Source organism: Geomonas diazotrophica, assembly GCF_018919385.1.
GTDB classification, from domain to species: Bacteria; Desulfobacterota; Desulfuromonadia; order Geobacterales; family Geobacteraceae; genus Geomonas; species Geomonas diazotrophica.
This window is the reverse complement of record NZ_JAHLMF010000016.1, coordinates 1-57,286: the sequence shown is the minus strand read 5'-3', so window position 1 is coordinate 57,286 and position 57,286 is coordinate 1. Positions and strand designations below refer to the sequence as shown.

Here is a 57,286-nt window from a genome sequence, read left to right as displayed (position 1 = left end):
TGTTCCGCTACTGGGGCTTCCCCAAGGAGAGGCTCAAGGTCCTCAACGGCGGCAACAAGGCCTGGAAGGCGGCGGGGATGCCGCTGGTCTTCGACAAGCCGACCGTCGCCAGGTCGAGCTACGCGGTTACCCCCAACGGCGTGAACCGGGTAAGGGCGGACCTGAGGGCTTCCCTCGCCGACATGATCGCCGCGGTCAACGCGGGAACCGCAACCAACGATTTCATCGACGGCAGGAGCACCGACGTCCCGGCCGGCCCCACCTCGGACCTGATCGACACCTCGACCCCGACCAAGTACGTGGTCTTTGAAGGAGCCGTGCACGGTGGCCGCAACAAGGCGCACACCCTCCTGCACACCGCCGGCAAATTCAAGTCCGTCGCCGAGGTGCAGACGGCGCTGGCCATCCCGGCGGGACGCACCTCTATCTACACCATCTGCCGCGCCGGCAACATCGCCAGCGTCCTCTTCTTCGCCATCGACGGCTACGCCTACTACAACGAGACCACCGCCGGAGCCCTGAAGGCGGTATGGTACGACGGTTCCTGGGGACAGTGGGGGCTCATGGCCAGCTCGGACAAGGTCGGCACCACCCTGGCCAACGCAGGGGGCAAGCTCGCCGTGGGTTCCATCTGGGATACCACCGGGCTGACCGATTCGCGCACCTACAACATCGATGCGGGACGCGCCATCGTCACCTACAGCACCAGGCTGCTGAGCCCGGAGCCCACCTACGCGACCGGCAACCAGATCGAGGATACCGACGCCGCCTACCATAGCCCGGTCAGCACCAGCAGCGGCAGCGGCACCACCGGCGGCGGAGGCGGCTGCTAACGGGCGCCGGGTGCAGCTTACCGATCATCAATCGACCACATAGGGAGTAGACGACCATGATCAATATCAACAAGACCGTCTGTGCCGCCCTTCTGGGGCTGGCGCTGGCCAGCGGAACCGCATATGCAGGACCCAAGATGACCTTCGGCCCCAACGACGAGGGGGCGCTGCAGCTGGACTACAAGGGCCAGTTCCAGATGACCTTCCGCGACATCGGCTCGGGAGACAACGATGAGGACACCACGGCCAACTTCAACTTCCGCCGCAACCGCCTCGCCTTGATGGGCAAGTACGGCGACATGATGTCGCTCTACGTGCAGACCGAGTACACCGACGACCAGAACCTGACCCCACTCGACGTGGCCAGGGAGAACCAGGGCTCCAACTTCCAGCTCCTGGACGCGGTGGTGCGCTTCAAGATCGACAACGCCTTCCGCATCAACGTCGGCAAGTTCAAGTACAACCTCTCCCGCGAGAACCTGGAGGCGTGCGAGGCGCCGCTCACCCTGGACCGTTCGCTCTTCATCCGCGCGCCCTACGTGACCACCCGCGACACGGGGGTCGCCATCTGGGGGAACCTGTTCAACGACATGTTCCAGTACCGCGTGGACGCCATGGAGGGACGCAAGGCTGTCTCAGGCGAAACCGCGCCTGCCTCCAACTTCCGCTACTCGGCACGCGCCCACGTGACGCTGCTCGACCCGGAAAACGACTACGGCTACAAGGGCACCTACCTGGGCAAGAAGAAGGTTGCCACCTTCGGGGCGGCCTACCAGTTCGAGCCGGACGTCGCCTATGCCGACACCGTCGCGAGGACCGGGAAGAAGGACTACAAGGCATGGACCTTCGACGGTTTCGTTGAATACCCCGTGGAAGGGCTCGGGACATTCACCGCGTCCGGGGCCTACGAGAAGGTCGATCTGGACGACGCCTACCTGGGAGACAACCCCGACGCCAACGCGGCCGGGATCAACGGGGAGAAGAACGGCTACTACGTCAAGGCGGGCTACCTGCTCCCCAACATCCCGCTGCAGCTCTTCGTCCGGCACGAGAACTGGAAGTTCGCCAACCTCAACGGCATCTACGACCAGCGCGTTTTCTGGACCGGCGGCGGCATGAACTACTACCTGCGTGACCAGAACCTGAAGCTCACCTTCGAGGCCAACTCGACCGGTTTCCGCAACGGCAGCGGGACCCAGGCCGACAGGACCGAGGACTTCATGACCTACGTGACCCAGCTCCAGGTGATCTTCTAGCGGGCAAACAACAAAGGAGGATGAACATGTTGCGTAAAGCGATGCGAATGGCGGCCGCGGCCGTAATGACGATATCCCTTGCGACGGCGGCCTTCGCGGCAGGCCCGGCCAAGGGGAAGGTGACCAAGGTGGAAGGGGAGCAGGTAACGGTGACGCTGGAAGCCCCCGCTCCGGCCTTCGTGAAAAAGGGTGCCATGGTCAACTCTCTGGGGGGGAGCCCGAAGGTGCTCGCCGTGCAGGGGAACGAGGTGACGCTGAAGTTCGGCAAGGCCAAGGCGGAGAAGATAAAGGTCGATTCCCCGATCTCCCTCTCGGAGTGCGAGGGGGACGAACTGCAGGGCTGCTGACAGGGAGGGGCGCCCGCCACGGCGGGCGCCCCTCCTGATGTGCTAACCGGAAACGACAGAGGGAACCATGAAGAGAATGAATGTGCAGGCAAGCCTCGCGGCCGCTCTTCTTTTTGCGCTGGCGGCCCCAGCTTTTGCAGGGAAGGCCGGCATCGGCTGGCAGGAAACGATAGTGGCCAAATCGGGGAAGGCGAAGACCATCGCCGAGCTGGCCAAGATGTACGACTCGAGCTCCTGCGTGGAGTGCCACCAGGAGCAGCATGACCAGGCCCAGAAATCGATTCACTCGCGCTCCCTTTTCGGGACGGCGCGCACGGCGATGACCATCATGACCACCATCGAGAACGGCCTCATGGAGGAGCCCTATTCCGGGGTGAAGAGCCCGAAGGACGTCAAGGTCGAGCACCTCATGGGGTGCGCCAAGTGCCACCTGCCGCAACTGGCGGACGCCGAGGACTCGGTGGCCCAGGAGCTGGTGGCGACGCTGTACGGCTGGAAAGAGGCCAGGGCCAAAAAGGACAAGGAGGGGGCCAAGAAGCTGGAGGAGAAGCTGAAGAGTGTCTCCATCAACTGCCTGGTCTGCCACAACAGGAACGCCATCACGCACAAGTGGCAGGACGGCTATCCCAAGGCGGGGGTGGTGTACGGTTCCAAGGAGGGGGATCATCCCTCCGACAAGTTCCCCAAGATGGCCAAGAGCCCGATCATGGACCAGGCGATCCAGTGCGGCCAGTGCCACGGTCTGGGGCCGAACCTGGAACTGGACGAGCCGACCCAGTGCTGTACCTCCTACGGCAGCTACCTCTGGGCCTACAAGGCCGAGGTGGGGCAGGAGAACTGCCAGGAATGCCACATGAAGAACTCCAAGCTCGGCCACAACATCCAGTCCTACCGCGAGCCCGCCATGACCGACAAGGCGGTGGAGTTCAAGGCCGAGGCGTTCGGCTACCACTGGCGCGACGGAGCCCAGATCAAGCCCAAGGCGGTGGTCAAGGTCGAGATGGTGAACCGGGCGGGGCACTCCATACCGGACGGCTGACCGACCCCCAACCGACTGGTTCTGTCGGTAACAGCCAAGACCAAGGATGGCAAGGAAGTGTTCAACCAGGAGAAGATCTACATGCCGGTGCCCCAGCAGTTGGCCAGAGGGGACCGGATGGGGCGCGGCCCCTACGAGAAGAGCGGCCTGATCGAGGACACCGGGCTTCCGCCGGGCAAGCTGGTGAAGGAGCGCTTCGACATCATGTATCCCCTGGAGGAGGTCGAGGTCGACGGCAAGACGGTGAACAAGCCTGCCGTCTACGACCTGGACATCGAGGTGAAGCTCACCTATCTCCCCTTCGGCACCCCCAACAGCGATCCCTTCGTCTGGAAGGAGTTCACCAAGACGGTGAGCATCAGCAAGAGCGGGAAATAGGGGCTCAGAATCAACAGGTCCTGGTTTGCAATGTGCCGGCATCGGGAGCGATGCCGGCTTTTTTTTGTCGGACGTTCATGAAAGGTTTTGGATAACGGCTCCGATTTGACTATAATGCGCGGGACTTCAGGAGAAGAAACAGCGGGCGACATGAAATCGACTGGGAGCGCGAAAAATCGAGCGCCAAGCGCAGGGGGAAGGCGCCGCCGGAAAGCTTTGCTCCTTTCCCTGCTGCCCCTCCTCGCCTTTGCCGGCTGCGGCGGCAACTCCCCGGCCGCGTCGGGGTGCCTCTCCTGCCATGCCGGCATCGAGCACGTCTCGGCCACGCACCGCGACTGCGTTGCCTGCCACGGCGGCGACGGCAAGGCCCGGGTGAAGGAGGCGGCGCACCGCGGCATGTACGGGCGCAACAACCCGTCCGCGCCCGAACATTGGGACAAAAGCTGCGGCTCGTGCCACCTGTACCAGCTGGACCGGGTGAAATCGAACCTGATGTACACCACGACCGGGATGATCCGGAACATCCGGCTCACCTGGGAGGGGCCGGAGGAGGGGGACTACGCCAGCCGCGCCGGGGAGGCCTACGATCCGGCCGGCAGGGCGCTGCAGCTGAAGCCCGTGGCTGAACTCGACCACCTCTCCGGCGAGCTGTACCGCAAGTTCTGCTCCCAGTGCCACGTGGCCCGGGAGAGCGGGGAGGTGTACGGTGAGAGCCACGCCTCGGGGTGCGCCGCCTGCCACTTCCCCTACAACGACCGGGCCACCTACCGGGGCGACGACGCCACCGTGCGGGGGAGGCGACCTTACGCGGCGACCCACGCCATGGAGCGGCTCCCCGGCAACGAGGTCTGCTCCCGGTGCCACAACCGCAGCGGACGCATCACCTACTCCTACCAGGGGCTGAACGACGGCAACAACGGGCTGGTGCCGACCCGCTTCGGGCTGCCGGGACCGGTGCTCGCCAGCGGCAACAGGAACCTCACCCGCATCGCCCCCGACGTCCACTTCGCGGCGGGCATGGACTGCATCGACTGCCACACCTCGCGCGACCTCATGGGGGACGGCTACGCCTACCGCAACATGTACCTGCAGACCGAGATCGGCTGCGAGGACTGCCACGGAGGCGCCAGGCCGCCGCGCTACCGCGAGATCTCGGGCGAGAGCGACGAGGCGCTGCGGGAGTCCCAGGGGTACCGGATGCAGATGCGTCCCGGGATGAAGATGATCCTCACCGCCAAGGGGCGCCCCTACTCCAACGTCTTTTACCGGGACGGCGCGGTCTGGGTGCTGGGGAAACGGAGCGGGAGGCTCTTCAAAAGCCGGGTCATCACCGGGACCCCGGAGCATACCGTGGCGGGGCACGGCCGGATGGAGTGCTACTCCTGCCACAGCCGCACCGTGGTCCAGTGCTACGGCTGCCACACAAGCTACGACAAGACCCGGTCCGCCATGGACTACGTGAAGGGGGTGCCGACCCCCGGGCGCTTCAGCGAAAAGGAAGATTACCGCACCCTCTACCCTTTCCCGCTCGCCCTGAACCAGCGCGGCAGGATCTCCACGGTCACCCCTGGCTGCCAGACCTTCGTGAGCGTGGTGGAGCCGGACGGGAGCGTGTCCAAAAACGAGTACGTGGCACGCTTCAAGGGAAAGCAGCAGCTCCGCTTCGCCCCCTTCTATTCGCATAACACCGGGAAGAAGGCGATCGGCTGCGGCGAGTGCCACGGCAACCCCGCCTTCCTCGGTTTCGGGCAGCACGTGGTTTCCGGCCGGAACATCGAGGGAACCATGATCTGCGAGCAGTCGGCGGACAAGCCGCTGGACGGCTTTCTGACCCTGCAGGAGGGGAGAGTGCGGGCGTATTCGGCCATCACCCGGGAGCACTCCCGCCCGCTGAACGGAACGGAGGTGCGGCGCGCCCTGGCGGTGAACCTCTGCCTGGTCTGTCACGACAAGGCCGCCGACCCCATCTATCGAAAGGAGCTGGACCATCGTGCGCTCAATGATGCGCTGCATCGTCGCCTTATCCCTGCTCCTTAGCGCGACCGTCACTTTCGGCAAGGAGAACTGCACGGTCTGCCACAAGAAGGTGGTCAAGGGGGTGCACCGGGGCCTTCCCTGCCTCTCCTGCCACCTGGACGAGACCAGGACCCTGGCCAATCCCGCCTCCCGGGAGAGCCGGGCCGCCGGTTGCGTCGGCTGCCACAAGGGGTACGCCGCGCTCTTTGACCAGCCCATGGGGAGCCGTCGCGGCGAACTCGATTTCGTCGCGGCGAGCTACGGCCGGGTCGACCCAGGGTTCTTCGGCAAGAACTGCAGCGCCTGCCACCTCAAAGGGTGCACCGACTGCCACGCCGGAAAGGGGCACGACATCGCCAGGCCGCGCGACCGCGACTGCTTTGCCTGCCACAAGGGGTACTTCGTCGGGACCGATTACTACGGCATGGCCCCGCGCGAGGACAGCATGCGCTACCAGCGCGGCGAGGTCGCCTACGGCGAGGCCTACCTCAAGATGACCCCGGACCTCCACGCGGAGGCGGGGCTCGCCTGCGGCGACTGCCACTCCATGAAAAGCCTCGCCGCCGGTGGGAAGGCGGCCAAGGTCTGTACCGACTGTCACGAGCCGGACCGGAGGGTGCCGGAGCACCGCATAGCGGCCCACCTGGAAAAAATGGAGTGCTATGCCTGCCACTCGGCGTGGGCGGCCCAGGAGTACGGCACCTTTTTTCTGCGCTTCACCAACAGCCCTTCGCAGGAGCTCTACGCGCTGCGGCGGGACCAAGGCGCCGAGGAGTACCTGAAGAGTGCCTACCTGAGGCGGCAGGATGCCCCTCCGCTTGGGTTGAACGGGCGGGGGAGGGTGAGCCCCGTCAGACCCGAGTTCATCGCCTACTTCACCGACGTCAGGAACGACCGGGCGGTGTGGGACGAGAACCGGCTCCTGGCGGCCCGGTGGAAGGCCTTCTTCCCCCACACGGTGCGCCGGGGTACCGTGATGTGCGAGGGGTGCCACGACAACCCGCGCCGCTTCCTGCTCGAGCGCAAGGAGGACCGCATCTACCAGCTGCAGGCCGAGGGGATGACGCTTCCCTCCTTTTGGGATGCTTCGGGGCAGCAGGTGACAAACGGCGCGTTCTACCCGGCGCGGCGTTACCGGGACATGGGCGGCAGGACGGGTGATTACCGGAGGGCGTACCTGGAAAAATGGCAGAACTTGGTCAATCACGTCGAAACTTCCTCGGCACCCTGATCGCGCTGGCCGCGGGAGGATGGTTCCTCGGGAAGTTCCTGGCGCCGCAGCAAAGGCGCAAAAAGACGCTCCTCACGGTGGCGAAACGGGACCTCCCGCACGACGGGGCCCTGGTGTACCGCGAGGCGCGCATCGCGCTGCTGAACCGGGGAGGGCGGGTCTACGCCCTGAACCTGGTCTGCACCCATCTTGGCTGCACGGTCAACGTCACCCCGGCGGGGCTGGTCTGCCCCTGCCACGGATCCGAGTTCGACCGTGAGGGGAGGGTGGTGAAGGGGCCCGCCGACCGCGCCCTGGAGCGCTACCAGGTGAACGCCGTGGGGGACACCTACCAGGTTACGGCGTAATGCGCTCTCCCTCGCCTTTGACCGGAGTACGCCTCCCGGATGGGGGAGGCTTGGCGGGATCTTGACGGAGAAAACGCTGCACCGTTCCAGCTGGAGCTACACGTGATCAAGGATTTCCTGAGACATCTCTTCCCGCGCGCGGTGCTGCAAAGGGACCTGACCCTTTCCTATACCCTCTGCCTGGGGGGGCTCGCCTTCACCAGCCTGATGCTGCTGGCCGCCTCGGGGGCGTTGCTCCTTTTCCACTACCAGCCAACCCCGGCCGCCGCCTACCCCTCCATCCTCCTCTTGGAGTCGTCGGTCTGGGGAGGGCGCTACCTGAGAAGCCTGCACCGGCTCGCCAGCCACCTGTTCCTGGTGCTTATCGTGCTGCACACCCTGCGGGTGATCCTGACCGGCGCCTACCAAAAGCCCAGGCAGCTCAACTGGCTGGTCGGCTGCGCCCTCCTGCTGCTGGCGGTTTTCGAGGGGTACACCGGCTACCTCCTGCCGATGGACCAGCTCGCCCTCTGGGCCACCCAGACCGGGATGGAGCTTTTGCACATCATGCCGCTTGGTGGGGCGCTGCGCGCGGTGCTGGTGCCGGACGGGGTGGGTGAGCCGGCCTCGCTGCTCAGGTTCTACGTGCTGCACATCCTCATGGTCCCGGGAGCGCTCCTCTTTCTGAGCGGGCTTCACTTCTACCGGATCAGGAAGAACAAGGGGGTGCTCCCCTACCTATGAAAAGAGGGTACCTAAAGAGTTCGCCGCACTTCTTCCGGCTCATCAAGATCGCGCTGGCCGTCACGGTCGTGGCAGTCATGCTCCTGGCGGCGCTGGTCCCGGCCCCCCTGCAGGACCAGGCCAACCTCGCCCGGGTGCCCAACCCGGTCAAGTCCGCCTGGTTCCTCCTCTGGATCCAGGAGCTGGTCAGCTACTCGAAATACCTCATCTACCTGGTGCTGGCGCTGGCGGCCTGTTTCCTCGCTCTGCCCTGGCTCTCCAGGTCGGCGCCGCCGCAGCACGCCTGCTGGTTCCCCCGCGAGAGCCGGGGCATCACCCGCGCGGCGCTCCTCTCCTGCGTGCTCGTGCTTTCGCTGACTCTCCTGGCGATGTTCTGCAGAGGTGCCAATTGGCAGTTCGTCTCCCCCTTCTGATCCTGCTGGCCCTCCTGTCGGCACCGGTGGCTGCACGGGGGGGAATGCCCTCCTGCCTCAAGTGCCACCCCGCGCACTACCGCGCCCTGGGAAGCTGCGTGGCCTGCCACCGCGGCGACCCCCGCTCGGACCGGGTGCGCATCGCCCACCACGACCTGGTGCAGGGACGCTTCGCCTGGTTTGCCCTCCCCGGCTCGGGGCCCACGGAACGGGGGCGCAGGCTCCTGGAAGGCTTCGCCTGCCGGCGCTGCCACACCTCGGCAGGGAAGGGGAACCGTCTTGCTGCCGACCTCGACCTGCTCCCGGCTGGGACCACGGCGCAGGGTATCTTCGAGGCGATCGGAAACCCGGCGCTGTTGATGCCTCAGTTTCACTTCGACGACCGGCAGAAAACGGAGCTGGTGAATGCGGTGCTGGCGGGTGCGCGGGAAGCCGGGCGCAAGGCGGGAAAAGCGGAGGGGGAGCCGCCCCAGGTGGTGCATTTCCAGGACGGGGATGCAAGCCGGGAAAACGTCTTCGAGAAGCGCTGCGGCGCCTGCCACCGGGCGCTCACCCGCGCCCGGGGAGGAGTGGGGCGCGGCAGCATCGGCCCCAACCTCTCGGGGCTTTTGTCGGAGTTCTACCCCAAGACCGCGGCAGGCCGCACCGCCTGGAGCGCGACGGCGCTGGAAAAGTGGCTGGATAACCCGAGGAAAAGCCGGGAGCAGACCCAGATGCGGCCGGTGATCATGAAACCGGGCGAGTTTGACAGGCTGGTGCCCCTTTTGGCCGACCCCCCGGCCCCGTAAGCGGGGCCAGGTCCCCCTGTCCGCCGGGCTGCCCGAAATAAAGAAGCCCCGCCGGATACCGGGTCCGGCGGGGCTCTCCCTTCCCCCATCTCAAGGAGGTGAGAGTCGGGGGGGGGATCTTTAGCCGTGCACGATCTCCTCGAGGCTGCTGGCTATGGTGGTCGAGGTGGCGGCCTGCTCCTCGGAGGCCGTGGCGATCTGCGCGATGACGTGCTCGATCTGCTCGATGGAGTTGACGATGTTGGCGAGCGAGCTGTCGACCTGGTGAGAGAGCGCCTCGCTCACCTCGGCCTCGCTCTTGCCCCGCTCTATTGACTCCACAGCCAGGGAGGTCTCCTTCTGGATCTCCTCGACCATGAGCCGGATCTCCTTGGTGGAGGCCACGGTGCGGTCGGCGAGCCGGCGCACCTCGTCGGCCACCACGGCGAAGCCGCGCCCCTGTTCGCCCGCCCGGGCGGCCTCGATGGCCGCGTTCAGCGCCAGCAGGTTGGTCTGGTCGGCGATGTCGTTGATGACGGCGACGAACTCGCCGATCTTGGCCGACTTCTCCCCCAGTTTGCCGACGATCCCCGCCGAATCCCGCACGATGTCGGCCACCTTGCGCATCTCGCTCACGGCCTGGCTCACCACGCTCTGCCCCTCGCGGGCGTTGCCGGCCACCTCGGCGGCGGAGTCGGCCGCGTTCACCGTGTTGCGCGCCACCTCGTTCACCGTCATGCTCATCTCTTCCATGGCGGTGGCGATCTGGGTCACCCGCGTCTCCAGGTACTCCTTGCGCTCGACTGCCTCCCGCTGGTGCTGCTCCACCGCCTTCTCGGCGGTGATGTCGTTCCAGCAGGCCATGTAGCAGAGCACCTTGGAAGGGTCCCTGCTGTCCCAGATCGGATAGGTCGAGGTGCGCAGGGTCACTTCACCGATCGGGATCTCGGCGGAATGCGGCATCCTCCCCCGCGGCTCCCCGAAGATGGCGCGGATCCGCGCCGGGTCCTTGTGGAACTGATGGATGCTGTTCCCGTCGGCGTTGGCGACGTCGGCACCGCGCAGCCCGGCGTTCAACTGGCTCCGGTACTGCTGCATCAGGCTGCGGGCCTGACGGTTCATGTAGATGATCCTGTTCTCGTTGCTGGTGTCGCAGAGCATGACGATGTTGTCCACGTTGTCGAGCATCTGCGCCAGTTTGGCGATTTCCACGGCCTGCTCGTCGATCTTGCCCTGATTGGAGGCGCCGAAAAGTTTCATCACAGCTCCCTTCGCGCCTCGAAAGGCGCCGGTTCGGTGGTGCTCCCCCGGCATGGCACTGCGCGCGGAGATGCACAAGTCAGTTTTCTTCATCGGCAGGAACCGCAGCAACTTTAATGGGAAGGATTGTTGTCGAGGGAGCTAACGTGGGAGTTTTGCTCGCGGCCGCTGCGCAACCTCCCTTCCCCGCCCCCCATGCCAAACCCTATCCGTGCCTCGGCGCGGCACACACACCAGCAACCGGACCAAGGGGCAGGGCTGCCGGACGCGGCGGCCGCCGACGGGAGGCGGGGATGCACGAAGCCGGCAGGGGCCCCTTTCGAGCCGGAACTGTCATAGGGATTGTGACTTCAGTCACAGGGAGACGATAAAGCTGTCAAAAAAGGGTTATCTCTGACACAAGCAGGAACATTGCAGTGGACTAATTCCCGAAGGAGGTGTAAGTTTTATTCCTAATTGAAGCACTTCCTTCCTTTCCTCCCATATAAAGCCGTATTTACTGGATCTGCTTGTCGTTGATGTAGGGCAACTTGCTGTCTGGAGAAATACATGGTCACCTCGTGCTACTCCGGAAACGCTGCCGACGACCTCGACAGTCCCCCCGCGCTCCTGCTTGAGTCCGCCCTGATCGGCATGGACCGTCTTGCCATGCAGCAGATCTATGCCGATTCCGGCCTCTCCCCCCTCTGTTTCTGTGAACAGGTGATCGCACCGGCACTCTCCGTCATCGGCGAGAAGTGGGATCGCGGCGACCTCTCCCTCTCCCATGTCTACATGAGCGGGCGCCTCTGCGAGGAATTCATGGAGCAGGTGCTCGGGGGGCGCTCACCGTTCGCCGGGGAGCACAGGCGCGTGGCGCTGGCGGTGCTCGAGGATTACCATCTGCTGGGCAAGCGCCTGGTGGGGTTCGTGCTCAAGGGGGCGGGGATCTCCTACCTCGATTACGGCACGGTGGGCGCTCAGGAACTGGTCCGCCGCGTGCAGCGTGACGAGGTGGGGGTGCTGCTGATCTCGGCCCTGATGCTCCCGTCCGCCCTGAAGGTGCGCGAGGTGCGCGACGCCCTGGACCGGCTCGGGGTGGAGTGCCGGATCGTGGTGGGAGGCGCCCCTTTCCGCCTCGACCCCGCCCTGTATCAGGAAGTGGGTGCGGACCTTGGGTGCGACACCGCCTCGCAGGTGCTGCTCGCCCTGGCGCAGCTGCCGGAGGGTAAGTCATGACCAGCATGGAGCGGGTCCTCACCACGGCGTCGCACCGGGAACCGGACCGGGTCCCGCTTTTCTTGCTCCTTTCCCTGCACGGCGCGCGCGAGCTGGGGCTCACCATCGAGAACTACTTCTCCAGGGCGGAGCACGTGGTGCAGGGGCAGCTGCGCATGCTGGAGCGCTACGGCCACGACTGCATCTACTCCTTCTTCCACGCCTCGCTGGAGGCGGAGGCCTGGGGGGGGAGCACCATCTTCAAGGAGGACGGCCCTCCCAACGCAGGCCCCCCCCCGGTTAAGGCCGAGGCGATCGCCTCGCTCGTCCCGCCGCGGGTCGCGGAGCAGCCGGGTCTCAGGCGGGTGCTGGATGCGCAGCGTGCCCTGAGGCGGGAGGTCGGGGACTCGGTCCCCATCGTGGGGGTGGTCATGTCTCCCTTCTCGCTCCCGGTGATGCAGCTGGGCTTCGACCACTACCTCGACCTCATCTTCGATCGCCCCGACCTCATGCAAAGGCTCATGGAGCTAAACGGAGCCTTCTGCGCCGAGTGGGCCAACGCCCAGCTTGCCGCCGGGGCACACGCCATCTGCTACTTCGATCCGCTCGCCTCCCCGAAGATGATCGACCCCGTCCTCTACCGCCGTTATGGAGCACCCGCCGCGCAAAAGACGATAGCCGCGATCGCCGGGCCTACCGCCACCCACCTCGCCTCCGGTCCCTGCCTCCCGGTGGTGGACGACCTTGTCGCCACCGGCACGGCCATGGTCGGGGTGGGGGAGGAGGATCTCGTTGCGGTCAAGGAGGCCTGCCGCGGCCGGCTCACCGTCATCGGCAACCTCAACGGCATTCGGATGCGTTCCTGGGACGAGGCCGCCACCCTGGCTGCCGTCAAGGAGGCCATCGATGCGGCGGCCTCCGGCGGCGGTTTCATCCTATCAGACCAGCACGGCGAGATCCCCTGGCAGGTACCTGAAACGACCCTGGAACTGATCGGCGAGGCGGTGCGCGCATACGGCCGCTACCCGCTGACCGGCGGGAGGGGGTGATCATGGCCACCCCGCGCATCTACTGCTGCGAGGCCCTCGGGCCCGAGGTCAGGGGCGCCCTTTCCGGCGGCTCCCTGGCCGGGGCGGAGTGCACCACCTTCACCGGCTGCTGCGGCCGCCCCCCGGTTTCCTGGGACGATCTGCGCCGGCTGTGCGGCGGCTCCCCCGCCATCGTGGTCGGCGGCGAATGCCTGGGGCACCTGGGCGCCCCCCCTGACGACCTGCCCCGGACCCGTCTCGTGAAAAAACGCCACTGCGCGGCGCTTGTCTGCGGCGACTATGCCTTCGACAGGCTGACCGGCGGGGGAGGGTACCTGGTGACCCCGGGGTGGCTCGCCGGCTGGCGCTCCTTCGTGGAGGGGTGGGGGTTCGACCAGAGTACCGGAGCCGACTTCTTCGCCGAAAGCTGCGCCAGGATCACCCTGGTCGACACCGGGAGTTGCCCGGAGAGCGCGGGTTTGCTCCAGGAGTTCGGCGCTTTCGTGCAGCGGCCGGTGGAGTCCGTCCCGGTCGGTTTGGAGCTTCTGAGCCTGCAGCTGGAAAGGGCGCACGGCGAACTGGAGCGTCAGGTAGCGGCAGATGCCGCGCCTGCGCCGGCCTCCGATTACGCGCTTTTGCTCGATCTGCTCTCCCGGGTGTCCAGCTGCAGCGGCGAGCAGCGCGTGATCGAGGAACTCCTCTCCGTCTTCGGGATGCTGTTCGGGGCCAGGGAGACGGCCTTCATTCCGGGCAACGGGGGGCCGCTCTACCGCCACGGCGAGGCGGTCACGCAAGACCGGACGCTGCGCAAGCTCGCCACCGAGGTGCAGGGGAGTTTCGAGGTGGCGGCCGATGCCGCAGGCTTCCTGGTGCGCCTGAGCCACAACGGCCTGGTGGGTTGGCTCTGGAGCGGCCACTTCGCCCTGCCCCAGCACCTGCAGAGGTACCTGAACCTCGCCGCCAGCGCCGCCAACGTCTGCGCCATGGCCATCGTTTCCGCCCGCACCGTCTCACACAGCCTCAAGGAGAGCGAGGACAAGTACCGGCTGCTCTTCGAGAACATGGGCAACGGCTTCGCCCTGTTGAAGATGCTCCTGGGGCCGATGGGGACCCCGGCCGACTTCCGCTTCGTGGAGGTCAATCCCGCCTTCGAGGCCTTCACCGGCAGGAACGAGGAGGACCTGGTCGGGCGGACCATGCTTGAGCTGCTCCCGAATTTCGAATCTTCCCAGCTGGAGAGCCTGGGGCTGTTGGCCCGCGAGGGGACGCCGCTGGCCCTGGAGCGGTACTTCTTCAACGGCAAGTGCTGTCAGGTCTGGCTGTTCCGTCCCAGGCCGGGCTACTGCGGCATGATCATCAACGACATCACCAAGCAGAAGCTTTTGGAGGACAAACTCAGACAGTCGATCAAGATGGAATCGGTGGGGCGCCTGGCGGGTGGGGTGGCACACGAGTTCAACAACATGCTGTCGGTCATCATCGGCTACGCCGAGATGCTGGGGATGGAGTACCAAGGCAACAGGCGGATCGCGGACACGCTCAAGGAGATCTGCAAGGCGGCGCAGCGCTCCCGGGACCTCACCGCGCAGCTCCTCTCCTTCTCGCGGCAGCAGCTCATCTCCCCGAAAATGATCGACGTGAACCAGGCGCTGGGGGAGCTGGCGCGCAAGGTTTCGCTCCTGGCCGGGCGGGAGACGCGTGTCTCCCTGAAGCTTTGCCGCGAGCCGTGGCCGGTGAAGATAGACCCGGCCCAACTGGAAGAGATCGTCTCGAACATCGTCAGCAACGCCGGCGCCGCCATGCCCGGCGGGGGGGACCTGGTCATCGGCACGGGCAACATCACGGTCGGTGAGGAGCTCTGCAGCACCAACATCGACGCGGCACCGGGGGAGTACCTGGAGATCACCATCTCCGATTCCGGGCACGGCATGGACGGCGAGACCTGCCGGCACATCTTTGAACCTTTCTTCACGACGCGCGAGGTGGGGCAGGGGAACGGCCTGGGGCTTGCCACCGTGTACGGCATGGTGACCCAGAACGGCGGCTTTGTGACCGTGGAGAGCGAGCGCGGCGTGGGGACCACCTTCAGGGTCTGCCTTCCCCGCCATCAGTACCGGGTGCAGGAGGCGAAGCCGGTTCCCGCCGGGGGGGGGACCGGGACGGTGCTGGTGGTCGAGGACGACGAAATCGTGGGGAGGATGACCGTGAAGATGCTGGAGCACATGGGGTACCGGGTGCTGCTGGCGGGAAATGCGATGCAGGCGCTGGAGCTGTGCCGGTCGGAGCACCGGATCGACCTGGTACTCTCGGACGTGATGCTTCCGGGGGCGAGCGGCAAGGACGCCGTGGAGACCATCCTCGCCCTGCGCCCGGACCTGAAGGTCATCTACATGTCCGGCTACGCCCCGGAAACCCTGCTGGACAAGGGGGTGGACCGCAGCCGGGTCAACTTCATCCAGAAACCCTTCGACATGGCGAGCCTCGACGAAAAGATCAAGGCCGCCCTTACCGGGAGCTTCGCTACGGCGTAGTCCCCCCGTCCCCCCCGCCGTCCTGGCGGGCCCGCCGGAAGCAGAGGGCGAGCACTCCCGCCAGCGCCAGGGTTGCCGCGAGCAGCAAACCGGAGACGGCCGGGTCGCTCAGCAGGGCCGGCCTCACCAGCAGCACCCCCGCGAGCCCAAGCATCATCAGCCCCGAAACCAGCTTCAGCACCCGCCCCTGCCATTCGCTCAGCTTCCTGCCACCCAGGGTAACCGTAAAGAGCAGCACGATCGCCGCCAGCGGCACCACATATACCAGGCAGTAGAGGGCGAGGTAGGAATAATAGCCTGTTGCCGTGAGCCGGTGCAGCGTGAGCGCGCGGGTGAAGACCATGGGGAAGCCGGCGGTGCAGAGCAGCTCGTAGCTGTTGGCGGCGACGGCGAGGACGCCGGTTCCCGCCAGAAGCGACGGGAGCGACTCCACCTTCAGAAGGAGTCTCATCCGGGCGAAGAGCCTGGGCTTTTTCCCCTCCGGGATGCTGAGGGTCACCCCCTGCCGGAACAGGAAGAAGTCCTTCACGTTGATGAGGCCGATGAGGAGTGCCAGGACACCCGCGGCCGTGGTGACGGCGGGGAGCGTCCCGGCCACCAGGAACAGGTTCAGCCAGGCCGCCAGGAACAGGAAGTACAATACCCCCGAGACGAAGACGAAGACCCCTCCGATGAGGAGCATGCGGCGCCGCGATCGGGCGTGGATCAGGAGGCTCAAGAGGAAGAAGAGCACGAAGAAGGCGCACGGGTTGAAGCTGTCCAGCGCGGCGATCACGAAGGTGAAGACGGGAAGTGATTGCCGAGGGTCTAGCTCTCCCACCACCGGGACGGTGACGCGCTCGGCGACCCGGGGAGGGAGGGGAGGGCGTGACGGGTGCTGCAGCGACTCCCTGACCGCGTTTTCCAGCTGTGCCGGGGTCTGTTCGGAGAATCCGCTGAAATAGTGCGGGCCGATGATGAAGACCGGGACGCCGGTCGCCTCCCGCCCCCTCTCCTTCGCCATCCGCATGAGAAGCGGGATGTTCTCGCGGTGCTTGAGCACCTCCCGCGTTTCCACCTTGAGTTCCGGATGCTTGCGCTGCAGCTCCTGCAGGAACGGCTTCGCCTGGGCGCAATGCGGGCACCCCTCCCCCCAGAAGTAGTAGAGGGTGGCGCCGGAGGAGGCTCCGGCCGGGCGGCAATCGCAGGGGACGCAGAAGAGGACGAGGAGCAGGACGGAGCCTATGTGCCAGCTGAGGAGTGGGAAACGCCAGCTGAGGAGTGGCAAACGGTGCCAGGTCGGGGTGCTGGGGAGGGTCCGGTGCGGCGCCCCCCCGGTGCGGGAGCCGGAGCCTGGAGCGACACACCGTTTTGTCTTAACGTTCGCGGCCATGCGGGAAATGATACTACGGACGCGCCCTTTGGCCAGGAGGTGCGGCTCAGACCAGCCGGTGGGCCTTCAGTTCCTGCTTGAGCCAGGCGTAGACCACGGGGGCGGCGACGAGGCCGGCAACGCCGAAGATCGCTTCCATGACGAGCATCGCCGTGAGGAGCTCCCAGACGTTTGCCTTCACCTCGCTCCCGACGATCCTGGCGTTGGTGAAGTACTCCAGCTTGTGGATCAGCACCAGGAAGGCGAGCGAGGCGAGACCGACCATCGGGGAGACCCCGAGGCTGATCAGCACGATGGTGAAGTTGGAGATCAGGTTCCCCACCACCGGGAGGAGCCCGGCGATGAAGGTGAGCAGGATCAATAGCGTCACCATCGGGAGGTGGATCCCGCACAGGGGAAGGATCACCGCCAGGTAGAGCGCGGTCAGGGCGGTGTTCAAAAGCGATATCTTCACCTGGGCGAAGACCACCTTGTCGAAGGCGCTGGCGAGGTTCAGCAGCCGGTTGTGCAGGTGGGCGGCCAGCGGAGGGAACCCCTCCTCCTTGTTGAAGCGGTGCAGGACTGCCAGGCTCCCCACCACCATGCCCAGGACCAGGTGGGCAAAGGTCTTCACCCCGCTCATGCCGACGGACGAGATGTTCTTGCCGTGCTCGCGCAGCATGGTGACGATTTGCTCGCGCAACTCGTCCACCGTGTCCGGGAGGAGGGCGGTGAGGTCCTCGGGGAGGTTCCGCTTCAGGTTGTCCAGGGTCTCCGCGGCGGTCCCGAGGAGGTTGGACATGCCGTGATGCCCGCGCAGAAAGGACCAAAGCCCCAGGCAGATCCCGGAAACGAGCCCGATCACGAACAGGATGATCCCCGCCAACGCCAACTTCTGGGCCAGGCTCCCCCAGCGCACCGGGAGCTTCAGCGCCAGCTTCGCGGTCAGCGCGTACACCGCGAGGCCGGCGAAGACCGCCGGCAGCAGGTGGAAGTGCAGCACCGTGAAGACGGCGAGCACCGCCAGCGCGTAGCTTACCATCAGGGTAGTGGGGACCGTTCTGGTTTCCATGACCATCCTTTTACTATCAACTCATGCGTCCGTCCAGAAAAATGAATGATTACCGCCGTGGACTGAAAGGCGAGGGGGCGTAGCAGGGGCAAAAAAAGGCGCCTGCGGCTTGGCCGCGGGCGCCTTCCTTGATTGCTGCCGGTGCCGGGACTAGCCGAGTTCCTTGGCCGCCGCGAGCACCGCCGCGTAGTCCGGTTCCTGGGTCACCTCGGGGACGAACTGGATATAGCGGATCACGTTCTTCTGGTCGATCACGAAGATGGCGCGTGCCAGGAGCTTCAGTTCCTCGATCAGCACCCCGTAGGCCAGGGCGAAGGAGCGGTCGCGGTAGTCGGAGAGGGTGACCACCTTGTCGATGCCGGCGGCTCCGCACCACCTCTTCTGGGCGAAGGGGAGGTCGGCGCTGACGGTCAGGACCACCACGCTCCCCGGCAGCCCCGCCGCCTCCTGGTTGAAGCGCCTGGTCTCCGTGTCACAGACCGGCGTGTCCAGTGAAGGAACGGCGCTGACGATCTTCACCTTTCCCTCATAGTTCGCCAGGGTGACCTGGTTGAGAGAGTTGTCCACCACGGCGAAATTGGGAGCGGCATCCCCCACCTTCAGCTCCGGCCCCACCAGTGTCACCGGGTTTCCCTTGAAAGTAACTTTAGGCATAGTTCCTCCTGCACAGGTTGAATTCTCGGGAAAGGGTAAGACATTTTGCGCGGATTGCAACTGCTGAGGACGCGGGTCGCTCCCTTTGGCCGGGGAGACCGGCACGAGCCCTCCTGCGGGGACGGTCAGCCTCCCGTTCGCTCCGGCATGGGAAGCCCGTCGACCAGGAAGGGGGTCAACTCCTCCGGGGGGACCGGGCGGCAGAAGAGGTACCCCTGCATTACGGCGCAGCCGTGGTCCAAAAGGAAGGTCATCTGCTCGGCGGTCTCCACCCCCTCGGCGACGATCTCGAGCCTCATGCTGGTGGCCATGGAGATGATGGCGGTGGCGATGGCCGCGCCGTCGGCGTCCTTGGTCACGCCGGTTATGAAGGAGCGGTCGATCTTCAGCGTGTCGATGGGGAAGCGCCTTAGGTAGCTGAGCGAGGAATAGCCGGTGCCGAAGTCGTCGATGGAGACGGTGACCCCCATCCCCTTGAGCTCGGCGAGCGTGGCCGTGGCCTGCTCCACGTCGCGCATGATCACCCCTTCGGTCAGTTCCACCTCCAGGTGACGCCCCTCCAGGCCGAAGTTCTGCAGGCACTCGCCCACCATCTCCACCAGGCTTTTCTTGAGGAAATGGCATCCGGAAAGGTTCACCGCCACCCTCGGGGGGGTGATCCCCTGGGCGCTCCAGGCGGCGATCTGGCGGCAGACCGCATGCACCACCCATTCGTCGATCAGCATGATCTGCCCGCTCTCCTCGGCGAAGGGGATGAAGCTGGCGGGGGGGACGAAGCCGAGTTCCGGGCTCTGCCAGCGGATCAGCGCCTCCAGCCCCACGATCCTCCCCTTGCCGGCATCGATCTGCGGCTGGTAGTAGAGCACGAATTCCTCGTTGGCCAGGGCCTTTCTGAGCTGCCGCTCCAGGAGCAGCCGCTCGCATGCCGCGTCGTTGAGGGCCTGCATGAAGAACTGGGCATTGTTGCGCCCCTCTTTCTTGGCGTGGTACATGGCGGTGTCGGCGTTCTTCACCAGGGTCATGGCGTCCTCGCCGTCGTCCGGGTAGATGCTGATGCCGATGCTTGCCGTGACGCAGATCTCCACGTCGTCCAGGAGGAAGGGGTCCGAGAGGAGCTGCAGGATCCGCTGCGAGGCCGCGATCACCCCCTTGCTGTCCTGGATATCCTCCATGATGACCGTGAACTCGTCGCCACCCAACCGGGCCACCGGGTTGCCGTCCGCCGCCCCCCCGATCCCCTGCCAGACGGAATCATAGCCGCGGATGCAGCGCTTCAGGCGTTCGGACACTTCCCTGAGCAGGTCGTCCCCCACGGCGTGCCCCAGGGTGTCGTTGATCTCCTTGAAGCGGTCCAGGTCGAGGAAGAGTATCGCCACCTTCTTGCGGTAGCGGCGCGCGAAGGTGAGGGCGCGCTCCAGAAGCTCGCCGAAGAGGACCCGGTTGGGAAGGCCGGTGATGCTGTCGTAGTAGGCAAGGGAGCGGACCTGGTCCTCGATCCGCTTCCTCTCGGTGATGTCCTGGATGGTGCCGGAGATGCGCACCACCCGGCCGCTCTCGTCGGTGCCGACCTCCCCCTCGGTGTGGCAGTAGCGCTCGTCGCCGCGTGGGAGCAGGATCTGGTGGTCCAGGCTGATCGGCCGCTGGTAGGCGCAGGCATCCTCGAAGGCCTTGTTGAAGAGCTCCTTGTCCAGGGGGTGGATCGTGTTGAGAAAGGCAGGGTAGGAGGAGTCGAAACCGACCGGGTCGACGGTGAAGATGTTGGAGATCTCCTGGGACCAGTAGAACTTGTCGTTGAGGATATCCCATTCCCAGCTCCCCATGTGGGCGATGCGGTGGGCGTTGCTCAGGCGCGCCTCGCTCACCCTGAGGTCGCGCATGGCCTTGCTGGAGCGGAGCATGTAGCGGACCCTGTGCCGCAGGATGGCCCAGTGGATCGGCTTGGTGATGAAGTCGGTGGCCCCGGCGTGATAGGCCTGCTCGATGGCCCGAGTGTCGTCCAGGCCGGTCATCATGAGGATCGGGACGTCCCCTCCGGCGGGGAGGGCGCGCAGGGCGCGGCAGGTCGAGAAGCCGTCCATCTCCGGCATCATCACATCGAGCAAAACGATGTCGGGCTGCAACTGGCGGAACTGCTCCAGCGCCACCGCACCGTTTTCTGCCAAGGCGACGAAGAAGCCTGCCTGCTCCAGGGCCGCCACGGCCAGATCGCGCATCATCTCGTCGTCGTCGGCAACCAGCACCAGCTCGGGGCGCAGTTCGTCTTCCTCGTCGTTCAGGTAGGCTTCCATTTCCGCAGTCATCTCCTCCATGTTCGTTATCCCAGCAGCCCCTGCACGGCGGCCACCACCTTGGCGGCAGCGAAGGGTTTGTGCAGGTAGCCGCCGGCCCCGGTCCGCTCCACGAGCGCCTGCAGCTCTGCTTCGGGTTTGCCGGAGACGTAGAGGATGGGGATGTCCCGGGTCGCCTCGTTGGCCCTGTAGATCTCGGCCACCTTCTCGCCGGAGAGAAAGGGCATCATCACGTCCAGGATGATCAGGGCGGGCTGCGCCCCTTCCCAGAGATACCGGTTAGCCTCGGCGGCGTTGCAGGCCATACGGACCTCGTAGCCCGCCCACTCCAGGATCCCCTGCAACAAGGTGGTGACGGTCTCGTCATCGTCGATCACCAGGATTCTCTGCTTTCCCATGGTCAACTCCTTTACTCGGGGACCGGGGCGAGCTCCGGCAGTGCGGCCAGGTACTCCACCGCCTTCCGGTGCTGCGCCTCGATCCGCCGCACTAACGGCTCGGCCCCCTCCAGGATCCCCTCGACGGTCAGGAGCTCCAGTTGCCGGCAGGTATCGGAGAGCCCCAGGCACCCCAGCGAGGCGCTGCTCGATTTCAGCGTGTGCGCGGCCTGGCGCACCCCCTGCGGGTCCCCTCCGGCCAGCCCCTCCCGCATCGAGGCCACCAGAAGCGGGCTGGACTTCATGAAGGAGCCCACCACCTTGGCCAGCAGGTCCGGCTTGCCGGGGAGCTGCAGCGCGCGGATCTCGTCCAGTACCGCCGGGTCGATGTCGCCGCCGGCGTCAACCGCAGCCGCTGCATCGCTCGGTTCCATCGCGTCTTCGGCGGAGGGAGCCGCCGGGGGGAGCCAGCGCTGCAGCACGGCGACCAGTTGGGCCTGCGTGAAGGGCTTGGTCAGATAGTCGTCCATGCCGGCGGCGAAGCACTGCTCGCGGTCGCCGCGCATGGCGTGGGCGGTCAGGGCGATGATGGTGCGCCGCTTTTCTTGCGGCGCGCTTCTTTCCCGCTCCCGGACGGCGCGGGTGGCGGCGTAGCCGTCCATGATCGGCATCTGGCAATCCATGAAGACGAGGTCGAAGTCGCGCCGGGCCATGGAGTCCAGGGCTTCCATGCCGTTGTTGGCGACGCTGACCCGGCAGCCGGACGCCTCCAGCATGGCGGTTGCCACGTCCTGGTTCACCGGGTTGTCCTCCACCAGGAGCACCTCCGCAGAGAGCGCCGGCGCGGGCCCCTGTTCCGCGTCGGCTTGCGGCTGCACCGCACGGCTCATCCCCACCCCCAGAAGGTCCACGATCGCGTTGTAGAGTCGGGACTGGCGCACCGGCTTGCTGATGTAGCACCCGATGCCGGCCTTGATCGCCTCGTCCTGATCGCCGAACTGTCCCACGGAGGTCACCATGAGGAGCCGGGTCGGGGCCAGCGCAGGGTCCGCCTTGATGGCGCGGGCGAGGTCGATGCCGTTCATCTCCGGCATCTGCATGTCCAGTAAGGCCAGGTCGTACGGCGCCCCGTCCCGGGCCGCCTGCCGCATCAGGTCAAGAGCAGTCCCCCCGTTGTCCGCCATGTCGGCGCTGATGCCCCAGGCGTGCAGCTCGTGGTGCATGATGCTCAGGTTGGTCGAGTTGTCGTCCACGATGATCGCACGGTAGCCTGCGAGGGCGACCCGGTCGGTGGCGGGGCCGCGCCGCGGCCCTTCCCGGCGCAGCCTGAGGGTGAACCGGAAGGTGGAGCCCACGCCGACCTCGCTCTCCAGGCCGATCTCCCCCCCCATGAGTTCCACCAGTTGACGGGCGATGGTGAGTCCCAGGCCGGTGCCGCCGTACTTGCGGGTGGTCGAGTTGTCCGCCTGCGAGAACCCCTCGAAGATCCGCTCCTTCACCTCGGAAGAGATGCCGATGCCGGTGTCCGCGACCTCGAGCTGCACCACGACCTCCTTGCCGCGCTCCTCCTTGAGCGTACCCCGGATCACCACCTCGCCCCGGTCGGTGAACTTCACCGCGTTACCCACCAGGTTCATCAGGATCTGGTGCACCCGCACCTGGTCCCCCACCAGCACCGGCGGGACGTCGTTTTCCACCAGCGCGATGATCTCGAGCCCCTTGCGGTGCGCCGTCTCGGCGAGGAGCTCGACCACGTCGGCTACCGTGTCCTGCAGGTTGAAGGCGCTCTCTTCCAGCTCCAGTTTGCCGGCTTCGATCTTGGAGAAGTCCAGGATGTCGTTGATGATGCTGAGGAGCGCCTCGCCGGAGCGGCGCACCGATGAGACGAAACGATTTTGCTGCTCGTCCAGCCTGGTGGCCATCAGGAGTTCGGTCATCCCCAGCATGCCGTTCATGGGCGTGCGGATTTCGTGGCTCATGTTGGCCAGGAACTGGCTCTTGGCGCGGCTCGCCGTCTGTGCCGCCTCCATGGCCCGCTGCAGTTCGGCCACGGTCAACTCCAGTTCCTGGGTGCGCTGCGCCACCTTCTGCTCGAGCTGGTCGCGGTAGCTGGCGAGTTCGCGGTCCCGGGCCTGGATCTGTCCCAGCATCTCGTTGAACCCATCCATGAGTGCGCCCAATTCGTCGTCACCGCTCTTCTCTACCCGGACCGCATAATCCTGATCCCGGGATACCCCTTCCATGGTGCGGGCAAGCAGCACGATGGGCGCCGAGACCACCCCCTGCAACCGTAGGGAAACGAAATAGGAACAGAAAAGGCTCCCCAGCATCACCAGGAAGGCCCCACCCAGCACCCCGAAGAGCTGGGAGTTGAGTTGACGGTAATCGGCACGGATCACCACGGTCCCCAGCTGCTGCCCCTCGATGGTGATCTTCGAGCTCACCACCATGTCGCCGTCGAGGTCCCAGAGGTCCCCCCGTGCCGCTTCCAGGGCCAGGGCTTTGCCGGACTTGGCCTGTGGTGCGACCCCCGCCGCCTGATAGGAGGCGAAAGGCTGCCAGTCCTCCGCAAGGATGTACGCCTCCAGGATGTACTTCTTGTTTTCGAGAAACTGCAGCGTGCGCTGGGCGTCCTTCTTGTCCCCGAAAGCGACAGCCGCTGAGCTGTTGTGTCCGACGATGGAGGCGAGGGTGGAGAGTTCCTGGTGCATCCCGATGCGGGACCAGACGAAGGTCCCGACCACGAAGGTGAGCGAGGCGAGGGCCAGCGTGAACCCGCTGGCGATCAGCAGGATCAACATCAGTTTTTTGCGAATCGGCAGTCGACCGATCAATTTCCGCATGGTTTCTACCCACCACAAGACGACCGTTCTGGTCACCTTCGCTGCAACAAACGCGTCTGCCTGTTCAGGCTCATGCTGCTTGTGCAACTGTATCGGAAAAGAACCTGAGAACTTGAACCATTTCCCGCAAGTCCTGGTACCGGAGGGGCTTCTTGTGGAGGCAGAGGGAGTGCAGAGCCCCGGAGGGGAGTGGGAACCGCGGGGGAAGGCGGGCCGAAGCAGAAGCGGGGTCGGGATGCGGACCGTGGTCCCTTCCCCGCCTCAGGGGGGCTCAGTGCAGCCGCGCTTTCGGCTTCAGCCGAGGTCGATGACAACCGGCTTACCCTCGTGAGCCGAGGCGTAGGCACCCAGCTCGTAGTCCTTCTGAGAGATGTGCCTGACCAGCCAGTCTTTAAGGAAGGTGATGATTTCCAGGGAGATGGCGCTGGTGCCTGCCAGGAAATCCTTCTGGATCTCGCCGATTCTTCTGATGAAGAAGGCGTGTTCCGTCAGGTGTTCTTCGCTTGCGGGAAAGGCTACTTTATTCATCAGCAACTCTTCTTGGGCGAAGTGGTAGGTCGCGTAATCGACAAGCTCATCCAGCACGGTTTCGAGGCCCTGTTTGGATTTCCCGTCACAGAACTCGTCGTAAGTCTTGTTGAGCAGTTCCACCAGGTGTTCATGATGTTGGTCGATCATCTCGTGTCCGACCGCCAGACTTCCATTCCAAGTAACGATAGGCATGTTGACCCTCCCTGTTTCAAGCCGCATACGGTTCCTATCGGGAGGTGCGAATCGAAACTTGAAGAAGTGCGACCTGCTAAAAGTCCCATTACGGTTCGCAGTACTAAAAAGGCACCTGCAGCGTAACTGCAGGTGCCTCTTGCTCTCGTTGTGAATGCCGATGCCTTAGGAAACCGGCTGGTCGATCAGCCGCCGGCCCAGCTCGAAGGCCTTCCGGCAGTTTTCCGGGAAGAGGACGCTGTGCCTTTGCCGCCGCTGCTCCGGGTCGAAATAGTCGAAGACGTATTTGCCGTAGTCGTCGAACTGGAGCGTCTCGTTACAGCAGAGCGTTTCACACGCGCCGAAGATCCTCCCCAGGTAGTTCTCGTTCCCGCCCATGTGCACCGCGTAGTTGATCTCCTTCATGAGATCTGCCTGGATGTTCATGGTGTAGATGAACGCGGTTCGGATCTTTCTCTCGAACAGCGATGCCGGCGGCTGTGCATAGACGAAGTACTGGAACAGGAGTCTTTCCAGGAAAGAGCACATTTCCCCCGTCGCCCGGCCGAAGTAGACCGGGGAGCCGAGCACCAGCCCATCGGCCTGGGCAATCTTCTCGAGGATGGGCGTGAGGCCGTCCTTCATGGCGCACTTCCCGTAGCTCTTACCCCCCTTGAGCTTGCAGGCGAAGCAGCTCGTGCATCCTTTGAAGTCGACATCGTAGAGATGGATCAGTTCCGTGTCCGCCCCTGCGGACGCCGCGCCGTCCAGCGCCTTTTGCAGCACCTGGGCGGTATTCCATTTTTTCCTGGGACTGCCATTGATTCCGATAACCTTCATGGGGATCCTCCTGGTATTGATCTGCCGTGCAACCGTCGCGGCAGCGAGATTTTCGGCAGCATAGACCAACGGGGCCGCGGTGGATAGTACGAACCTTTTAGTGCCATAGTACCCGCGCAGAAACCGTGAAGCCTCGGCTCCAGGCCTGCAATCTCACCCGCCTTCGTCACTGCCGGGGAGGTCACTCCTGAAGGAAGTCGACCGGTGCGGACGGAAAAGGGGTCGCACAGTAACCTGTAAGCCGGACTCTTTTGGTGGAGATGGTCGGGATGGGGAGGGATCCGACGCGCTACCAGTGCTTGGGCAGGACGATGCGGAACTCGGCGCCGAGGCCGGGGTGGTTGGTCACCTGGATCTTGCCGCCGTGGTTGGTGATGATCCGGTTGGCGATGGGAAGCCCCAAGCCGGTGCCGCTCTCCTTGGTGGTGAAAAAGGGCGTGAAGATGTTGTTCAACTGCTCGAGGGGGATCCCGCCGCCGGTATCGACGATCTTGACCGAGATGGCATCCTTGCCATCGAGCTCGCTTGGGTGCACCTGGATCGAGAGCTGCCCGCCGGGGGGCATGGCCTCGAGTGAATTCTGGATGATGTTGATGAACACCTGCTTCAACTGCTGGCAGTCCCCCAGCAGGACCTGGCGCTGACGCGGGAACTTGGTATTGATGCCGATCTGCTTCTCCTCGATGGTCGACGCGGCCATGACGAGGGTTTCCTTGACGATGTCCACGACGTTGCAGCGGGTGTAGCAGATGGTGGTCTTCTTCGAGAAGAGCAGGATCTCGGAGAGGATCCCTTCCAGGCGTATGACTTCGCGCACGATCAGGTCGGCGCTGGCCCACTCGCTGCTCTCGGGGGGGAGCTTGCGCGCCAGACGTCCGGCGAAACCGCCGATCGACACCAACGGCCCCTTCAGTTCGTGCGCGATGCCCGCGGCCATCTCGCCGATGGTGGCCAACCGCTCCTTCTGGAGCAGGCTCTCCTGGGCCTCGCTCAGCTGGCGGTGTGCATCCTCGACCTTGTTGTAGAGCATCGAGTTCTCGATCGCCATGCCGGCCTGGTTGGTGAAAAGCTGCAAAAAGCGCAGGTGCTCCTGGGTGATCGGGGAGAGTGTGAGCGCGTTGTCGACCAGCACCACCCCGACCGTCTGGCCGTGGGCGATCAGGGGGGACGCGGCGAGCGCGGTGCGCGATACCGCGGACGCGTCGGAGCCGATCCCGGTCTCCTCGGGGATGTAGATCAGCCGCCTTTCGAGGACGGCCTGCGACGCGATGTTCAGGGTCGGGTCCAGTTCGAGCCTCTTTCCCTGCACCTGCCGCGAGAACTCGGACTCCCGTTGGGCCGCCATCTCGTCCTCCGTGATGTCCCAGCGGCTGGAGAGGAGGTCGTCGCCTCCCCCCTGCGGCATGGAAAGGGGAGGGGCGTTCTCCGAGGTGACCCCCAGCATCCCGACCAGGGAGCCTGATCGCTCGTTGGCCAGAAACAGCATGGCGCGGTCGAAGAAGGGGGTCGGGCCGGAGGTGAGGGCGGTGAGCGTCAGGTGGATCAGCTTGTTCAGCTTGATGGTGGAGAGCATGGTGTTGCTCAGCCGGTACAGGAGGGAGAGTTCCTTCAGCTTTTTCTCGTTCTCGGTGTCAAAGCTCGCCACCCGCTCTTCGCAGATCGCCTCGGTGAGCGCACCGGCGACCAGGCGCGCCACGGTCTCGGCCAGTTCCGCCTGTTCCGGCGCCAACAGTTCGCCGCCGCCGAACAGGGAGAGCGCGCCGAGATGCTGCCCGTTGCAGCTAAGCGGAGCGCAGAGGGCATAACGGCACGCCCCGGGTAGGGGGAGCTTGTCGGTGCGAGTGGCGCCGGCGGCAAGGGCGCGCGCGGAGAACCTCTGTTCGAACTCGAGCAACGCCGTCAGCTCCCTCCTGGCGCTGCTGTGGCACCCTTTGTACACCCTGTTCCGGTTGCGCCCTTTGGGGCTGAGGCGGATCACGGCGCAACCCGCGAGCCCCGAGGCGGTGCAGAGCTTGACGACCTGCGGCAGCAGGATGGCTGCCGGGGTGGGTGCCGAAAGCAACTGGCCGAGCGAGGAGAGCAGCGACAGGTTGCGACGGGCCTTGTGGGCCTCCTGCTCCACGGCGAGGCCGGACAGGGTGAGTGAGAAGATGGGGACCAACTGCCGGCAAAGCGCCAGGCTCTCCGCGGGAAGCTCGGGATCGGGACAGGCGAGGGCAAGGATGGCGGCCAGCCCGGTGCCGTCCAGGATCGGGATGGCTGCGAACTGGCCCGCCTCGCCGCTGCCGCGCTCTTCCGGGTGCAGGTCGACGGAGGTGCCGTAAACGTCGCGCAGTTCGGCGGCGGCACGGCCGGCGCAACCCTGCCCGTAGGGGATCAGGCAGCTGCGGCTGGCCCCGGAGAGCAGCGAGCTGAAACATACGGTGAGAGCGGGCTCTGTAGAATCGGGGAGAAACAGGGCGGCGGAGGCAATGCCGGGGGTGCGGGCGGCCAGGCGAAGCAGCCCGCGGAGCCGGCCCTGGTGCGAGCGGCCGGAAGACTGGGCAACGCGTAACGCTTGCTCCAGGAGGTTATTTCCCTTCCGGGCAGCCATGCGCACTCCGAAGGACGAAAACTCGTGGGATGGGAGATCTAGCGGAACCTTTCTTTCTTTTCCTGCTCCATCTTGCAGTCGATGCAGAGGGTGGTCACCGGGCGGGCCTTCAGGCGCGCTTCACTGATGTCCTCTTCGCACACCTCGCAGATGCCGAAGGTGCCCTGATCGATGCGGTTCAGCGCTTCCTGTATCTTGTTGATCAGTTTGCGCTCGCGGTCCCGGATGCGCAGTTCGAAGGTGCGGTCCGATTCCTGTGTGGCACGGTCGGTCGGGTCCGGGAAGTTGGTCGTGTCGGAGTTCATCTCCATGACGGTTCGGCCAGCTTCTTCCAGGAGCGATCGTTTCTCTTCCTGCAGGATACCTCTGAAGTACTCGAGCTTTTCCGGATTCATGACACACCTACCCTTTCTAATCAATACGACATTAAAGAGGATTTTTGTAAATTAGTAAAGTGAAATTTTCCTCTTAACGAAAAGATGCCGAAAACGCAGAGCCAGTTGCTCAGGCACCCAAAACGGCGCTATATGGCGTCGAGGGCTTCGGCCAGGGAATTGACCCCGACGACCTTCATCCCCGCGATCTCCTTCTTGGGTGCGTTCCCCTTGGGGACGATGGCGCGGGTAAAGCCATGTTTCACCCCTTCCTTGAGTCTCGATTCTCCGTTGGAGACCGGCCGGATCTCCCCGGAGAGCCCCACCTCCCCGAAAACCAGCAGGTCCTGGGGGAGCACCGAGTTCCTGAAGCTGGAGACGATGGCCAGGGCCACGGCGAGGTCCGCGCTGGTCTCCAGCACCCGGATCCCTCCCACCACGTTGACGAAGACGTCCTGGTCGGAGAGGACCAGACCGCCGTGCTTGGTGATCACGGCGAGGATCATGGCGATGCGGTTCTGGTCCAGGCCGATGCCGAGCCGGCGCGGCGAGCCGTACTGGGCCGAAACTACCAGCGACTGTATCTCGACCAGGAGCGGCCGGGTCCCTTCCCAGAGCACGCTGATCAGGCTCCCCGGCGCCGCGTTCTCGGTGCGGGAGAGGAAGATGGCGGAGGGGTTCTTCACCTCGCGCAGGCCACGCTCGGTCATGGCGAACACCCCCAGCTCGTTCACCGGCCCGAACCGGTTCTTGGTGGTCCGCATGAGCCGGTAGCGGGCATCCTCGGTGGAGGAAAGCATCACCTGGGTGTCGACCATGTGGGACAGGGTCATGGGGCCCGCAAGCGACTGGTCCTTGGTGACGTGCCCGACCATGATGAGGACCACGCCGGAGGTCTTCGCGTAGCAGGTGAAGGCGGCGGCGGACTCGCGGACCTGGGATACCCCCCCCGGCGCCGCATCGATCCCGGCGGACTGCATCACCTGGATCGAGTCGATCACCACCACCTCGGGTCGCTCGCTCTCGGCCGCCTCAAGGACCCGCTCAACCGAGCTCTCGGCCAGCATCTTGACCCGGTCCAGCGGCAACTGCAGCCTGCGGGCCCGCCCGGCGATCTGCTGCAGGGACTCCTCGCCGGAGACGTAGAGCACCTCCTTGCTGGACGCCGCGTGGCACATGGTCTGCAGCAATATCGTGCTCTTTCCGGCGCCGGGGTCGCCACCGATCAGGATCACCGAACCGGGGACGAAGCCCCCTCCAAGCACCCGGTCGAACTCCTCGCTGCCGCTGGAAAAGCGGGCCTCCTCGGTACAGCTGACCTCGCCGAGCAGCGTGACCGCCGAGGTGGCCCCGGCGAAACCGTCGCGCCGGCCGGCACGGGGCTCGGCACCCAGGCGCACCTCCTTGATGGTGCTCCAGGCGTCGCATGCGCTGCAGTGCCCCTGCCATTTGGGATAGGTCGCGCCGCAGTCGGAGCAGACGTACCCGGTCTTCACCTTTACCTTTGCCATACCCCCCCAACCCCGCCGATGGCGGGTGAAAAACTACGTAATCCTAAGCTTTTTGACAAACAGTGTCAACTCCGGCGCGCATGTGGGCTCCGACCTCCATTCAGTTTGACAAGGTTTCCCCGGCTAAGATAAAATCACTGCTTCCCTTTAACGGTTTGCCCGATCCAGGAGGCCCGGTGGCGTCTGCCGACAATAAAAGAGAAAAGTCACTCTCACCCGCTGAGATGGACCGGTTGTCCGCGCTCTGTCTCGAAACCGTCGGTGCGCTGAGGGAGGTCTTCGAGGAGATCGGCAAGGGGATGATCCCGGCTGCCGAGCCTCTCATGGACCGGGTGCGCGCCCTGGCGCGAGCCGCCCTGACGGATCCGGCGTCCCTGCTGCAGCTGACCCCGACCCGTGAAGATGACGACTACACCTTCCAGCACAGCGTGAGCGTGGGCGTACTGGCCCTGGCGCTGGCGGCGTCCTTGGGGCATGACGGGGAACAGGTGGCCGAGTGCGGGGTGGCCGGGTTTCTCCACGACATCGGCAAGACCAGGGTCGACCTCTGCATCCTGGACAAGCCGGGCAAACTTTCCGGTGACGAGGTCCTGGAGATGCAGAAGCACCCCGAGTACGGCGCGGAGATCGTGCGCGGGATGACGGGTGTGCCGCCGAGCGTGATCGAGGCGGTGCTCGGGCACCACGTGCGCTTCGACAGGACCGGCTATCCGGAGTCGGCGCGCACCCTCTGCCTCGGGATACCGTGCGCCATCGTCGCGGTGGCGGACTTCTACGACGCGACCACGACGACGAGGGCCTACCAGCGGCCGATGTTACGGCACGAGGCGGTCGAGGCGCTCAGGAGGGCGCGCGGCACGGTGTTGGACGGCAGCATCGTGGAAGGGTTCCTGGAACTGACGGACGGGGGGGATTGAACTGGATCAGGGGAGCTGCGCCAGGGCCGTAGCGGCGGCGGCGCGGGTCTTGTCGAAGGGTGAGGAGAGGAGCTTGATCATGGCGTCTGAGAGCGAGGCCGCCCCCATCCGCCCCAGGGCGAGTGCCGCCTCGGCATCGAGGATGCCGTCGTTGGCCTCCAAAAACGGGGTGAGCTTGGCTGCCACGGAGGGGTTGCGGTAGCGCGACAGCGCCTCTATGGCAAGGGCGCGCACGGTCACGGCGGGATCCTGCAGTTTCTCTAGCAGCGTGGGGAGCGCATCGGGACGGGCCAGCTCTCCCAGGACCTTGACCGCCGCGCAACGGATGTCCTCTTCCGGCCTCCCCGCGCAGTAGTAGAGGATCGGCAGCACCTTGTCGTCGCCGATCCGCCCGAGGGCGTAGATGGCGGCCACCTTGGTGGCGCGGTCTCCGCGCTTCAGGCGGTCGAAGACCTCCTCCAGGCTCTCAGCCGCCTCCAGCGCCTCCAGCGCGATCGAGGCCGCCAGACGCACCTCAGGCTCCGGGTCCTTTAAAAGCGGGATGATGGCGTCGCGCCTTTTGATGCGTTCGGCATGGTCCATAGCGATGATAACTAACAAAATTCGGCCCGCTGCACAACACAATTCAATCAATCCCCACCTAGCGGCGGGCGTATAAGGAGACATGGATGGCAAACAGGATCAAATGCATCGCACTTTCCGCTCTGGTGCTCCCCGGGCTTGGGCAGCTGTACCGGGGGAGCCGGGTCAAGGGAGGGGTGATGCTCCTGCTCGATAACATCTTTCTGCTCGGGGGGCTGTTCGTCGGGCTGCGAAGCGCAGGGAAGCTGATCGCGGCCGGGCAGCAGGGACTCACCCCCGAACAGGTGCTGGCGGCGATCCAGGTGGATGCCCCTTACGTAAAATGGCTTTTGGGCGGATTTATGATCGTCTGGGCCTACGGGGTGGTCGATGCCGTATTTTATAAAGGAGATAATTGACAAACACTATTTTATTGTGAGATAAGGGTAGCGTTTCCCGGCGGTCCAAGCGGGAAGCAAGGGAGGCGCTCTCTACATGATACGTGCGGAAATTCTGGGGACCGGCGGCTACGTTCCGGCGCGGGTCGTCCCCAACGCTCACTTCGACTACCTGGTGGATGACGCGGACCAGTGGATCCACTCCCGGACCGGCATCCGTGAAAGACGCTTCGCTGCGGCGGAGGAGGCGACCTCAGATCTCGCCACCAACGCCGCCCTCCTCGCCCTCGAAAACGGCGATGTCGACCCCCTCGAACTCGACTGCATCATCGTCGCCACCTCCACCCCCGACATGATCCTTCCCGCCACCGCCTGCATGGTGCAGAAGAACATCGGTGCCGCCAAGGCCTTCGCCTTCGACATGAACGCGGTCTGCAGCAGTTTCATCTACGGCGTCGAGGTGGCGGACAACCTGATCCGTTCCGGGAAGTACCGCAAGGTGCTCCTGATTGGGGCGGACACCTATTCGAAGATCCTCGATTACGACGACAAGGGGACGGCGCCCCTTTTCGGCGACGGCGCCGGTGCGCTGATCCTCGGGGCGGGGCTCTCGGGGAAAGGGATCCAGCATACCGTGATGCAGAGTGACGGCAACGGCTGGGAACTGATCCAGGTCCCCTCCTCGGGGTCGAGGAAGCCGATCAGCGCCGAGAGCATCGCGGCCAAGGAAAACACCTTCAAGATGGCAGGCAAAAGCGTGTTCAGCTTTGCCACCGACGTCATCCCCCGCATCATCTCGGACCTGGCCGAGCGCGGCGGCGTGAAGCCCGAGGAGATCGACCATATCATCCCGCACCAGGCCAACGTGCGCATCATCGACTTCATCTCCAAGAAGACCGGGATACCCAAGGAGAAGTTCCTGCTGAACCTGGACCGTTACGGCAACACGGCGGCGGGCTCGGTGGGGCTTGCCCTGGACGAGAACCGGAGAAACGGCGTGATCAAGTCGGGGGACCTGGTGCTGATGATGGGCTTTGGCGGCGGACTTTCCTGGGGAGGGGTGCTGCTGAGGGCCTGAGGCAGTTTGAGGTTGAGGTTGAGGTTGAGCAGAACCAATGATGCGAAGGGGACGGGCCGTTTGGTGCCGTCCCCTTCTTTTTTGCTCAAGCGGCGCACACCTCCCTCTCCATCGGGGAGAGGGGCGGGGTGAGGGCGCAGAAAACGGCGGTCCTTGACTACAGAAGCCCCGGTGCGGGGACGGCTAGGACGCCTTGATCCCTGCTATTCCCTCGGGAATTTCGAGCGGCGTGAGCCGGCAGGCCCGCATCCGGTCGACCAGCTCCTCGTTGGGGACCCGCTGACGCCAACCGGCGTGGAAGCGGTCAGCGGCGACCAGAAGCCCGCCCGGGGCGAGACGGGCGGCGAGCCCCGCGAAGGCGGCCGCAAGCTCTACGGGGTCGTGCAGGAGAGGACCCCCCAGAAGGCCGTTGCACAGGACCAGGTCGTAGGGGGCGCGCTGCAAAGGGGCGTCGACGCGGTCCAGGTAGAATTCCAAGGCCGGTGCAGCCGGATGGCAGAGAAGAGAGCCGACCCGGCCGCGGTACTCGCGCTCCCGCTCGGCGGCGTGCGGGAAATACATGTGCGCCGCGGCGAAGAGTTCGATCGGCTCCAGCGTCGAGCCGTGCACCGAACTCCCGGCGCCGAAACCGGCATCCGCGAGCACTTGCGCCGCCTGGTAGGTCCCTTCGCCGCTGCCGCAGGCGGCATCGAGCACCCTGATGCCGTGGGGGAAGCGCCCCGCGTTGGCGCGAAGCCACAGCGAAAGCCACCGGGTCTGGACCGGATAGCGGTCGAAGCCGCCGCCAAAATGCTGGGGGAGCATGAGGGCGAAGAGAAAGGTGGTCCGCTCGGCCTCGTCCTCGGCCAGTCGGCGCAACACCGGTGCAGGATCGGCGCAGGGGAGGAGCGGCCAGAGCTTTTGCAGCAGGTCGATCCAGCTCGCGGAGCCGTGCAGGTAGCTTGCGGAAAGGAGAGGGGAGAAGCGGCAGCCGCGGCGCAGAACCATCTCGAACACCGCGCGGGGCTGTTCCAGGGGGAACAGGGCCTCGGTAAGCCCGCGCATCTCGTTGCTGACGGCGAGGCCAGGCGCCCAAAGAGGGAGAGGATAGCCGGCGGCGTAGCTCTCAAAGGCGCCTCCCAGCCGCGCGATGCGCCGTTCGAGCGCCGGGTCGAGCAGGGAGCCGGGGACCAGGAGCCGCTCCAGCCGCAGCCGGGTCTCGGCGCCGTCGATGGTGGGGACGAAGGAAAGCTGCATCGGCTAGATAATGACCTGGTGCAGGTCGCGGCGCTGATAGCGCCACCAGAAGGCGCCGGCGCGGACGAACCAGTCGATCAGAAACACGCTCCAGACGGCGTAAAGCGACAGCTTGAGCGGCACTGCGGCCAAGTAGGAGAGGAGCACCCGGATGCCCCACATCGAGGCCAGGGTGACCAGGAAGACGTAATGGGTGTCGCCGGTGCCGCGCAGGCTCCCGGCATAGACGAAGGAGATGGCGAGCGGCACCTGGGCGAAGGCGACCAGCCGCAGGAAGACGCTCCCTTTCTCGATGACGTCCGGGTCGTGGGTGAAGAGCGCGATCAGCTGGTGCGGCAGGAAGAAAAAGAGGAGAGCCATGCAGGCCATTACCAGGACGGCGAGTCGCAGCGCCTCGGTGTGGCTCATGTGGGCCCGCTTGAGCTTGCGGGCACCGATGGATTGCCCCATCAAGGTGGCTGCCGCTATCCCCATGCCGGCGCCGGGCATGAAGGACAGGGACTCTATGGAGAGGCCGATCTGGTGCGCCGCATAGGCGGCGGTGCCGAAGCCTATGATGAACTTGGAATAGAAGAGCTGTCCCGACTGCTGGGCAATCCGCTCCAGCGCAACCGGGTAGCCGATTGCCAGGACTTTCTTGAGAAGCACGAGGTCCGGGCGCCCGATCTTCAGGTACCCCTTCCGGAAGGCCTGAACCAAGAGGTAGCAAAAGCCGGCGGCCTCAGATAGGTTGATGGCGTAAGCGGCCCCAAGCACGCCGTAGCGCGGGAACCCCAGGTGTCCGTAGATCAGGGGGTAGGCTATGGCGACGTGCAGGACGTTCACCAAGAGGATCCCCTCCATCGGCGTGCGCGTGTTGCCGGTCCCCTGCATGATGGCGGACAGGATGTTCAGACCGGCGGTGAAGCCGAAATAGAGGAAGACCAGGCGGATGTAGTCCGAGGCGTAGGCGAGCACGTCGGGGCTCGCACCCAGAAAGACCGCGATATCCCGCCCGAAGCCGATGCCGAGCAGGGTGGCGGCGACGGCGAGGAGCGCGCAGAAGAGGAGCGAGGCGAAGGCGGTCCTGCGGGCTTCAGGACGCCGGCCTGCGCCCCAGAGATGGGCGATGACCACGTTGGCGCCGGTGGAGAAGCCCCAGAAAACCGTCATGGTGACGAAGATGAGGAGTTGGCCGAGGCCGGTGGCGGCGATGGCCGCGGCCCCGAGACCGCCCACCATGAAGATGTCCACGATGGAGACCAGGCGCTGGAACAGCGAGGAAAGGAGCACCGGCATCGACAGCGCCGCAACATTGCGACGGATCGAGACCCGCTTGGTGGTTTTGTTGGGGGAGAGACGTTTCAAGATGTCGAAAACCTTAAAATAAACAGGGATGTAGGGGGCAGGGGGATGCTACACCCCGCCTTATCCCCTGCATCCCCTTTATCCCTGTTAGTCCTACAGATCCTTTAAAATCTCTTCCTGGCTGCGCACGAAATTCTTGGCCCGTCCCGACGGCGCGATGATGCCGTAGGCCAGGGCCTCGTTCAGTTCCGCTTCGGTGGCGCCTGCCTCCTTCGCGACCGCGAAGTGCTTCTTGAGTCAGTCCGGGCAGCCAACCGCCACGGCGCAGGCGACGCGGATCAGTTCCCGGTACTTGACCTCGAGAACTTCCTCATACTCGAAATCCAGGATCTTCTTGCGGATCTTCATGGTGCACCTCCATGCGGGGGGGGTATTGACGGACCCGTACATAACTAGCACAAACGCGGGCCTCTGAAAACCTTATCCTGCGGCGGGAGGTTGGGAGGGACGCCCGGCCGGGCGCCGCGCCTAATCGGCGGGGTGGGGAGAGCCGGTCAGCTTCCGGACCATGATGGTCATGCCGCGTACCTTTGACTCGAATTCCCCGTAGGCGCGCGCGATCTCGCCTTCGGCGCTCGCCACCAGGGCGTTCAGCTTTCTCTCGGCCGCCTCGAGTTCCCTGCGGTACTGGTCGAGCTGTTCGTCGACGTCCATCAGCATGTTTTCCAGCTTCCAGCGCCGGTTGGCCGGTGTCAGGGAGTAATCGTTGAGGATAACGGTGATGTCATCCTCGGTGCTGCGCAAAAGCGCCTCTGCTTCCCTTCTTTTCTTGATCGCCTGCCGCGTCTGCTCCAACGATATGATCTTGCCCATGCCGGTTCCTACTCCAAATGTTACGGTTCCTCTACCAAACCCTCCACATCATATTTGATTTGCTGCAATCGTGTAAATACCCAACATCGAGAGGAAAATCTCATCATGCCCGATCTCTGCCGGCAGGGGCGACAGGAAAGCCGCGCCGATTCCGCCGTGCGACGCAGCGGTGTTGCTTGAAAGTGAATAAAATCCTGATACTTTTCCACCTGTGCTGTTGGCCGTTAGTGCGGGAAAGTAAATGAAAAACTGAGATTTGAACCAGGCCCAGGCAAACTGGGAAGCTGCTGCAGTAAAGATCGTGTACGGGGGAAGGGGCGGAGGCCGTCAGGCATCCGCCCTTTGTTTTGTCGCAAAGCGACAGAGGGACAACGGTTATCACCACTCAGACAAGGTGCGTGAATTGAATACCGAAAGGAGCAACCTGTGCTTTAAACACACGTTATGGGGTACCTTATCCGCTGTCTCTGAAGAAATTTCTTTGGCAGCAGCTTGATCCTTCCGATAGATATTTGGTACCTTCCGTTCACACTGCTACCTGCCGGCACAAAATGGGAACTGCAAAATCTCCCATAAAAGGAGCGGCGGTACGGGCTGGACTGAGGAGGGGTTAATAACTCTTTTCTTGCGGAACGATGTAGGTTATATTCCATTATTCGATAATCTAGATGTTTGTGACACTGTTGCCTTTTGTTCTGGTGGACTTCAGGCTGGGAATGAGCAATCAAATCAGGAGTGACAGAGAGTCGGGCATGGCATCCTCACCGCTGCTGGTCAAATTGATCCGCGATCTCAACGTTTCGCTGCGCAGCATGGGCGCTTACCCGCGGGGACACCAGGTAATAGACACGTCTCTTGCCAGGGCCCTGGACAGCTACGCCGCCTTCCTTGACGAGCGGGACGAGGTGGCCTTGGGGGTGGCCGGTTCGGCCCTCGTGCTGGGGGACAAACCGGTTGACAAGTCCAACCCGGTCATGCGGGATTTCGCACGCGTGCTGCACGAGCGGGGCATCGGGACGCTGGTTCTCAACCGAGGGCTCACCAAAGAGGAACTGAGCCGTTTCATCGTCATCCTGGGCAGCAAGCGCGAGAAGATCTACGGTGCCGGAGGGATTCGGGCCGTCTGGGAAAAGTCTGGCATCATGTCCGTTGGCATCAGGGAGATACGCTACGATCTCATCAGCGCGACCGAAGGGCCGCTGCTCCAGCCAAGGGGGGCGGATGGCGGTTCCGGCGACCTCTGGGAGCGCTTCGCCCTGGCGCTTAAGAGCGGGTTCATGGTCGTACCCGACGGGGGGGTGCTTGATCCTGAACTCGTGGCCGAGGCTCTCAACCAGCAGCTCAAACAGGACGGCGTTTCTGCGCTGGGGGATTTCGTACCCATTTTGCTGGAGGCGTTCGCCCGGGGGGGGGCGGCCCCGCCCCAGGTCAGGGAACTGACCACCCGCAGGTTCGCCGGCTTCGTCAGCAAGTTGAACCCCGCCATGCGGCGGCAGTTCCTGGAGGCGGCCTGGGCGTCCCAGGCGATTGCCACAGCCGATCTGGAGTCGATTGTCCGGCAATTGCCCGCCGAGGCTGTGCTCGAGACGCTGCAGGAAATCGGTGCACAGCAGGAGAGCATCCCCGCATTCATCCTGCAACTGCTGCGGCAGTTCAGCTGCGTCCCACCGAACTCCGAAGCCCCCCAGCAGGATTCTCCGGTGGAGATGGATATGCCGGCAAGGATTCGGAGCATCCTCAAGGAGCACTCAAGCGAAGAGTACATTCCCGCGAGTTACCAGCAAAAGCTGCACATGATGATGGAGCCGGACCGGGTTCCCCTCATAGGGAGCGAAGTGGTGCAGGACCTGCTGGAAACCATCGACCAGGCCTGCATGGAGAAAAGGACCGGCGATATCCTGCTGCGCTTTTTGAAATCAGGAGAGGGTGAGGGGGAGGAGCTCGCCGGCTACGCGCGCAACCTCTACGATATCGGGATCTATTTCCTGCGTACCGGGGATTACCGGGAGTTCCTCAAGATTCTGCGCGAGGTGGTCGGGGGAGGGGTGTCCCCGCAGGTGCGCGATGAGGTCATGGCGCTTTTTGCCAGCGAGGAATTCATCGGCGAAGTGCTGGACGGTCTGGATACCTGGGGCAAGCCGAGATTCGACGAGATCGCCGAGGTGATCGCAACGGTCGGCGTACCTTTCACCGAAGAACTGTTGGAGCGGCTGGCCCAAAGCGAGAGCATGTCACTGCGACGCTTCATGATGGACCGGTTGGTCGACATCGGTTCCCCGGCCGCTCCGGCCATCATCAAACGGCTTTCAGACCCTCGCTGGTACCTCCTGCGCAACCTGGTCCAGCTGATCCGGCGCCTCGGCCTGTCCGAAACCATGGACTGGCTGCGCGTCCTGGCCCGCCATCGTGACCGGCGGGTCTCGCAGGAGGCCTTCAGGGCGTTGCTGGAATTCGGGGATGCCGGGGCGGAATTGAAGCTGGTGCAGGACCTGGAGAGCAATAACCGGCAGACGCAACTCGCCGCTCTCGAGGTTGCCGGGATGGCGGGATCCGCCAGGGTGCTTGCGACGCTGCACGCAATGCTGACCAAGGTAGGGCTCTCCGCTAAGGAGTTGCAGGTGAAGAGCCTGGTCGTGCAGGCGCTGGGGGAGATCGGAAATCCCGCCTCGCTCCCCTTGCTGGAAAAGCTGCTCGCCTCCGTGAGCCTGCTGCACCCGACCCAGATGGCCAAGCTGAAACTCGATGCGGTGACAACGCTGCGGCGCTATCCTGCGGAAGCGTCCCTTCCGCTTCTGAAAAAACTGGCCTCGAAGAAGGGGGCGGTTGGGGGGCAGGCTGCGTTGATGCTGCGCGGCAGCCAGGGTGGCACACCATGAACGACGCGAACCTGGCCGCCAGGAACATCATTCGGCTCCTTCAATCGGCAAGCGCCAACGCGGCGCTTTACGAAAGCGGGCACCTGCAGGTCGTCAGACTGGGCAACCAGTTGTTCGAGGAGCTCAGCGCCGCGCTCGAAGCTTGCGGGGAACTCTCCGTCATCGTGGTTGAAAACGAGCTCATCGTAAACGGCAGGCCGCAGGAGCACAGCCTGTTCTTTAACCGCTTCGCCACCATGCTCAAGGCACGCGGGATCGAGCACCTGAAGTTTCTGCGGGGAATCACCCGCGAGGAGGTGAAAAGCCTGGTTTACCTGCTGAGCGCCGCCGTGGGGCAGGGCGAAGAGATCGCGTCGAGCGATCATCTGCGCTTTGGCTGCCTCAAGCTCCCCATGGGGGGGGACCCCTCCGGAAGCGAAAGGGGAGATCAGGCTGCCGCGGAAGTGCTCAAGGAACTCAGTCAGCAGGAACTGGACCGGTTCACCGAGATGTACCGGACGGTCCAGCGCCGTCAGCAGCTCAAGATCTCAGGGATCGCGGAGGTGGTCACCGGGTTCGTCGAGCTGTTCCGCCAGGAAGGCATGCCCTTGCTCGTCCTTGCGGCCCTGAGGGATAGCGACGAGTACACCTTCACCCATTCCGCCAACGTGTGCATCCTGAACCTCGCACAGGCGATGGCGCTCGGCATCGAGGGGCCGCAACTGAGGGATATCGGGGTGGCCGCCATGCTGCACGATATCGGCAAGCTGTTTGTCCCTGAGGAGGTCCTCAACAAGAAGGGGAAGCTGACCAACGAGGAGTTCGAGCTGATCAAGCAGCACCCCGTGCGGGGGGCGCGCTACCTGATGGATGTCCCCGGGGTGCCGCGCATGGCCGCCATTGCTGCCTACGAGCACCACGCGAAGTTCAACCTCAGCGGCTACCCGGAGTTCTCCGCATCCTGGCGGCTCAACCTCTGCAGCCACCTGACGATGGTCTCCGACTTTTTCGATGCGACCCGGACCCGCAGGTCATACCGCGAACCGCTCGAGCTCGATCAGATCACGACCATGATGCTCGACATGTCGGGAACCGAACTGCACCCGGCACTGACGCGGAATTTCTTCCAGATAATTGCGGACCTCAAAAGCCCGGTTGGGGGTAGGCTGAGCTCGTAACATATCTCTTGAAGAACGAAAAAAGCCCTGCATTGCAGGGCTTTTTGGCACTTCTCGTTACGGGGAACAGGGGTCAGCTAGAACGGGATCTCGTCGTCCGGGTTGAAGACCGGCTCTTCGTAACCGCCCCCCTGGTTGTAGTCCTGCTGGGGCCTGCCGCCACCCTGGCGCTGGCCGCCGCCTTCCCCCTTGGCGGAGAGCATCTGCATCTTCTCACCTACGATCTCGGTGGTGTAGCGGTCCTTGCCGTCCTTGTCGGTCCACTTGCGGGTCTGCAGACGTCCCTCGATATATACGGTCTTCCCCTTGGAGAGGTACTCGCCGGCGATCTCGGCAAGACGCGCCCAGAGGGTGATGTTGTGCCATTCGGTCTTGTCTTCCCAGTTGCCGTCCTTGCCCTTGATCCGGTCGGTGGTGGCCAGGGAGAAGGAAGCTACGGCGGTACCGCCGGCGGTGTAGCGCACCTCGGGGTCTTTGCCCAGGTTGCCTATGAGCATCACCTTGTTGAGACTTGCCATGGGGGTTCTCCTTTTCGTTCGCGTCGCGTTTTGAATTGGGGAAGTGTATAGAAATCGCGGCTTCATGGCAAGCGATATTGTTTGACTCTCATCGTAAAAAAAAGTAACGTAACCGGTCATGCTGAGAGCTCGTATCTACCTTCTTTTCTTCGTTCCGTACACCTTGTTGTGCAGCCTCTCCGCCGTGATCGGCGGTGTTTTCGACTCTTCCGGGCGGGTGGGACACGCCTGCGCCAGGGCCTGGAGCCTTGGTTCCCTCTGGGCCGCCGGGATCAAGCTGGAGGTGGAGGGACTGGAGATGGTCCCGACCGAGGGGCCGGTCATCTACATGGGTAACCACCAGGGGAATTTCGACATCCTCGCACTGACCCGCGCCATCCCGCGCCTGTTCTCCTGGGTCGCCAAGGAAGAGCTTTTCAGGGTGCCGGTGTTCGGCGCCGCGATGCGCAGGGCGGGCTACATCCCGCTGGACCGCAGCGACGGCAGGAAGGCGCTGAAGAGCATGAACCAGGCGGCGCAGCGCATCGCCGCGGGGGCGAGCGTGGTCATCTTCCCCGAGGGGACCCGCACCAAGGACGGCAACCTGCTCCCCTTCAAGCGCGGCGCCTTCATGCTGGCTGCCCGGGCCGGCGTCCCCATCGTCCCCTTCACCATCAACGGCAGCCGGGCGATAAACCCGCGCAACCGTCTCGAATTGAGACCTGGAACCATCAGGATCAGCTTCGCAGCCCCCATCGAGGTCGCGGGGGTCCCGGAGGCGGAACTGCTGGAGCGGGTGCGCTCGGCTATCGCAGCAAACCTGGAGGTTACATAAAGATGGCCATGGTTTCCCTGGCGCTGGCCCTGTTCGGGGTCGCCCTGATCGGCTGGGGCCTTCCCTCGGCGCACCGGCTGCGCTCACCGCTGAACATCGTCGCGGCCGCTGCTGTCCTTGCGGGCGTGCTGCTCGCCCTGCTCGGGACGCTGCTCGTCGTCGCTCCGCACTTCTTCCAGGGGTAACCCTGACGCTACAGGAAACAGAAAAAGACATGGAAAAGGTTAAAACCATAGCGGTAAATGTCGCGGCGATCGCGGTGATTTCCGTGGCCCTGTTCTGGGGCAACGCGTTGTACCGGCAGTACGCGCAGTTCGAAAAAGGTGAGAAGGGGACCGCGTCGGGAGACTTCCCCGCAGCGGTGGCCGGCTACGAGGCCGCCATTCACATGTACACCCCCGGCAGTTCCATCGTCCCCCGCAGCGCACAGAAGCTGTGGGACCTCGGGCAGATGGCGGAGGCGAACCACGACACGGCGCGCGCGCTGGTCGCCTATCGCGCCCTGAGGAGCTCATTCTACGCCGTTGCCAGCATCTACTCCCCCGGACAGGAGTGGATCCAGCGCTGCGACGCCCGCATCGCCGCACTCGTGGCCCAGCAGGGTCGCTAGGGGCAGGGGCCGAGAGGGGCGGGCCGGCTGGCGACGCACCACGGCCCGGCACCTCCGCGCCATGCACACAAAGGATCATTTTTGGAAGAAAGCAGCATTGAAAATACCGGGCTGAAGTTCGTGGCCCTCGGAGGGCTCGGCGAGATCGGCCTGAACATGGCGGCCTTCGAGTACGGCGACGACATCGTCATCGTCGACTGCGGGCTCATGTTCCCGGAGCCGTACATGCTGGGCATCGACGTGGTCATCCCGGACATCGGCTACCTCGTGGAGCGGGCGGACCGGATCCGCGCCATACTGCTCACCCACGGCCACGAGGACCACATCGGTGCGCTCCCCTACGTGCTGCGCGACCTCAATCCCCCCATCTACGGCACCGCCCTCACCCTGGGCTTCGTCAAAGAAAAGCTGAAGGAGTTCGAGCTCGACCAGAAGGTAGACCTGCGGGTGGTGAAGCCCAGGGACGTGATCGAGCTGGGCAACTTCATCGTGGAATTCATCCGCGTGGCCCACTCCACCGTGGACGGCTGCGCCCTGGCCATCACCTCTCCCGAGGGGGTGGTGATCCACACCGGCGACTTCAAGCTGGACCAGACCCCGGTCGACGGCGAGCTCACCGACCTCCCCACCTTCGCCCGCTACGGCCAGGCGGGGGTTCTGGCGCTTTTCGCCGACTCCACCAACATCGAGCGCGAGGGGTACACCCTTTCGGAGCGGGTGGTGGGGGAGGCCTTCGAGGAGATCTTCCCGAACTGCGCCGGGAGGGTGATCGTCGCCGCCTTCTCCAGCAACATCCATAGGGTGCAGCAGGTGGTGCATGCGGCGCAGAAAAGCGGCAGGAAGGTGCTCTTGAACGGCCGCTCCATGATCGCGAACGTGCAGATCGCCCGGGAGCTCGGCTACCTCAGCATCCCCGACGACCTCATGATGGACCTGAAGGAACTCCCCAAGCTCCCCAAGGAGCAGGTCTGCATGATCACCACCGGGAGCCAGGGTGAACCGAGGAGCTCGCTGATCCGGATCGCCATGGACGACCACAAGCAGATCAAGCTGGAGCGGGGCGACACCGTCATCCTCTCCTCCCGCTTCATCCCGGGCAACGAAAAGACCATCTCCGACCTGATGAACCACCTGTACCGGCGCGGCGCCGAGGTGATCCACGAGAAGGTTTCCGAGGTGCACGTCTCCGGTCACGCCAGCCAGGAGGAGCTGAAACTCCTGCACAACCTGGTGAAGCCCCGCTTCTTCGTCCCGGTGCACGGCGAGTACCGGCACCTGGTGAAGCATGCGCAACTGGCCCAGAAGGTCGGCACCCCGGAAGAGCGCTGCATCCTGGCCGTGAACGGCGACGTCGTGCTCTTCTCCGGCGACGAGGCGGTCATCGTGGACCATGTGAACACGGGGCGGGTTTTCGTCGACGGCAAGGGGGTCGGCGACGTCGGCAACGTGGTCTTGAAGGACCGGAAGCACCTCTCCGAGGACGGCATGGTGGTGGTCATCGTCGGCATCAACCAGGTGAGCGGCGAGATCATCTACGGCCCCGACATCGTGTCGCGCGGCTTCATCTTCGAGGATGAGAGCCAGCAGTACCTGGACGAGGCGAAGAAGGTGGTGCTGGACACGCTGGCCCTGGTGAGCACCGAGGCGATGACCGACTGGAACGAGGTGAAGCTGGAGGTGCGCCGCGTGCTGCGCCGCTTCTTCAACAAGACCATCGAGCGGCGGCCGGTGATACTGCCGCTGGTGCTGGAGATGTAAGGTGCTTTCTCCCCTCGCCCCCTGGGAGAGGGGCAGGGGTGAGGGCGTCGGGATGGGCAACGTGCTCCCCTCGCGGCAACGCCCTCATCCGCCCTTCGGGCACCTTCTCCCGGAGGGAGAAGGGCGACCAACGCTTCGTGTTTTTCTCAGATTTTCTCCGTGCCTTCGTGGCAAACAGGTTTTGAACTATGACGACTGATGAGAAGATCGAAAAAAAGGAAAAGGTGGCCAAGGAAGTGAAGGGGATGGCCTTCGGCGTCGCCGGCATCTTCCTGTTCATCGCGCTCGCCTCCTTTCACGGCGAGGACCTTTCCTTCAACAGTGTCTCCACCTTCACCCAGACGAAGAACCTGGGAGGACGCTTCGGAGCGGAGCTGGCCGATTTTTTCCTGCAGCTCTTCGGCATGGCATCCTACATATTCCCCTGTACCCTCATCTACTTAGCTTACCGATCCTTCACGTCGGACCCCATTAGATGGCGCCGCTACAAGCTGGTGGGGTTCATACTGCTGCTGCTGTCGCTCTCAGGGCTTTTCGCCTTTTTCCATGAAATGACGGAGTTCCTGGGACAGCGGGTTCAGACCGGCGGGTTTATAGGTTTCCAGGGAGCCTCCCTGCTGAAACGCACCTTCGGCCAAATCGGGGCGATGCTCATCCTCCTCCCGATGCTGGCCGCGAGCGCCATGCTCCTGTCCCGCTTCTCCTTCGTCCTGTTCGCCAACTGGTGGCTCACCGCGCTCAAGGAGAGCTGGGAGAAGAACAAGCAGCGCCGGGCGCTGCAGCGCGAGCTCGCCTCCGAGAAGGGGGAGAAAGACGAGAAGCCGAGGCAGCACGCCGCCCCGGTGATCAAGCCCGCCGTGGTCCCCGCTCCGGTGCCGGAGCCGGTCGCCAAGAAGGAGAAGAAAAAGGACGACAAGAAGACCGCTCCGGTGCAGGAGGCCTTCGACTTCATCAAGGCCGAGGGTGATTTCAAGACCCCGCCGCTCTCCCTGCTCGATCCCCCTCCCGAGGGGGCCAAGCGCCAGGACAAAGAGACCCTCACCATGAACGCGCGGCTCATGGAGAAGAAGCTCAAGGACTTCGGTGTGGAAGGGGAGGTGGTGGAGATCTGCCCCGGCCCGGTCATCACCATGTACGAGTTCTCTCCCGGCCCCGGCATCAAGGTAAGCCGCATCGCCGGCCTGCAGGACGACCTCACCATGGCGCTGCAGGCCCACTCGATCCGCATCGTGGCGCCGATCCCGGGCAAGGGTGTGGTGGGCATCGAGCTTCCCAACCGCGAACGCGAGATGGTGTCGCTTCGGGAGATCTTCGGCACCGAGCAGTTCCACAGAGGGAAGATGAAGCTCCCGATGGCGCTCGGCAAGGACATAGCCGGCAACCCGCTGGTCACCGACCTGGCCAGGATGCCGCACCTCCTGGTCGCCGGCGCCACCGGTTCGGGCAAGTCGGTCGCCATCAACACCATGATCCTGTCGCTGCTCTACACCTCGACCCCCAGCGACGTCAGGATCATCATGGTCGACCCGAAGATGCTGGAACTCTCGGTGTACGAGGGGATCCCGCACCTGCTGCTTCCCGTGGTGACCAACCCCAAGAAGGCTGCGCTCGCGCTCAAGTGGGCGGTGGAGGAGATGGGGCGGCGCTACCGGCTCATGTCGGACAAGGGGGTCAGGAACATCGACTCCTACAACCGCGAGCTGGAGCGGCAGGAGAAGGAGGACGCCGAGAACCGGGCCCGCGAGACCGTTGTGGTCGAGGAGATCGACGAGGCCGAGCACCTCGAGGACCCCGAGGATATGGAGGCGCGCGAGGCGGCCATCCAGGCCTTTTTGGCCAAGGAGGAGCAGCTGGAGCACGGCCATCTCCCCTACATCGTGGTTATCGTGGACGAGCTCGCCGACCTCATGATGGTGGCCGGGCGCGAGATCGAGGAGTCCATCGCCCGCCTGGCCCAGATGGCGCGTGCCGCGGGTATCCACCTGATCCTCGCCACCCAGCGCCCGTCCGTCGACGTCATCACCGGCCTAATCAAGGCGAACTTCCCGGCCAGGATCTCCTTCCAGGTTTCCTCGAAGATCGACTCCCGCACCATCCTGGACGGCAACGGCGCCGAATCGCTTCTGGGCGCGGGCGACATGCTCTTCCTGCCGCCGGGGACCTCGAAGATGCAGCGTTCCCACGGCGCCTTCGTCTCCGACGCCGAGGTGCAGCGCGTGGTTGAGTTCCTGAAGAAGCAGGGCAAGCCGGTCTACGAGAAGTCCATCCTGGAGATGAAGGCCTCCGACGAGAAGGGAGGGGGCGATGACGAGGAGGAGGTCGACGAGCGCTACGACGACGCCCTGGCCCTGGTGGCCGACGCGAAGATGGCCTCGATCTCCATGATTCAGCGCCGCCTGCGGATCGGCTACAACCGCGCCGCCCGCATCATCGAGAAGATGGAGCAGGAAGGGGTCATCGGACCCTCCGACGGCACCAGCAAACCGAGAGAAGTTTTTATCAACAAGATTTAGTCCCTTAAGGGGACCGGCTCCGCAGGTGCCTGTCCCCGTTACCAAAGGAGGCCCAATGAACCTTTGCCGCAAGCCAAACCTGGCTCATTTCGCCGTCACCATCATCGGCAAGGACCGCACCGGCATCGTTGCGGACACCTCGGAGGTGCTCTACAAGCTCGGCTGCAACGTCGAGGACTCCAGCTGCACGATGCTCGGGGGCGAGTTCGCCATGATCCTGATCGTCTCCCACGAGAAGCCCTTCTCCAAGAAGAAGCTGGAAGAGGAGTTCGCGGCCAAGACAGTCGGCACCGGACTTTCCGCCTTCGTCAGGACCTTGAAGGATGACGAGGTCTGCTACCAGGGGCCGGAGGGTGAACTCTGCCTGATCTCGGTGTACGGTTCGGACAAGCCGGGCATCGTCTACCGCATCACCCGCGAGCTCGCCGACCGCGGCGTCAGCATCACCGACCTCAACACCAAGCTGATCGGCAAGCCGACCGAGCCCGTGTACGTGCTGGTGCTCGAGGCGGCGCTCCCCCAGGGGCTCTCGGTGGAAGACGCTTCCGCCTTGCTGGAAAAACTGAAAAAGGAGCTGAGTGTGGAGATTTCGGTGCGGCTCATTACGCCCGTCTCCCTCTGATTCTATATGGCAGTCAAACCGATAGTCGTCTATCCCGACCCGATTTTGAAGCAGGCCTGCGCCCCGGTGCAGGCCATCGACGATGAGATAAAGCAGCTGATCGAAGACCTGGTGGACACCATGCACGCCGGGCCCGGTTCCGTCGGCGTCGCCGCACCCCAGATCGGCGTCTCCCTGCGCGTCTGCGTCATCGACGTGTCCAAGAACCGCCATGGCAAGGACAACAACCACGGCCTTTTGCTGATGATCAACCCGGAGATCCTGGCCAAAAGCGGGGGCGCCGTGATGCGGGAAGGGTGCATGAGCGTGCCGGACTACACCGGTGACGTCGAGCGAGCCACCGAGCTCACCCTGCGCTTCACCGAGCCCGACGGCAGCGTGCGCGAATTCGAGGCCTCCGGTTTCGAGGCGGTGGCGATCCAGCACGAGATGGATCACCTGGACGGTTTCCTGTTCCTGGACCGCATCGCCTCGCTGAAGACCGGCCTGTTCCGCAGGAAAAGCTACAAGTAAGTCATGCACCCCCCTCCTGCTGGGAGAGGGTGCCCGAAGGGCGGGTGAGGGCGCTGCCGTCTGCTCACCTGTTGCCCTTGGCAACGCCCTCACCCCGGTCCTTTTCCGGAGGGAGAGGGAGTTTGCTCAAGCAACCTCTGATTGTCCACCTAGGCACATCGTGCCAAGGCGGGTTCGGGTTTTCTATGAAATGGCTTCTCATCACCTCTGCGATTCTCTTCGTCGCCTCGATCCGTCGGCCGATCTTCGTGGTTGCGCTCGGCTGCAGCCTGGCCTACCTCGCTTCGCGCGGGTTGGCGCTGGGACGGCTTCCCCTGATCGGACCCCAGGACACCCTGGCCTTTTTTTCCGGATCGCTGGGGCTCATGGCGCTCCCCTTCATCTATAGCCGCCAGACCGCGGGCGTGCGCTGGTTTTGCTGGGGATGCGGGGCGCTGGCCGGCCTTTTCGCCGCCCTGGCGCTCCCCTTTCCGACCATCAACATGCCGCTGCCGCCCATCCTCGACACCTACTGGTTCGAGCTGCACGTGGCGCTTGCCTTCTTCGCCTACGGTCTCTTCGGCATCGCGGCACTCCTGGGGGTCGCGTTCCTGCAGGGTGGGGGGAAGCAGGCGCTCGACCTGCAGTATCGGGCCGCGCTGGTGGGCTACAGCTTCTTCTCGCTCTCCATGGTCTCCGGCGGCATCTGGGGGTATTACGCCTGGGGCACCTACTGGCTTTGGACCGCCAAGGAGCTCTGGACCTCCATCCTTTGGATCTTCTATTCGCTCTACCTGCACCTGCGCCTGAAGGGGCAGACCTGGGAGCGCGGCTTCGCCTGGCTGGGGATCGTCGGCTTCCTGGTGACCCTCTTCACCTACCTCGGCGTCAGCATGCTGATGCGAAGCTCGCACAGTTTCTAAATGTCCGACCGACCGGCCCGCCCGCCCCGACCAGTCAGGCTGGCCGGACAAAAGAGGAAAAGACCTTGCTGAAAAAGCTCTACACCACCTTCTGCTCCTTGAACCTCGGCCTGTGGCTCATGACCGGGGTGATGGTCACCCTGGCCCTGGGCTCCTTCTCCAGCGCCAGCTCGGAGCAGGGCGGCCTCAACGACATGCCGCTCCTCTTCTGGCTGCAGCGCGCCCCGCTCGGCTACTCCTGGTGGCTCTGGCTCTGCGTCGCCTGCATCGCGGTCCTCTTCGTCAACGCGCTCGTCTGCTCCATCGACGCCCTGCGCCGTAAAGGTCGCAGCGTGGCGCCGCACCTGATGCACGCAGGCTTTCTGCTCATCGTCCTGGCGCATCTCCTCTCCGCCTACGGCGGATTCAAACAGCAGATGCAGCTGCCGCAGGGGGATTCCTTCGGCTTTCCCGACGGGGAGCGGGTCGTGGTGGAGCGGATCACGGGACAGGTGGGGGCGATGGGGATGATGAGCGGCTACCGCGCCGATCTGAGGCTCTCGGACGGTCTGCACACCGTACAGCCCAACCAGCCGCTCTTCCACAAGGGGTACGGCATCTACGTGAAGGACGTGGCGCTCAGCCCGGTGCCGGTGGCGCTCTTCGAGGTGCATAAGGAGCCGGGCGCGTTGACCGCGTTCATCGGCGCCTTGATCTTTACGGTGGGAAACCTGATGCTGCTGGCGCAGCGCAAGGGAAGATAAAAAGAAAGGGGCGCCTGGCGGCGCCCCTTTCTGATTACTTGATTTCTTTGACGCTCTTGATCACCATCGGCGTCTGCGGGACGTCCGGCATGCCGTTGGCCCCCTTGCCGGTCCTGGTGGCCGCGATCTTGTCGACCACGTCCATCCCCTCGATGACCTTGCCGAAGACGGCGTAGCCGTACCCCATCTGGCCGCCGGCCGGGTTGTGGTTCAGGAAGTTGTTGTTCACCACGTTGATGAAAAACTGCGCGGTGGCGGAGTCGACCACCATGGTGCGGGCCATGGCGATGGTGCCGCGGTCGTTTTTAAGCCCGTTGGCCGCCTCGTTCTTGATCGGGGCCTTGGTCTGCTTCGGCATCAGGTCCTGGCTGAAGCCGCCCCCCTGGATCATGAAGTTCGGAATGACGCGGTGGAATATGGTCCCGTTGTAGAAGCCGCCTTTTGCGTAGTCGAGGAAGTTCTTGACCGAAATGGGCGCCTCTTTCTGGAACAACTCGACCTTCACGTTGCCCTGGTTGGTCTCGATCAGCACCACCGGGTTCTTCGCCTCGGCAGCGACGGCGCCGCTTGCAAGGAAGAGCCCCAGGATCAGAGCGTAGATGAATCTCTTCAGCATGTTTTCGTACCTCCTCTGGGATTGGTAATCGTTGCATCCTTATAAGCCAATCCCCGGCTGTGGTCAACCAATTCGCTTGGTTCCGGGCAGTAAGGGGTTGACAGATCAGGCCCCGCCGTGGAAAATGCCCAATCATTAACGTTCATGGAGGATTCGTCTTGCAGATACAGTTCGGTACCGATGGATGGCGCGGCGTCATCGCCGACACCTTCACCTTTGAAAACCTGTCGCTGGTGGCGCAGGCTACCATGGATTATCTGCATAAACAGGGGCTTGCGGACAAAGGCCTGGTGATCGGCTACGACCGCCGCTTCCTCTCCAGGGAATTCGCCGAGCGCGCCGCCGAGATTGCGGCCGGCAACGGCATCAAGACCTGGCTCTCCGACGGCTACGCACCCACCCCCGCCGTCTCCTGGGCGGTTCACGAGAAGAAGGCCGGGGCCGGGGTCATGATCACCGCAAGCCACAACCCGCCACGCTACAACGGATTCAAGGTGAAGGAGTCCTTCGGCGGTTCCGCGCGTCCCTCGACCACCAAGGAGCTGGAGCAGATTGTGGCCGAAAACCAGGCGACGTCGCGTCCGGTGCAGGCGCTGGCGCTGGCCGAGGCGCAGGCGGCGGGGGCGGTCGAGCTCTTCGATGCCACGGCCCCCTACCTGGACCAGTTGAGGCGCTACGTCGACCTGGAGCTGATCCGTTCCGCCGGCATCAAGGCCGTCGTCGACCCGATGTTCGGTGCCGGTTCGGGCCTTTTGCCGCTGCTGGTCCCGGGGATCGAGGAGATCCACGGTGCGGAGAATCCCTCCTTCGGCGGCCACCCGCCCGAGCCGATCGCCGAGCACCTGGGTGAGCTGACGGCGCTGGTCGAGGCCGGGAAGTTCCAGGTCGGACTGGCACTCGACGGCGACGCCGACCGGATCGGCGCCATCGACGAGACCGGAGAATTCTTCTCCTCGCACCGGATCTTCACCGTGCTGCTGCGCCACCTCTACGAGAGAAAAGGGGTGCGCGGCGCGGTGGTGAAGACCGTATCCACCACCCAGATGATCGACCTCCTGGCGGAAAAGTACGGCCTGGTGCTCTTCGAGACCCAGATCGGTTTCAAGCACATCTGCGAGATGATGCTCGAGAACGACATCCTTATGGGGGGGGAGGAGTCCGGCGGCCTCGGCGTGAAGGGGCACATCCCGGAGCGCGACGGGATCCTGATGGCGCTCCTGCTCCTGGAAGCGATGGCCATGAGCGGCAAGGGACTGCGGGCTCTCCTCGAGGAGACCATGGACGAGATCGGGCATTTCCACTACTCGCGCATCGACCTTCCCATCGAAGCGCAGGCGAAGCGGCAACTACTGGAGCGGATGCAGGCGGGGGGCATCACCAGCATCGCCGGTTTCGCAGTGGCGCGCCACAATTTCAGCGACGGCTTCAAGTTCATCTTCGAGGACGGCTCCTGGCTGTTGATCCGCCCCTCGGGGACCGAGCCGGTGCTCAGGCTGTACAGCGAGGCGGGGGATCCGGCGAAGGTGGCGCTCCTCCTGGAGGCCGCGCGGGGTATAGCGAGCGTGTAAGGAGCGGTTATCGCTCAGGCAATTACCTTGAAATGGCGTAACGCTTCTGTTATAGAATAAGCTTCGCTGCAAAAGTACCCCACCAAGGAGACATTTCATGTCGAATCCTCAGTTGATTATGTACGATGAGGAATTCAAACAGATAAACGTAGTGCTCGAGAAGCTGCTGCGCGAGGCGAACGCCAAGGTGATCTTCCTGGTGGACAAGAACGGCCAGTTGATCACGGGTTGCGGCGAGACCGAGCGCTTCGACACCACGTCTCTCGCCTCGCTCACCGCCGGCAACATCGCCGCCACGGGCGGCCTCGCCAAGCTGATCGGTGAAAAGGAGTTCTCCATCCTCTTTCACGAAGGGGAGAAGGACAACCTCCACATCTCCATCGTTGCCGGCCGCGTGATCCTCGTGGTGCTCTTCGATACCCGCTCTTCGCTGGGGCTGGTTCGTCTGCGCGTGAAGAAGGCCTCCGAGGAGCTCACCGCCATCTTCAACCGCCTGCTGCAGAAGAACGAGGAGAAGGAGAAGAGCGGCGACAGCGAGTTCCCCTTTGCCGAGATCACCGACGACGATATCGACAACCTGTTCAGCTAACCGGCATGCTTCGGTAGGATGGGGTGGCAGTGCGCCCCGGAAAACCCTGTGGTGCAGTAATTCATAAGAGGTAATGTAGGATGTCCTTCATCAACTACGCTTCCCGCGAAATAAACTGCAAGATCGTCTACTACGGCCCGGGTCTCTGCGGCAAGACCACCAATCTGCAGTACGTCTACCAGAAGACCGCTGCCGATGCGAAAGGGAAGATGATCAGCCTCGCGACCGAGACCGAGCGCACCCTCTTCTTCGACTTCCTCCCCCTGGCTCTGGGCGAGATCCGCGGCTTCAAAACGCGCTTCCACCTGTACACCGTCCCCGGCCAGGTCTTCTATGACGCTTCCAGGAAGCTGATCCTCAAGGGCGTGGACGGCGTGGTGTTCGTGGCCGACTCCCAGGAAGAGCGCATGGACGCCAACATCGAGAGCGTCGAGAACCTGCGCATCAACCTGATCGAGCAGGGGTACGACCTGGACAAGATCCCCTACGTGGTCCAGTACAACAAGCGCGACCTCCCCAACGTGGTAAGCGTCGAGGAGCTGCGCCGCGAGCTGAACCCGACCAACGTCCCCGATTTCGAAGCCTGCGCCACCACCGGCGAAGGTGTCTTCGAAACCCTGAAGGCGATCGCGAAGCTGATCCTATTTGATTTGAAAAAGGGGAAGTAGGCAGAAGCTGCCAGTACGGCGGTTGACGAGATACAGAGAAGGGGGCGCCGGATAAACCGGCGCCCCCTTTTTTATCGATCTCGGCAAAAAAATCAATGTAGGGGCGAATAATCATTCGCCCCAGTTGGCACCTCAGCCCATCTCGCCACTGAAGGTGGTTGGGCGCCGGTGGCTGGGCGAATGTTTATTCGCCCCTACAGGTCTTGGCCGTGGAGGTGTTCCCAGAGCGCCCTCGCCGCGGCCTCGGTCATCCCCGGCGCCGCGATCAGTTCCTCAAGCGTCGCCCCCTGCACCCCTTTCAGACTCCCGAACTGCTTCAAGAGCGCCTTCTTCCTCTTCTCCCCGATTCCCGCCACGCCGTCCAGACGCGAGCCGGTCAGGGTCTTGCTGCGCACGGTCTTGTGGTAGGTCACCGCGAAACGGTGCGCCTCGTCCCTGATACGCACCAAAAGCAACAGCGGCGCGGAACTTTGCCGAAGCGTGATCGGGTTCTTGCGCCCCGGGCGGAACACCCGCTCGTCACTCTTCGAGATCTCCTCGCTTTCCATGTCCCTGAAGGTGCGGCTCTTGGCCAGCCCCGCCGCCTCCACCCCGGCCACACCCAGCTCTTCCAGCACCGCGTTCAACACGCCCAACTGCCCGAGCCCGCCGTCAACCACGATCAGGTCGGGCTGCTCTTCGGTGGTTTCCGCCTTGAAACGGCGCGACAGCACCTCGCGCATCATGGCGAAGTCGTCGGACTGCAGCACCCCCTTGATCCGGTAGCGCCGGTACAGGTTCTTGTCGGCCTTGCCGTCGATGAAGACGACCCGGCTCCCGACCGCCATCTCCCCCTGAATGTTGGAGATGTCGTAGCACTCGATCCTTCTGGGCGTGCGGGCGAGGTGCAGCTTCTCGGCAAGCTCGGTCAGCAACGTTGCGGACGAGCTTGCCTTGGCCAGCCGCTCCTGTGACGCGGTCTCCGCGTTCTTCTGGGCCAGCTTCACCATCTCCAGCTTGGGACCGCGCTGCGGGGCCGCGATGGTCACCTTCTTCCCCGCCTTTTCGGAGAGGAGCTCCTCGAGCGGGCCCGGCTCCGGGATGGGGATCGGGATCAGCACCTGGGGGGGGAGCGGGGCGTCCAGGTCGTAGTATTCGTTCAGGAAGGAGGCGAGTCCCTCCTCGGTCTCCAGTTCCCAGTCGAAGAGGAAGGTCCGGCCGCCGGTTACGGTGCCGCCGCGGATGTGCAGGAGGGCGATCTGCATCTGGTCACCCTCGCGATGCAGGCCGAAGACGTCGCTGTCCCCCCCCTGCGCCACCATCTTCTGCCGTTCCACGGTCACCTCGATGGCGCGCACCAGGTCGCGGTAGCGCGCTGCGTCCTCGTAGCGCATCTCTTGGCTGGCCTTGTTCATCTTGGCGCGGTACAGGCGGGCGATCTCCGTGTTCTTCCCTTCCAGGAACAGGGCGGCCCCCTCGGCGAGCGCCGCGTACTCCTCACTCGTGATCAGGCCGCAGCAGGGGGCGGAGCACTGCTTGATCTGGTAGTAAAGGCAGGGGCGCTTGCGCGCCATGCAGGTCGCCAGCGGGTAGTGGCGCAGCGGGAACATCTTGTAGAGCTGCTTCAGCACCTCCTTGGCGGCGGTGGCAGAGGAATAGGGGCCGAAGTAGCGCGCGCCGTCCGAGGGGATTTTGCGCACCAGAGAGAGGCGGGGGAACTCTTCCTTCATGTCCATGCGCAGCGAGAAGTAAGTCTTGTCGTCGCGCAGGTTGATGTTGTACTTAGGGCGGTGCTGCTTGATCAGGGTGTTTTCCAGGATCAGCGCTTCCTTCTCCGTGTCGGTGACCAGGTAGTCGACCGACTCGACCAGTTGCACCATGAAACGGATGTGGACGCGTGAATCGCGGGTGTCGCCGACGTAAGCGCGTACGCGGTTCCTCAGGTTGCGCGCCTTGCCGACGTAGATGACGCTGCCGTCCGATGTCTTCATGAGGTAGACGCCGGGGGAGGTGGGGAAGTTCTTGATCATCTCCTGGGTAATCATGAGGCGTAGTATAGACGGTTGCTGGTTAGAAGGGAAGGCGGGACGTGCTAAGGGAGGGGCGTTCCGTAGGGGCGAATAAACATTCGCCCCGCAATGGTGATGATACCGACGTGGATGGTGTTGAAGGGGGGGGAAGAAAGGGCGAATAATTATTCGCCCCTACAGGATTTGGGAACTGGAGGTTAACGTTTTCCGGTTCTGCTGCCGGGCTTCGCGGTGCTGCCGGGACGGGAGGCTGGTTTGCTCCCTGCAGGTTTCGCGGCACCTGCCGGTCTGGCAGTTCTCGCTTTGTCTGCGGCCGGTCTCGTGCCGGCCGGCTTCGCGGTGGGACTCGCCGCCGGTTTGGTCGCCGGTCTGGCCGCCGGTTTAGCCGCCGGTTTAGCTGCAGGTTTAGCTGCAGGTTTAGCTGCAGGCTTAGCTGCAGGCTTAGCTGCAGGCTTAGCTGCAGGCTTAGCTGCAGGCTTAGCGGCAGGCTTAGCGGCAGGCTTAGCGGCAGGCTTAGCGGCAGGCTTGGCGGCAGGCTTGGCGGCAGGCTTGGCGGCAGGTGCCGCGGCAGGTGCCGCGGCACCTGCCTTCTTCTCAGCGGCTTTCTTCTCGGCCGCCTCGATGCGCCACCTGGGAAGGGTCTTGGCGCCGCCACCACTCGCCTTCATCTTCTGCGGGTTGGCATAGGAGACAGTGATTTTCTTGTCGAGGAGCCAGGCGCCATCCAGCGAATCAATGGCGTCCCTCGCCTCGGCTTCTGTGGACATCCTGACGTAGCCGCAACCTTTGAACTGACCGGTGTCGGGGTCCCTGATCAGGTGCATCGAGGTGACCGTGCCGGAAACGGCGAACAGCTTCTGCAGCTCATATTCAGTGACATCGTAGGACAGGCTCCCTACGTAAAGTTCTTTACCTGCTTTTGCCATGGAATCTAACTCTCCTTGATTTTGTCGGCACACTCTAGCACAACACGCGACGGCACGGCAAAACTTTCTCTCGGTCCCATGCCTTAGCCGCCATTACGCTCCCGCAGGATCGCCGTGTAGAGCGGCTCCCGGTCCGCCCTGGAAGCGGAAACGACCATTTCGACCGTGACCGGTTTGCCGGCGGCACTGATTACGCGCTGCCGCGTGGTCTCCTCCATGAACTCACCGGGCTGTTCGATCCGTTGCCGCAGTTCCTCCCCGCTTTCCAGAAAATCGAAGATGGACTCACCGAGCAGCATCTGCCGGTTCCGGCCGAAGAGGCCTTCAGCTTTTTCGTTGACGATCACCATTTTTCCGTCCTTCAGGAAGGTCACGACCGCCGAGGCGGCCACCTCGATGAAGCGGCGGTAGCGTTCGTCGGCCTCGCGCGACTGGACGGTGCGGTGGGAGAGTTCCTCCATCATGTCGTTGAAGGCGCCGATCAGCATGCCGATCTCGTCGCGGCTTCTCTGTGGCAGTTTTTCCTGGAAGTTGCCGGTCCTGGTGACCTCGATGATCCGGTCCGAGAGGAGCTGTACCGGCTCGATGATCTGCCGGCTCATGATGATACCCATCACCACGATGACGATGAGGAACACCAGGGTGCGGGCCAGCAGGTCGAGTTTGAAGTTGGTTCCCAACTGGGCGTAGAGGTCCTTGACCGGGATGCTCACCGACACCGCGCCGATTACCTCACCCACCTGGTAGTTGTAGGAGTAGTGACCCGGCGGGAAGCGCTTCTTGACGAAGTCGGGAGCGCTTTGGTAGCTGCCGTGGCATCCCAGGCAGGAGGGGGTGGCGCGCATCGGTTGCAGGTAGCGGAAAAACCTGGTTTCGCCGCTTTTCACGATGTCGTAGCTTTCACCGACCGGATTCTTGATGAACCTCTGCAGCTGCGCGGTCTCGTAGGGGTCGGGACGGTTTTCCGGGTTGCGGTAGCGCAGCGACACCTGGCGGACGTAGAACTTGCTGTTCTGGGTCACCCTTTTGGCCACCTGGGTGGCCACCACTTGCGGCACCAGGTTGTAGTTCGACTCCGGCTCGTTCTTGACCACCGAGGACATGTACTCGCGGGTCTCGATCAGCTGCGTCGCCAAGCTGCGGGCGTTGTCTACCGCGAAGCGGAGTACGAAGTCTTTCTGGCGCTGGTACAGGAACATGCCGGATGCGAGCAGGAGGGCGATCAGGAGCAGCGACATCAGGCCGAAGAACTTGGTGCGGATGGAGAGATCTGCCGGGCGGGTCATGCATCCTCCTGGAATTCATAGCACTGAAGCCAAAAGTATAGCGGAGGAGTCAGAAGGTGCAAGGTAATCGGAGACTTAGAAAAAGCCCTCACCCCGGCCCTCTCCCGGTATATACACCCGGAGGGCGAGGGGGGGGCTGCAAAAGCCGGTAAGTGAGCTATCTTCACTTTTGAGGACACACCATATATCCTAACGAGCCAGGAGGGTGTGTCATGAGATCGAATCGAAAGTACGATTCAGAGTTTAAACAAGAAGCAATCAAGTTAGTCGTTGATGA

General features: G+C 64.0%; 52 protein-coding genes and 1 pseudogene (1 of these 53 cut by a window edge). 30 read left to right on the top strand and 23 right to left on the bottom strand.

Annotation, left to right across the window (positions count from 1 at the left end; translation table 11 throughout):
* The 10 genes from extH to extS form a co-directional block, all read left to right on the top strand.
* Positions 1-833: the 3' portion of a selenite/tellurite reduction operon rhodanese-like protein ExtH gene (gene extH, locus KOM00_RS17025; RefSeq protein ID WP_216500114.1), read on the top strand. Its footprint begins 481 nt before the window's first position; 833 of the gene's 1,314 nt are visible here — the last part of the coding sequence; the start codon falls outside the window, past its left edge; its stop codon occupies positions 831-833.
* Positions 834-889: 56 nt separating this feature from the next.
* The gene (gene extI / locus KOM00_RS17020; RefSeq protein ID WP_216500113.1) at positions 890-2,089 is read left to right on the top strand and encodes a selenite/tellurite reduction operon porin ExtI; all 1,200 of its coding nucleotides are present in this window, start codon (positions 890-892) and stop codon (positions 2,087-2,089) included.
* Between the two features lie 26 nt (positions 2,090-2,115).
* The gene (extJ, locus tag KOM00_RS17015) at positions 2,116-2,436 is read left to right on the top strand and encodes a selenite/tellurite reduction operon protein ExtJ (RefSeq protein ID WP_216500112.1); all 321 of its coding nucleotides are present in this window, start codon (positions 2,116-2,118) and stop codon (positions 2,434-2,436) included.
* 67 nt (positions 2,437-2,503) lie between these two features.
* Positions 2,504-3,853: a multiheme c-type cytochrome (seleno)protein ExtKL gene (extKL, locus tag KOM00_RS17010; RefSeq protein ID WP_350297506.1), complete on the top strand. Its 1,350-nt coding sequence runs from the start codon at positions 2,504-2,506 to the stop codon at positions 3,851-3,853.
* Positions 3,854-4,003: 150 nt separating this feature from the next.
* Positions 4,004-5,890, top strand: coding sequence for a selenite/tellurite reduction operon c-type cytochrome ExtM (gene extM, locus KOM00_RS17000; protein ID WP_216500110.1), 1,887 nt, complete (start codon positions 4,004-4,006; stop codon positions 5,888-5,890).
* Positions 5,844-7,100: a selenite/tellurite reduction operon b-type cytochrome iron-sulfur cluster-binding subunit ExtO gene (gene extO / locus KOM00_RS16995; RefSeq protein WP_216500109.1), complete on the top strand. Its 1,257-nt coding sequence runs from the start codon at positions 5,844-5,846 to the stop codon at positions 7,098-7,100. The genes extM and extO overlap by 47 nt, the downstream gene beginning before the upstream one ends.
* Positions 7,055-7,447, top strand: a complete 393-nt coding sequence (locus KOM00_RS16990) for a QcrA and Rieske domain-containing protein (RefSeq protein ID WP_216500108.1) — start codon at positions 7,055-7,057, stop codon at positions 7,445-7,447. Before extO ends, KOM00_RS16990 begins: the two co-directional genes overlap by 46 nt.
* A gap of 102 nt (positions 7,448-7,549) precedes the next feature.
* On the top strand, positions 7,550-8,170 hold the full coding sequence (locus KOM00_RS16985; RefSeq protein WP_216500107.1) for a cytochrome b N-terminal domain-containing protein: 621 nt from the start codon (positions 7,550-7,552) through the stop codon (positions 8,168-8,170).
* Positions 8,167-8,583: a selenite/tellurite reduction operon b-type cytochrome membrane protein ExtQ gene (gene extQ, locus KOM00_RS16980; protein ID WP_216500106.1), complete on the top strand. Its 417-nt coding sequence runs from the start codon at positions 8,167-8,169 to the stop codon at positions 8,581-8,583. Before KOM00_RS16985 ends, extQ begins: the two co-directional genes overlap by 4 nt.
* Positions 8,559-9,371 (top strand): selenite/tellurite reduction operon c-type cytochrome lipoprotein ExtS, encoded by an 813-nt coding sequence (extS, locus tag KOM00_RS16975; RefSeq protein ID WP_216500105.1) that lies wholly within the window; start codon positions 8,559-8,561, stop codon positions 9,369-9,371. The genes extQ and extS overlap by 25 nt, the downstream gene beginning before the upstream one ends.
* A gap of 120 nt (positions 9,372-9,491) precedes the next feature.
* Here extS and KOM00_RS21070 read toward each other — a convergent pair whose 3' ends face one another.
* Positions 9,492-10,214 (bottom strand): methyl-accepting chemotaxis protein, encoded by a 723-nt coding sequence (locus tag KOM00_RS21070; protein WP_407931694.1) that lies wholly within the window; start codon positions 10,212-10,214, stop codon positions 9,492-9,494.
* Between the two features lie 222 nt (positions 10,215-10,436).
* Positions 10,437-10,538: pseudogene (locus KOM00_RS21065) on the bottom strand (PAS domain-containing protein); the annotation flags it as partial.
* Positions 10,539-11,159: 621 nt separating this feature from the next.
* Here KOM00_RS21065 and KOM00_RS16965 point away from each other — a divergent pair.
* The 3 genes from KOM00_RS16965 to KOM00_RS16955 are packed head-to-tail and all read left to right on the top strand — an operon-like array spanning position 11,160 to position 15,366.
* On the top strand, positions 11,160-11,828 hold the full coding sequence (locus tag KOM00_RS16965) for a cobalamin B12-binding domain-containing protein (protein WP_216500103.1): 669 nt from the start codon (positions 11,160-11,162) through the stop codon (positions 11,826-11,828).
* Positions 11,825-12,856, top strand: coding sequence for a uroporphyrinogen decarboxylase family protein (locus KOM00_RS16960; protein WP_216500102.1), 1,032 nt, complete (start codon positions 11,825-11,827; stop codon positions 12,854-12,856). Before KOM00_RS16965 ends, KOM00_RS16960 begins: the two co-directional genes overlap by 4 nt.
* A gap of 2 nt (positions 12,857-12,858) precedes the next feature.
* On the top strand, positions 12,859-15,366 hold the full coding sequence (locus tag KOM00_RS16955) for an ATP-binding protein (protein ID WP_216500101.1): 2,508 nt from the start codon (positions 12,859-12,861) through the stop codon (positions 15,364-15,366).
* Here the strand turns inward: KOM00_RS16955 and KOM00_RS16950 are convergent.
* The 11 genes from KOM00_RS16950 to radA all read right to left on the bottom strand — a co-directional run bounded on the left by KOM00_RS16950 (position 15,356) and on the right by radA (position 29,971).
* On the bottom strand, positions 15,356-16,738 hold the full coding sequence (locus tag KOM00_RS16950) for a glutaredoxin family protein (RefSeq protein WP_216500100.1): 1,383 nt from the start codon (positions 16,736-16,738) through the stop codon (positions 15,356-15,358). The genes KOM00_RS16955 and KOM00_RS16950 overlap by 11 nt on opposite strands.
* A gap of 46 nt (positions 16,739-16,784) precedes the next feature.
* Positions 16,785-17,789, bottom strand: a complete 1,005-nt coding sequence (locus KOM00_RS16945; protein WP_216500099.1) for an AI-2E family transporter — start codon at positions 17,787-17,789, stop codon at positions 16,785-16,787.
* Between the two features lie 150 nt (positions 17,790-17,939).
* Positions 17,940-18,443 carry a thiol peroxidase gene (gene tpx, locus KOM00_RS16940; protein WP_216500098.1) on the bottom strand — a complete coding sequence of 168 codons (504 nt, stop codon included), beginning with the start codon at positions 18,441-18,443 and terminating at the stop codon, positions 17,940-17,942.
* A gap of 125 nt (positions 18,444-18,568) precedes the next feature.
* Positions 18,569-20,752, bottom strand: a complete 2,184-nt coding sequence (locus KOM00_RS16935; RefSeq protein WP_236027043.1) for a putative bifunctional diguanylate cyclase/phosphodiesterase — start codon at positions 20,750-20,752, stop codon at positions 18,569-18,571.
* A gap of 5 nt (positions 20,753-20,757) precedes the next feature.
* A complete protein-coding gene (locus KOM00_RS16930; RefSeq protein ID WP_216500097.1) occupies positions 20,758-21,129 on the bottom strand; it encodes a response regulator in 372 nt (123 codons plus the stop codon).
* A gap of 11 nt (positions 21,130-21,140) precedes the next feature.
* Positions 21,141-23,909 (bottom strand): response regulator, encoded by a 2,769-nt coding sequence (locus KOM00_RS16925; RefSeq protein WP_216500096.1) that lies wholly within the window; start codon positions 23,907-23,909, stop codon positions 21,141-21,143.
* Between the two features lie 336 nt (positions 23,910-24,245).
* Entirely contained in the window at positions 24,246-24,674 is a 429-nt protein-coding gene (locus tag KOM00_RS16920; protein WP_216500095.1) for a bacteriohemerythrin, read from the bottom strand.
* 165 nt (positions 24,675-24,839) lie between these two features.
* Complete coding sequence (locus KOM00_RS16915; protein WP_216500094.1) at positions 24,840-25,493, bottom strand: flavodoxin family protein; 654 nt, start codon at positions 25,491-25,493, stop codon at positions 24,840-24,842.
* Between the two features lie 289 nt (positions 25,494-25,782).
* Positions 25,783-28,086, bottom strand: a complete 2,304-nt coding sequence (locus tag KOM00_RS16910; protein ID WP_216500093.1) for a GAF domain-containing sensor histidine kinase — start codon at positions 28,084-28,086, stop codon at positions 25,783-25,785.
* 38 nt (positions 28,087-28,124) lie between these two features.
* Entirely contained in the window at positions 28,125-28,481 is a 357-nt protein-coding gene (gene dksA / locus KOM00_RS16905; RefSeq protein WP_216500092.1) for an RNA polymerase-binding protein DksA, read from the bottom strand.
* A 128-nt stretch (positions 28,482-28,609) separates the two neighbouring features.
* On the bottom strand, positions 28,610-29,971 hold the full coding sequence (gene radA, locus KOM00_RS16900) for a DNA repair protein RadA (RefSeq protein WP_216500091.1): 1,362 nt from the start codon (positions 29,969-29,971) through the stop codon (positions 28,610-28,612).
* A 176-nt stretch (positions 29,972-30,147) separates the two neighbouring features.
* Here radA and KOM00_RS16895 point away from each other — a divergent pair, with 176 nt between their 5' ends.
* The gene (locus KOM00_RS16895) at positions 30,148-30,888 is read left to right on the top strand and encodes an HD-GYP domain-containing protein (RefSeq protein ID WP_328758702.1); all 741 of its coding nucleotides are present in this window, start codon (positions 30,148-30,150) and stop codon (positions 30,886-30,888) included.
* A gap of 6 nt (positions 30,889-30,894) precedes the next feature.
* Here the strand turns inward: KOM00_RS16895 and KOM00_RS16890 are convergent, their stop codons facing one another.
* Positions 30,895-31,488 carry a HEAT repeat domain-containing protein gene (locus KOM00_RS16890; protein WP_236027042.1) on the bottom strand — a complete coding sequence of 198 codons (594 nt, stop codon included), beginning with the start codon at positions 31,486-31,488 and terminating at the stop codon, positions 30,895-30,897.
* Positions 31,489-31,556: 68 nt separating this feature from the next.
* Between KOM00_RS16890 and KOM00_RS16885 the strand changes: the two genes are divergently transcribed.
* Together KOM00_RS16885 and KOM00_RS16880 are read left to right on the top strand one after the other, a co-directional pair.
* Complete coding sequence (locus tag KOM00_RS16885) at positions 31,557-31,868, top strand: hypothetical protein (protein ID WP_216500090.1); 312 nt, start codon at positions 31,557-31,559, stop codon at positions 31,866-31,868.
* A 76-nt stretch (positions 31,869-31,944) separates the two neighbouring features.
* Positions 31,945-32,925: a beta-ketoacyl-ACP synthase III gene (locus KOM00_RS16880; protein WP_216500089.1), complete on the top strand. Its 981-nt coding sequence runs from the start codon at positions 31,945-31,947 to the stop codon at positions 32,923-32,925.
* Positions 32,926-33,108: 183 nt separating this feature from the next.
* Here KOM00_RS16880 and KOM00_RS16875 read toward each other — a convergent pair whose 3' ends face one another.
* The 4 genes from KOM00_RS16875 to KOM00_RS16865 all read right to left on the bottom strand — a co-directional run bounded on the left by KOM00_RS16875 (position 33,109) and on the right by KOM00_RS16865 (position 36,321).
* A complete protein-coding gene (locus KOM00_RS16875; RefSeq protein WP_216500088.1) occupies positions 33,109-34,161 on the bottom strand; it encodes a methyltransferase domain-containing protein in 1,053 nt (350 codons plus the stop codon).
* Between the two features lie 3 nt (positions 34,162-34,164).
* Positions 34,165-35,508, bottom strand: coding sequence for an MATE family efflux transporter (locus KOM00_RS16870; protein WP_216500087.1), 1,344 nt, complete (start codon positions 35,506-35,508; stop codon positions 34,165-34,167).
* A gap of 93 nt (positions 35,509-35,601) precedes the next feature.
* Positions 35,602-35,856, bottom strand: coding sequence for a GSU3128 family (seleno)protein (locus KOM00_RS20840; RefSeq protein WP_268898899.1), 255 nt, complete (start codon positions 35,854-35,856; stop codon positions 35,602-35,604).
* Positions 35,857-35,976: 120 nt separating this feature from the next.
* A complete protein-coding gene (locus tag KOM00_RS16865) occupies positions 35,977-36,321 on the bottom strand; it encodes a hypothetical protein (protein ID WP_216500086.1) in 345 nt (114 codons plus the stop codon).
* A gap of 752 nt (positions 36,322-37,073) precedes the next feature.
* Here KOM00_RS16865 and KOM00_RS16860 point away from each other — a divergent pair.
* The gene (locus tag KOM00_RS16860; RefSeq protein ID WP_216500085.1) at positions 37,074-39,197 is read left to right on the top strand and encodes a HEAT repeat domain-containing protein; all 2,124 of its coding nucleotides are present in this window, start codon (positions 37,074-37,076) and stop codon (positions 39,195-39,197) included.
* Positions 39,194-40,354, top strand: a complete 1,161-nt coding sequence (locus KOM00_RS16855; RefSeq protein WP_216500084.1) for an HD-GYP domain-containing protein — start codon at positions 39,194-39,196, stop codon at positions 40,352-40,354. Before KOM00_RS16860 ends, KOM00_RS16855 begins: the two co-directional genes overlap by 4 nt.
* A 77-nt stretch (positions 40,355-40,431) precedes the next feature.
* Here KOM00_RS16855 and KOM00_RS16850 read toward each other — a convergent pair whose 3' ends face one another.
* Positions 40,432-40,872: a single-stranded DNA-binding protein gene (locus KOM00_RS16850; RefSeq protein WP_216500083.1), complete on the bottom strand. Its 441-nt coding sequence runs from the start codon at positions 40,870-40,872 to the stop codon at positions 40,432-40,434.
* Positions 40,873-40,990: 118 nt separating this feature from the next.
* On the opposite strand from KOM00_RS16850, the gene KOM00_RS16845 reads away from it, so the two are divergent.
* From KOM00_RS16845 to KOM00_RS16805, 9 genes are all read left to right on the top strand, one after another.
* Positions 40,991-41,686 (top strand): lysophospholipid acyltransferase family protein, encoded by a 696-nt coding sequence (locus KOM00_RS16845; RefSeq protein WP_216500082.1) that lies wholly within the window; start codon positions 40,991-40,993, stop codon positions 41,684-41,686.
* Between the two features lie 2 nt (positions 41,687-41,688).
* A complete protein-coding gene (locus KOM00_RS16840; protein WP_216500081.1) occupies positions 41,689-41,871 on the top strand; it encodes a hypothetical protein in 183 nt (60 codons plus the stop codon).
* A 29-nt stretch (positions 41,872-41,900) separates the two neighbouring features.
* Positions 41,901-42,296, top strand: a complete 396-nt coding sequence (locus KOM00_RS16835; protein ID WP_216500080.1) for a hypothetical protein — start codon at positions 41,901-41,903, stop codon at positions 42,294-42,296.
* An 81-nt stretch (positions 42,297-42,377) separates the two neighbouring features.
* A complete protein-coding gene (locus tag KOM00_RS16830) occupies positions 42,378-44,054 on the top strand; it encodes a ribonuclease J (RefSeq protein ID WP_216500079.1) in 1,677 nt (558 codons plus the stop codon).
* 188 nt (positions 44,055-44,242) lie between these two features.
* On the top strand, positions 44,243-46,567 hold the full coding sequence (locus KOM00_RS16825; protein ID WP_216500078.1) for a DNA translocase FtsK: 2,325 nt from the start codon (positions 44,243-44,245) through the stop codon (positions 46,565-46,567).
* Between the two features lie 55 nt (positions 46,568-46,622).
* Positions 46,623-47,189, top strand: coding sequence for a glycine cleavage system protein R (locus KOM00_RS16820; protein ID WP_216500077.1), 567 nt, complete (start codon positions 46,623-46,625; stop codon positions 47,187-47,189).
* A gap of 6 nt (positions 47,190-47,195) precedes the next feature.
* Positions 47,196-47,702 carry a peptide deformylase gene (gene def / locus KOM00_RS16815; RefSeq protein WP_216500076.1) on the top strand — a complete coding sequence of 169 codons (507 nt, stop codon included), beginning with the start codon at positions 47,196-47,198 and terminating at the stop codon, positions 47,700-47,702.
* A 185-nt stretch (positions 47,703-47,887) separates the two neighbouring features.
* Positions 47,888-48,604 carry a cytochrome c biogenesis protein gene (locus tag KOM00_RS16810; RefSeq protein WP_216500075.1) on the top strand — a complete coding sequence of 239 codons (717 nt, stop codon included), beginning with the start codon at positions 47,888-47,890 and terminating at the stop codon, positions 48,602-48,604.
* Positions 48,605-48,669: 65 nt separating this feature from the next.
* Complete coding sequence (locus KOM00_RS16805) at positions 48,670-49,347, top strand: cytochrome c biogenesis protein ResB (RefSeq protein WP_216500074.1); 678 nt, start codon at positions 48,670-48,672, stop codon at positions 49,345-49,347.
* 34 nt (positions 49,348-49,381) lie between these two features.
* Here KOM00_RS16805 and KOM00_RS16800 read toward each other — a convergent pair whose 3' ends face one another.
* Positions 49,382-49,963 carry a peptidylprolyl isomerase gene (locus KOM00_RS16800; protein ID WP_216500073.1) on the bottom strand — a complete coding sequence of 194 codons (582 nt, stop codon included), beginning with the start codon at positions 49,961-49,963 and terminating at the stop codon, positions 49,382-49,384.
* A 158-nt stretch (positions 49,964-50,121) separates the two neighbouring features.
* Here KOM00_RS16800 and KOM00_RS16795 point away from each other — a divergent pair, with 158 nt between their 5' ends.
* From KOM00_RS16795 to KOM00_RS16785, 3 genes are all read left to right on the top strand, one after another.
* Positions 50,122-51,531, top strand: a complete 1,410-nt coding sequence (locus KOM00_RS16795) for a phosphoglucomutase/phosphomannomutase family protein (protein WP_216500072.1) — start codon at positions 50,122-50,124, stop codon at positions 51,529-51,531.
* Between the two features lie 97 nt (positions 51,532-51,628).
* On the top strand, positions 51,629-52,120 hold the full coding sequence (locus KOM00_RS16790) for a roadblock/LC7 domain-containing protein (RefSeq protein WP_216500071.1): 492 nt from the start codon (positions 51,629-51,631) through the stop codon (positions 52,118-52,120).
* 80 nt (positions 52,121-52,200) lie between these two features.
* On the top strand, positions 52,201-52,788 hold the full coding sequence (locus tag KOM00_RS16785) for a GTP-binding protein (RefSeq protein WP_199390678.1): 588 nt from the start codon (positions 52,201-52,203) through the stop codon (positions 52,786-52,788).
* 194 nt (positions 52,789-52,982) lie between these two features.
* Here the strand turns inward: KOM00_RS16785 and uvrC are convergent, their stop codons facing one another.
* The 3 genes from uvrC to KOM00_RS16770 all read right to left on the bottom strand — a co-directional run bounded on the left by uvrC (position 52,983) and on the right by KOM00_RS16770 (position 57,009).
* Positions 52,983-54,812, bottom strand: a complete 1,830-nt coding sequence (gene uvrC, locus KOM00_RS16780; protein WP_216500070.1) for an excinuclease ABC subunit UvrC — start codon at positions 54,810-54,812, stop codon at positions 52,983-52,985.
* A 182-nt stretch (positions 54,813-54,994) separates the two neighbouring features.
* Positions 54,995-55,723, bottom strand: coding sequence for an RNA recognition motif domain-containing protein (locus KOM00_RS21145; protein WP_216500069.1), 729 nt, complete (start codon positions 55,721-55,723; stop codon positions 54,995-54,997).
* Positions 55,724-55,806: 83 nt separating this feature from the next.
* Positions 55,807-57,009, bottom strand: coding sequence for a Tll0287-like domain-containing protein (locus tag KOM00_RS16770; RefSeq protein ID WP_216500068.1), 1,203 nt, complete (start codon positions 57,007-57,009; stop codon positions 55,807-55,809).
* Positions 57,010-57,286: the final 277 nt, after the last annotated feature.

Coding starts and splice junctions, on each gene's coding strand:
- extI (WP_216500113.1), top strand. CDS start 890: ATGATCAATATCAACAAGACCGTCTGTGCCGCCCTTCTGGGGCTGGCG.
- extJ (WP_216500112.1), top strand. CDS start 2,116: ATGTTGCGTAAAGCGATGCGAATGGCGGCCGCGGCCGTAATGACGATA.
- extM (WP_216500110.1), top strand. CDS start 4,004: ATGAAATCGACTGGGAGCGCGAAAAATCGAGCGCCAAGCGCAGGGGGA.
- KOM00_RS16990 (WP_216500108.1), top strand. CDS start 7,055: ATGGCAGAACTTGGTCAATCACGTCGAAACTTCCTCGGCACCCTGATC.
- extQ (WP_216500106.1), top strand. CDS start 8,167: ATGAAAAGAGGGTACCTAAAGAGTTCGCCGCACTTCTTCCGGCTCATC.
- KOM00_RS21070 (WP_407931694.1), bottom strand. CDS start 10,214: ATGGCCTGCTGGAACGACATCACCGCCGAGAAGGCGGTGGAGCAGCAC.
- KOM00_RS16965 (WP_216500103.1), top strand. CDS start 11,160: ATGGTCACCTCGTGCTACTCCGGAAACGCTGCCGACGACCTCGACAGT.
- KOM00_RS16960 (WP_216500102.1), top strand. CDS start 11,825: ATGACCAGCATGGAGCGGGTCCTCACCACGGCGTCGCACCGGGAACCG.
- KOM00_RS16955 (WP_216500101.1), top strand. CDS start 12,859: ATGGCCACCCCGCGCATCTACTGCTGCGAGGCCCTCGGGCCCGAGGTC.
- KOM00_RS16950 (WP_216500100.1), bottom strand. CDS start 16,738: ATGGCCGCGAACGTTAAGACAAAACGGTGTGTCGCTCCAGGCTCCGGC.
- KOM00_RS16945 (WP_216500099.1), bottom strand. CDS start 17,789: ATGGAAACCAGAACGGTCCCCACTACCCTGATGGTAAGCTACGCGCTG.
- tpx (WP_216500098.1), bottom strand. CDS start 18,443: ATGCCTAAAGTTACTTTCAAGGGAAACCCGGTGACACTGGTGGGGCCG.
- KOM00_RS16935 (WP_236027043.1), bottom strand. CDS start 20,752: ATGGAGGAGATGACTGCGGAAATGGAAGCCTACCTGAACGACGAGGAA.
- KOM00_RS16930 (WP_216500097.1), bottom strand. CDS start 21,129: ATGGGAAAGCAGAGAATCCTGGTGATCGACGATGACGAGACCGTCACC.
- KOM00_RS16925 (WP_216500096.1), bottom strand. CDS start 23,909: ATGTTGATCCTGCTGATCGCCAGCGGGTTCACGCTGGCCCTCGCCTCG.
- KOM00_RS16920 (WP_216500095.1), bottom strand. CDS start 24,674: ATGCCTATCGTTACTTGGAATGGAAGTCTGGCGGTCGGACACGAGATG.
- KOM00_RS16915 (WP_216500094.1), bottom strand. CDS start 25,493: ATGAAGGTTATCGGAATCAATGGCAGTCCCAGGAAAAAATGGAATACC.
- KOM00_RS16910 (WP_216500093.1), bottom strand. CDS start 28,086: ATGGCTGCCCGGAAGGGAAATAACCTCCTGGAGCAAGCGTTACGCGTT.
- dksA (WP_216500092.1), bottom strand. CDS start 28,481: ATGAATCCGGAAAAGCTCGAGTACTTCAGAGGTATCCTGCAGGAAGAG.
- radA (WP_216500091.1), bottom strand. CDS start 29,971: ATGGCAAAGGTAAAGGTGAAGACCGGGTACGTCTGCTCCGACTGCGGC.
- KOM00_RS16885 (WP_216500090.1), top strand. CDS start 31,557: ATGGCAAACAGGATCAAATGCATCGCACTTTCCGCTCTGGTGCTCCCC.
- KOM00_RS16880 (WP_216500089.1), top strand. CDS start 31,945: ATGATACGTGCGGAAATTCTGGGGACCGGCGGCTACGTTCCGGCGCGG.
- KOM00_RS16875 (WP_216500088.1), bottom strand. CDS start 34,161: ATGCAGCTTTCCTTCGTCCCCACCATCGACGGCGCCGAGACCCGGCTG.
- KOM00_RS16865 (WP_216500086.1), bottom strand. CDS start 36,321: ATGGGCAAGATCATATCGTTGGAGCAGACGCGGCAGGCGATCAAGAAA.
- KOM00_RS16860 (WP_216500085.1), top strand. CDS start 37,074: ATGGCATCCTCACCGCTGCTGGTCAAATTGATCCGCGATCTCAACGTT.
- KOM00_RS16855 (WP_216500084.1), top strand. CDS start 39,194: ATGAACGACGCGAACCTGGCCGCCAGGAACATCATTCGGCTCCTTCAA.
- KOM00_RS16850 (WP_216500083.1), bottom strand. CDS start 40,872: ATGGCAAGTCTCAACAAGGTGATGCTCATAGGCAACCTGGGCAAAGAC.
- KOM00_RS16845 (WP_216500082.1), top strand. CDS start 40,991: ATGCTGAGAGCTCGTATCTACCTTCTTTTCTTCGTTCCGTACACCTTG.
- KOM00_RS16840 (WP_216500081.1), top strand. CDS start 41,689: ATGGCCATGGTTTCCCTGGCGCTGGCCCTGTTCGGGGTCGCCCTGATC.
- KOM00_RS16835 (WP_216500080.1), top strand. CDS start 41,901: ATGGAAAAGGTTAAAACCATAGCGGTAAATGTCGCGGCGATCGCGGTG.
- KOM00_RS16825 (WP_216500078.1), top strand. CDS start 44,243: ATGACGACTGATGAGAAGATCGAAAAAAAGGAAAAGGTGGCCAAGGAA.
- KOM00_RS16820 (WP_216500077.1), top strand. CDS start 46,623: ATGAACCTTTGCCGCAAGCCAAACCTGGCTCATTTCGCCGTCACCATC.
- def (WP_216500076.1), top strand. CDS start 47,196: ATGGCAGTCAAACCGATAGTCGTCTATCCCGACCCGATTTTGAAGCAG.
- KOM00_RS16810 (WP_216500075.1), top strand. CDS start 47,888: ATGAAATGGCTTCTCATCACCTCTGCGATTCTCTTCGTCGCCTCGATC.
- KOM00_RS16800 (WP_216500073.1), bottom strand. CDS start 49,963: ATGCTGAAGAGATTCATCTACGCTCTGATCCTGGGGCTCTTCCTTGCA.
- KOM00_RS16790 (WP_216500071.1), top strand. CDS start 51,629: ATGTCGAATCCTCAGTTGATTATGTACGATGAGGAATTCAAACAGATA.
- KOM00_RS16785 (WP_199390678.1), top strand. CDS start 52,201: ATGTCCTTCATCAACTACGCTTCCCGCGAAATAAACTGCAAGATCGTC.
- uvrC (WP_216500070.1), bottom strand. CDS start 54,812: ATGATTACCCAGGAGATGATCAAGAACTTCCCCACCTCCCCCGGCGTC.
- KOM00_RS21145 (WP_216500069.1), bottom strand. CDS start 55,723: ATGGCAAAAGCAGGTAAAGAACTTTACGTAGGGAGCCTGTCCTACGAT.
- KOM00_RS16770 (WP_216500068.1), bottom strand. CDS start 57,009: ATGACCCGCCCGGCAGATCTCTCCATCCGCACCAAGTTCTTCGGCCTG.